Source organism: Gilliamella sp. Choc5-1 (assembly GCF_001690595.1).
GTDB classification, from domain to species: Bacteria; Pseudomonadota; Gammaproteobacteria; order Enterobacterales; family Orbaceae; genus Gilliamella; species Gilliamella apicola_M.
On sequence record NZ_LZHH01000005.1, the window covers coordinates 1 to 50,859 of the forward strand.

The following is a 50,859-nucleotide window of genomic DNA, read 5'->3' on the forward strand; positions in this document are numbered from 1 at the left end:
TTCGGTGTTCGGTGTTCGGTGTTCGGTGTTCGGTGTTCGGTGTTCGGTGTTCGGTGTTCGGTGTTCGGTGTTCGGTGTTCGGTGTTCGGTGTTTAACATGGTACTGCATCATATTCCCTCTGTCAAGTAATTCTTTGTTTTATTTGGTTTTTTATACCTGTTCGATCGTTAAATGATCTGTTTCGCTTTTTTAGTGTAATCGTTTGAAAACTATTTGACTAGCCTTTTTGAAAACTTTTTCAAGATTTTTTTTCGTTTTATTAAGGGTTTTACTAATTGAGTTGTAAAAAACAGCGAATTATTCTTTGTTATGATTAAAATAATCCATTTGCTTAAATTCCTCCTTTAATTTGCTGCCTTATGTTGATAGCTGTTATAATTTGCTTATCTTTCAAACTGAGATCAGCTTTATGTACACTATTTATGGCATTAAAAACTGCAACACAATGAAAAAGGCCTTTACTTGGCTTGATGAACATCACATTAATTATCAATTTCACAATTATAAAACCGATGGACTATCAGAAGCGCTTTTAGATACATTGTTGCAATTGGTGGACTGGCAAAATTTGCTCAATACACGCGGAACAACTTGGCGCAAGTTAGATGAAGCTGTCCGTGCTCAGATCGATAACGAGCAAGCAGCTAAAAAAATCATGTTAGCTAACCCATCTATTTTAAAACGCCCTTTATTGATCGATGGAAAGCGAGCTTTATTGGGATTTTCAGATCCGCTTTATTCACAATTTATATCGCAAGCTAAATAAAATCGAGGCCATTATGACCGAACCTGTTATTGCACTAACCAAAGTGCTCATTGCCGAAAAATCAATAAGTCCTGACGATAAAAACTGCCAAAAACTTATTATTGAGCGATTAAAACCGCTTGGTTTTATCATTGAAGAAGTCAATATAGGGCAAACCAAAAATTTATGGGCTTATCATGGTGATGCTACTAGCAAAACCTTGATGTTTGCAGGCCATACCGATGTTGTACCAGCTGGCGATGAAAGTAAATGGCGTTATCCACCTTTTACACCAACTATTGACGAGCATGGCGTGCTTTATGGGCGCGGTGCATCAGATATGAAAAGCGGTGTTGCAGCCATGGTTTGTGCAGCAGAAGAATTTGTTAAACGCAACCCTAACCACGTTGGGCGTGTGGCTTTTTTGATCACATCAGATGAAGAAGCAGACGCCACTGATGGCACCGTTAAAGTGGTTGATTTGCTCATCAAACGCCAAGAACGTGTTGATTATTGTATTGTTGGCGAGCCATCGAGCAATGCCCTGCTTGGCGATCAAATTAAAAACGGTCGTCGTGGTTCACTCACAGCTAATTTGGTTGTACATGGCGTTCAAGGCCATGTTGCCTACCCTCACCTTGCCGATAATCCCGTTCATCGTTTTGCTCCTGCATTAAATGAACTGGTTAGTACCGTTTGGGATGAAGGTAATGAGTACTTTCCTAAAACCACAATGCAAATAGCGAATATTAATGGCGGTGCGGGTGCTGAAAATGTTATACCAGGCGAGCTTCGTGTACAATTTAACTTCCGTTATAGTAGCGAATTGACCGATGCTATAATTAAAGCACGTGTTGAGCAAATTTTACAAAAGCACAAGGTAAATTATACCTTAACTTGGCGATTGTCTGGTCACCCTTTTTTAACGCCACAAGGTGATTTAACCAACGCTGCAGCTAGCGCTATCAAAGAGTTAACCAATATTGATACTGAATTATCTACTAGCGGTGGCACATCTGACGGTCGTTTTATTGCTAAAATGGGATGCCAAGTGATCGAACTAGGCGTGCTTAATAAAACTATTCACAAAGTCAATGAAAATGCCAACTGTCAAGATATTATTACTTTAACTGCAATTTATTACCGTATTTTGGAAAAATTGTTGTTAGCGTAATTAGTTGATGTGACGATTATAACTTGGCGATTTCGATTTTAATCTAAGAGGAAATACTATGGAATGGCTTAAAGATTATTGGTGGATAATTTTGATTATTTTAATTGGAATTTTTATTAATACCATTAAAGCATTAAATCGACTAAGTTATAAAGCGTATCTTGAAAAAAAGAAAGGAATAAAACCTATCCCTTATAAAGATGACGACGATGATTGACCAACAACAACCACTTCAACGTCGCCTAAAAAATAACGCAGTTAAAATAATAGCAGCTTAGTTACCGCTATTAAATAATGCTTGATGGCGGTAGCGATCAACCCACATTGCCGTAGCACCACACACGGCAATAGGCATGATAATTAAATTAAGCACTGGCACCATGGTAAAAAAGCTAACTAACATGCCAAAAGTTAAATTATCGGCTTTATGTTGTTTAAGCAACTGACGCATATGATCAAAAGTGATTTTGTGATTATCAAAGGCGTAATCGGCATATTGGATGTTAATTTGCCAAGCAGTAAATAAAAACCAAACCACAGGCGTAACCGATTGCCCAATAACTGGAATAAAATAGGTTAACAGTATCGGAATAGCCCATAATAGATAGTTGAGCAATTTTTGAAATTCACGACCAAAAATACGAGGAAGATCTTTAATAATACTTAACCACGATGTATCTACCGCAGGTATTCCTGTTAATTGTGCTTCAACTTGTTCGGCCAATATACCATTAAACGGTGCAGCAATAATATTGGTTACCGTACTAAAAAAATAACAAAATAAAATTACCAGTGTCAAAATAACAATAAAAACGATAATATAACCCAACCACTGCAACCAACTTGGCACATACGATAATCCCCAATCTACCAAACCCGTAATGGAGGTAAAAAACCAATAAAATAGTGCCGACATAATCACAATATTGGCTATTAACGGTAAAAAAACAAACCGCTTAATCCCTGGGCTAAACGCCAATGACCAGCCTTTTAAAAAATACTCAATGCCTGTTGTTGGTTGGCGTTTTGGGGTATTGTTATTCGTTTGGTTTTGCCAATGGCGGTGCTGTGTTTGGTTTTCGAGTTTATTGAGAGTCACATTCGATTCCTTTTTTAATTAAAACCAATTGAGTAAAAACATAGTAACTATTGTAAACATACCTCTTGATAACCTGCAATGGCAATTAATTATTTTTGCTGTCTATTTTGGCAAAGATTACATTATCGCCCTGCTTTACTAGCCATGTTCTGACCTCGTGTTTAATAGTTTGCATTAATGCTTGTTTGCCGGCAAGTTGATATAAATCAATAATCAAATTCTGATTGTTTTTGCTTTTTAGCAGTGCTGACAATACAGGCAAAGCACTCGCCTGTGTAGATTGTGATTGTAAGCGCGTTTGAATATGACTATTTAATCGACACAGTGCAGCGTAAGAGGCTTCAAATGGGCGGTGATAATAAGCAAATCCCGTTAGCTCATCAAAATCATGCGTATCTAAATTTAGTGATAATAGCAAGTTACTGTGGTTCTTAATCATCTTGTTAAAAGGTAAATCGATGATATTTTTAAGCCAATAAGCATTACGGTGTAACCTTTGGGTTAGTTTTCGTATTAGCTGCTGCCCAGATTCAGTTAATGACTTAAGCACCATAACCGAATAACTGCCACTGCTAGCTTGTTTATGGCTACTAACATGAACTAAGGTAAAACCACAAGCTGTCCAAAATTGATAATTAGACGAGCTATAAGCAAAACTAACCGATACAAAATCATAATTATGCGCTTTGGCATCATCAACAATATTCTGCACAAGTTGTTTAGCAATAGATTGCCGTCGATAAGTGTTAATAACCGCAATACGGTTTATTCTAACCGAGCGCAGCTTGGCAGCTAATCGCTCGCCAGCATGGGCAACCAGTGACTGCGCCACTAAATTACCTTTGGGGCGACGTGTGCCTTGCCATACTTGTTCAATTAAATCATCAGGCAAATTACCTTCATTGACTGTCACTGCCGCAGCAACGTTTTTATTTCCAATGTTGGCCTGCCAAACCGATAAATTTTGTGCATCAAGCAGACGTCGTAAATCAATTAATGTGGTTTGATAATGTGCTATTTTTAATAAATAAAAGATCGACCTTAACGCATGAATATCATTGCGATCAACCTTGGCATATTGGGCAGATAAAGCGCTCGCACTGCTAGGGTTATCATCTTGTGCCAATACACCATTGAGTAACAACCGATCGCTAAATTGTTCAAGCTCATCACCCACTTGCCAACGAATGGGGGTATGTAGGTAAAAATATTGACAGGCTTTATTTGCCAATAATTTTAATAAAAAGCCCTGACCTGTGCCTTCATACCCTTCAACGGTTGTTGTTAATAATACTCGGCTATTATTGGCAATAGCCACTTCTAGCAGCTTTTCAAGCATTGAAAGAGGAATCATTGCTGCTTCATCAATAATCAAATAGTTAGCAAAACTATAATGCGACTGTGCAATTAATTCATCTGGTGCAAAAAATAAGGTATCGGGTTTGGCAAAAGTAAAAAAGGTTGTCAAAGCTGATTTATTGGGCGCTGTTACAATACAACGTTGATAATGGCTAAACAGTCCTGCTAATGCCGATTTGCCACGTCCACGCTTGGCAACAACGACATTAATTTGTTTATTGCTGTTTAATAATTGCTTTAATGTAGTTTGCTGCTGAGTTAAGTCATAATTGTCATCGGTCACCTGCTCAAAAAACATGGGCGATATAGCTGTTTTTGGCAAAGAGGTTTGATTAATAATGATGCCAAACTCTGCTAATGTTTGGGTTAAATGTGCAATAAAATTAGGTACCGTGATTGCGGTTTGGCATTCGTTCCAACGCAAACTGTCTTGATCGTGCCAAGTAGCCAAGTTATTGGGCAATAACAAAATCAACACACTGCCTTTTATTAGCGTACCGACTAACATGGCAAAAGCATCAAGATTAAATCCGGCCGTTGCATCAAAAACCGCATGCCGATACTGCTGACCCAATAATTGTTTTGTTTGATTAGGTTTAAGTACGTTCGCAATCAATGAACAAGCCAAACAATCAGGCTGATGCGTAACAGTAACCCAATCGCCAGCATTTTGCTCAAAGATGGGAATAAGTTGGTCAAATAATTGTGAGGTTTTACCCTGTAACACCCATAGTTTTCGAGTGTTGTTGGGATTATACATAGGTTAACTTTTTCCAATTAATAACGACAATATCCCGGCAGCAATAAGTGGCCCTACAGGAACACCTTTGAAAAATGCAACGCCAATTAGCGTACCAATAATTAAGCCATTAACAATAGTTGGCTGCGCACCAATAAGCGATACGCCACGCGTGCCAAGCCAAGATACACAAATACCCACCAAAATAGCCAATAGTGATTGCCAAGTAGTAAACGATTTAACAATATCGCCAATTTTTAATGAACCATCAGCCAATGGCACCATCATGGCAGCTGTTAAAATAACAATTCCAATGGTTAAGCCATATTGATTTAAAAATGGAAAATAAGTGGCTAGTGGTGTTAACTTAAAGAGTAACAATAACAGTACTGCAAATGTCACTGTGTTATTGTGCGTTAAATAACACAGTGCCGCTAAACCTAATAAGACAAAAAAAGAAACATCAAACTGCGCAAGCATTATAAAGGCACACCAATGCGTTTTGCCACTTCTTCATAGGCTTCAATTACACCGCCTAAACCTTGACGGAATCGGTCTTTGTCCATTTTTTTTAGTGTGGCAGTTTCCCACAAGCGACAACCATCGGGCGAAAACTCATCGCCTAAGGTAATTTCGCCTTTAAATAAACCAAATTCAAGCTTATAGTCAACTAATATTAGCCCTGCTTTGTCAAATAAATCAGTCAAAATAGTGTTAATTTTAAAGCTCAATTCTTTCATTTTAGCTAATTGATCATCGCTCGCCCAACCAAAAGCTTTACAGTGTGACTCGTTAACCATCGGATCGTGCAATGCATCGTTTTTGAGGAATAATTCAAAGGTAGGTGGATTTAAGATTTTGCCTTCTTCAACGCCTAAACGTTTAACTAAAGATCCTGCTGCACGATTGCGTACCACGCATTCAACAGGTACCATTTGTAGTTTTTTTACAAGTACTTCGTTGTCTGATAATAAGGCCTCAACTTGAGTTGGGATACCTGCTTCACGCAATTTATTCATAATAAAATAGTTAAATTTATTATTAACCATGCCTTTACGATCTAACTGTTCAATGCGTAAACCATCAAATGCGGATGTATCATTGCGAAACTCAAGGATTAATAAATCGGGGTTTTCAGTAGTGTATACCGTTTTAGCTTTACCACGATAAAGCTCAGCCAACTTTTTCATGTTTTTAACCTTATACCAATTACCAATAAATGATTAAGGAGCTGTTCGCTCCTTAAATTCCAAATCTATTTTTGATCTTCATCACTTACGGATGTTGCTGTTTTTTTGCTTTCAGGCTTGTTCTTTTCTTCGTCATTTTTATCTTGTGCTTTTGCTGGCACAATACGCATAGAATCAGGCGCAACATCGTTCATGATGTCATTAAATAAACCAACAATATAGCGTTGTACTTCAACCGGTTGTGAAATTAAATTTTCAGTACCACGGGTTAACGAGGTGATCGAAATAGTGATTGTTTCGGTATCCCCTAGCAATTGACGTTTAATTGAATAAGAGGCCTCAACCGCTTGCTCTTCGTCAGCACGAACCATAAAGCTTTTGCCGGTTTGGATAGTATTACTGTCGTGGCTAGCAATCAAAATATTTCTTTTATTTAAACTATTAGGAATCTGCTCCCACACATTACTACTTAATGGCACATTAAAAGTGACTGAGCCATTATTATAAATTGCAAAAGCTTCTTGGATAGTTGAGATTGGTAAAGTTGGTGGTCTAATATCAAGCTTCTTTCCTAAATCACCGTGAACCTCAGTTGTATTAACAAAAAACTCATTACTTTCAGCTGGTATCTTAGTACCTTCTGGAATGATTAACGGTTTTAAATCAGGTGATTTAAGATAATCTTCATTTCCTTCAACTTCACGTTTAAAATTTTGATCATTACCACAACCAACAAGAAATAAAGAAGTCACAACTGCTAAAACAGCCGTTTTTTTAATAACATTGTTTTTAAATAGGATTTTGTTCAATGTGTTATTTAACATAGATATCTGCTTTTAAAATTAAAGGTTATACAAAACTATAGTAGATTTGCCTCTTTTAATGCTTGCTCAACTACCGAAATTGATGATTGAGTTAGCGCAACTAAAGGCAATCGAATGCTTGGGCTTTGCATTAAACCTAATCTTGCGCAAGCCCATTTAGCTGGCGTTGGGTTGGGTTCAATAAACAAATGACGATGTAATGCCGTTAAAGTATCATTTAAAGCACGAGCTTCTTGAATTTGGTTATTAGCAGCAAGCTTACATACCGTTGCAACAGCTTTGGCAGCCACGTTGGCAGTGACCGAAATCACTCCATCACCACCTAAAATCATAAAGTCTAAAAACGTTGAGTCATCGCCACTTAATAATTTAAAATCAGGACCAACTAATTTACGGGTTGGATAAACTCTTGAAAGGTCACCAGTTGCATCTTTTAATGCAACAATATTTTTAATTTTGGCTAAACGCCCAACGGTTTCAGGTTTAATATCGCTACTAGTGCGCCCAGGCACATTATATAAGATTTGTGGCAACGCTGTACTTTCTGCAATGGCTTTAAAGTGTTGATACATGCCTTCTTGCGTTGGTTTATTATAATAAGGCGCAACAGTTAAACAGCCAACAACACCGATATTTTCAACCCGACTGGTCAATTCAATGGCTTCTTTCGTTGCGTTTGCACCCGTGCCTGCAATAATAGCAATGCGACCATCGGCATAATCGATTGTTCGTTTAATCACATCGATATGCTCATGATGATCAAGCGTTGCCGATTCACCTGTCGTACCGACCGAAACAATGCCCGATGTTCCATTAGCAATATGATATTCGACCAATTTTTTTAAGCTTACGTGGTCTACATTTCCTTTTGTATCCATAGGGGTAACTAGTGCGACCAGACTTCCTGTAAACATAAAATGACCTCTCATATTATTGGTTTATAACACAACGTAAAGAATAAAATATGCGAATAAGTATGCGATATTTCTCAAGTAAATTCAACTTTTGTTATGCAGGATTATCAATATCAATAAAAATAACATCAATACCATAACCGCTTGCTAACCATTTCCCTAGATTTTCAATACCATAACGCTCAGTGGCATGGTGCCCTGCGGCATAAAAGTTAATACCATATTCGCGCGCAATGTGAATAGTGCGTTCTGATACTTCGCCAGTAAAAAAAGCATCTACGCCCATTTGTACTGCTTGCTCAATATAATCTTGCCCACCACCACTGCACCAAGCAATACGCTTAATCATTTGTGGTGCATTATCACCACAAAACAACACTTGCCGTTGGTTATGGTGTAACACTTGTTCAAGTTGATGTTTAAATTGTAATGCCGTCAATGGGCTATTTAGCACACCTGTAAAAAGTAGGTTAGTAATATCATCACGCTTATCAACTGTAATCCCGAGTAAATTAGCTAACGCCATATTATTACCTAAAGTGGGGTGACCATCTAACGGCAAGTGGTAGCCATACAAATTAATATCATTTGTTAACAACGTCTTGATGCGTTGATACTTAATGCCAGTAATGGTTTGCACTTCGTTTTTCCAAAAATAGCCATGATGCACCAACACCGCATCAGCCTGTAATTCAACTGCTTTATCTAATAATAACTGACAAGCTGTAACGCCTGTTACAATTTTATTAACTTGCCTTCGCCCTTGTACTTGCAACCCATTTGGCGCATAATCCCGATAACGGGTAATTTGTAGCTCATTATTAATAATCTTTTCTAATTCAAAATGATGCATTGCTTACTCGGTTTTAAAATGATTTTATAAGGAATGATTATAATCACTTTAAATAACAAACGCATCTACTCGTTTGCCTTAATGTGATTATGTAAGAATTACCATAAGCAAATTAACAATAAACGCTTAAAGTCAATGCTAGGCGAACCGTTTAAAAACTGGCATAATAGCCCTTTTTCGACAAATAAGATAAATTATTGTGCCAAACGCCAAATTATGTGAACGCTTTCGAGGGTTTTATCCCGTTGTCATTGATATTGAAACCTCGGGGTTTGATCCCAAACTCAATGCCATATTAGAAATTGCCGCCATCACTCTAAAAATGACGCCCGACGGCTGGCTAGAACCAGAAAAATCGCTACAATTTAATGTCAATCCATTTGACGGTGCTATTTTGGAGCCTGCCGCACTAGCCTTTAACGGCATCGATCCCAGCAACCCATTAAGAGCCGCAGTGGACGAAAGGCAAGCTTTAGATGAGATATTTAAAATGGTCAGTTCAGGCATAAAAAACAACGGTTGCACACGCGCAGTCATTGTGGCGCATAATGCACACTTTGATCACAGCTTTTTAATGGCTGCAGCAGAACGCTCAAAAATCAAACGCAATCCGTTCCACCCATTTGCTACCTTTGACACTGCATCACTCAGTGGATTAATTTTTGGACAAACAGTACTTGCCAAAGCTTGCCAAATGGCACAAATCACCTTTGATCACAAACAAGCTCACAGTGCACTATACGACACTCAAAAAACGGCTATACTTTTTTGTAAAATTGTTAATCGACTAAAATCACTTGGAGGATGGCCTTTGGTATCTATCGATAGTAAAATGGAAACCGAAACACCAATAGAGACAAATGAACATAATGAGCAATAAACTAAAAACAAACAAGCAAACACACTAAAACAATAGATGATTTAGAAAAAGCCATGCTCAATACAGACAAAGCCAAAAAAGCGTACGAAGATGCTCAATATGAATGGCATCTAAAAGAGTTGCTTGCAAAAGCGCGCTCAACTGGCGCGCTTGATTGATTGGAGATTAAGATTTGTGCTTTTCAGCCGTTTGCTTAATAAGCGTTTGCAACTCGCCAGTTTGGAACATTTCTAACATAATATCACAGCCCCCAACAAGCTCGCCTTCAACCCATAATTGTGGGAATGTAGGCCAATTAGCAAATTTTGGTAACTCGGCACGAATATCAGGGTTTTGTAAAATATCAACATAAGCAAACGCTTCACCACATTGCGACAAAACCTGCACAGCCTGAGCCGAAAAGCCACAACTTGGCAATTTTGGCGAACCTTTCATATATAAAATAATTGGATTGTCAGCAATTTGTTTTTTGATTTTGTCGAGTGTTGTCATTTCAGTTGTCATGCAATTTCCTTGGTAATTATTGCGTAATAAACTAACTATTTTAACGTAGAATTAGGGTTGTGACTAATGCTATCTTGAATCAAATCAGTTTAATGAGGATTTTTGCAGCTGATTATAAAAGAGGAGAAAATCCATCAAAATAACCAAATAAAAAACCAACAAAATCAATATCTTTTAATTCATCTAATTTAATCGCTGTTTCCAAAGAAATTTCATCTAAGTTTTTAGATTGAATGCTTGATCCTTGCCAAAATACCAAACACTGCCGACCGCTATCATTTTATCGTTTTGATAATATTGTTGTTCAGGCGTCATCTAACTGTTAGCTGAATGACGATGGATATGATTATAATAGATAGATATTCAAATAGTACTTTATTAATCTGTCTGCTCGTTTTTGATCTACTAAAATAATGTACCAGATTTAATGCCGAGCATCACACCTTGGCACAAAATAGTCGTGCACTGGGTGCATAAATCGAAAAATGGGAGTACACGAAAATGATGATGATTTGAAACCAAACACAACGGGTGGCTCATTTTTTAAAATTTTACCTGTCCATTGATATATAAACTCATCTTTATTATTTAAGCTATTTAGTGGGTAAAACATGTCACCTTCAGCTATACCTTCAATCTCATTCGTTATTATATTGGAGTTGGAGTCTAATATAATTAAATGCCTTGCTATGATTTCATCACTTTGAATAAGCTTGCTTTTATCTTTGTTGGTATAGTTTTGTATAAAAAAACGAAAATCATTTGCTTCAGCCAAATAACTGTCTACTTTTTTCAAACTATCCATATTTCCCCAAAATGCTACAGCGGTAATCTCATCATCTTCATCAAGAACAGGAAAATCCTGTTCATCAATTTTGTTCCAGAATAAAGGCGTTAATTGCTCTTGCACAAAAGGGTTTTCTTTGCCGATATAAACAAGGCTAGATGGATGGTCTTTAATTATTTTAGAATCTAATTTAAAACCAAACATATAATCAGATAGATAAAAAGGACCGTCACCACTGCTATAAGGATTAACAACAGCTAAAGCTTTTAAACTACTAATAGGAAATGATTTTAAATAATTTTTTTCATAGTCGTAAATAAAAACCGTATCGTCTTCAGATATTCCAACTTCAGAAAAAAATTTAGCACGATATGAATCGGTCAATAAATATTCTTTCTTTTTGTAATTTTCTCTTTTTCCACTAGGAATTAAAAACACTCTTTCTTTATACTCTTTATCATATAAATTAATATCGTCAGATAATGAAATGAACATAAAATCAGAGTCATCTTCAATATAATCAATAGATCCTAGCGAATATACTCGAATATCTTTTCTATAACCACTACCATCAAATTCTTTCAATTTATTACGATCAAGGTCTTGAGAATAGCCATAAAAACTCAGTGGCACTAAGATAAAAATCAAAAACAAAAAATAGAATAATTTTTTTATCATTTATTCATCTGTTCCTTTAACCAGTTTATTTCTTGTGCCCAAATATCGGGATCAATGGTTTCTAAGATAAGAGGAATTTCGTCAATTCTTGAGTCTTGCATGATATATTTAAATGCCGCTTCGCCAATATTGCCTTTGCCTAAACTGTGATGGCGATCGACATGGCTAGCAAATTCGCTTTTGGCATCGTTTAAATGCATGCCTCGTAAGTATTGAAAGCCAACGATTTTTTCAAATTCTGCAAAAGTTTCTTGGCAAGCTTGTTCGGTACGTAAATCGTAACCAGCAGCAAAGGCATGGCAAGTGTCAATGCAGACGCCAACTCGGCTTTTGTCTTCAACTTGGTCGATGATTTGCGCAAGATGTTCAAATTTATAGCCTAAGTTAGAGCCTTGTCCTGCGGTATTTTCGATAACAGCAACCACATTTTGTGTTTTGTCGAGCGTAATGTTAATCGATTCGGCAATGCGTGCTAGGCATTCATCAACCGATATTTGTTTTAAGTCACTTCCGGGGTGAAAATTGAGTAATGTTAATCCTAATTGTTCACAACGTTGCATTTCGTCTAAAAACGCAGTGCGTGATTTTTCAAGTTGTTCACTATCGGGATGGCCTAAGTTAATTAAGTAACTGTCGTGTGGCAAAATTTGTTTGCTAGTAAAGCCATATTTTTCGCAGCGTTTTTTGAAGCTGTCGATGGTGGCTGTTTCAAGCGGTTTGGCGTGCCATTGTCGTTGATTTTTGGTAAATAGCGCAAATGCGGTTGCGCCAATTTGATAGGCGTTAATTGGGGCATTGTCTACCCCACCTGCTGCACTTACATGTGCACCAATGTATTTCATTTTTTGTCCTAATGATGTTGTTAGTTTATGATTAGCGGATAATTAGTTTGAGCCGCTATTACGTTGTAGCTGATCACGCAAATTAGGCGGTACACCTTTAATAATCAGTGAGTCAGTCTGTGGATCCCATTTTATACGTTCACCTAACAAATTTGAATCGAAGCTTAAGGTTAATCCGCCACCGCTGCCTGAGAATTTTTTAAGTTGGCGCAATGCACTACGATCAACGGGAAAAGTATCTTCTAAGTCATATTCGCTGTTTTTAATAAATTCGATAAAGTTGTTATCGTCACTTGTTGGTAGTTCGTTGGCTAGGTTTTTTAACTCTATTTCTTCACCAGCTTGTAGTTGAGCTTGACAGTAATTGTACACGCTTTCACGTGCGTTGGTTTTGTCTTGTTTGTCAAATTGCATTTCTTGGCAGTATTCATCAACCGCTTTAACCAGTGTTTTGTTTTGCGCTTTGGCGTCTAGCCCTTCGCTTGCGCCTAAATAGTCCATAAAAAAGTCTGATACTTTGCGCCCTACTCGTCCTTTTAAAAAGGTTAGGTAGCGTTTTGAGTCGGCTTGGGTTTCCCATTCTGTGATATCTATGCGAGCAATAATGTCGGCATGGTCAATATCAAGGTATTGGGTTTCGCTAATATCTAAGTTTTCATTAACTAACATACTTAAGCAACTATTTAATACCGCAATAATTAAGTATTCAACCGCCAAATAACGATACTGGCAAAATACGACCGTTCCTCCTTCTGCAAAAGGATATTTGGCAAGTTCATTGCGTAGTTGTTTGGTGGATTCTTGGCTAAAATGCAAAAAATCTTGGTTACCTAGTCGTAGCTCTTTTAGTGATTGTTCAAATAAGCTTTCACTATTAAATAATCCATAAGCTTTGCTTTTGTTGTTATAAATACGGTTGATATCTTCAATTAAATTAATAACCGCCTGCTCATTACCTAGCGTTGAGTCGCGTAATTGTAGTTCGATCTCGGTGTCACTTTTTCTAACTAATTTATGTAATATGATATTTTCGATTTGTACACTCATTAGAAATTCCTGTTTAGATCTTGAAAAAATAGTGTTCATTTTAGCAAAACACGAAAAAAGTGCTATCAACAATTAATAAGTCTGTTAGACTAGTAGGCATAATTTCAAATTTATACTCAAACGTATATCTTATCTGAAACTTCTTTACAATATCTAACGATAGGAATAAAAAAATATGGTGAAATCTCACGATATTTATCATGATTTTAGACAAAAAAAAATTAGTGCTTTGTTTTGGCAATATGCATTACCCGCCATTATCGGGACAATAGTTAACACACTTTATAATATTATTGATGGGGTTTTTATTGGCCATTGGATTGGGCGCGAGGCATTAAGTGCCGCTGGCCTTATTTTACCGGTAATGAATTTGGCAGCAGCAATTGGTATGTTAGTTGGGATTGGTTCGGCTAGTCGTATTTCAATTTTTTTAGGCCGTGGCGATAACGACAAGGCCGAAAAAGTCGCCGGTACGTCATTTATGCTAACTGCCGTGCTGAGTGGTTTTACGTTGTCAATGTTGCTTATTTTTGTTGATCCCGTGTTGCGTTTTGTCGGTTCTAGCCCTGCTAACCATGTTTATGCCAGAGAGTTTTTAGAGATTTTTCTACCCGGTAGTATCTTTTTAACCCTCACTTTTAACTACAACAATATGATGCGTGCAAGTGGTTATCCATTTAAAGCAATGGTAACTATGTTTGTCAGTGTGATTGCCAACATTATTTTGGCACCGATTTTCATTATTGGTTTAGGTTGGGGAATGCGTGGGGCAGCACTGGCAACAACGTTGTCGATGATAATTAGCTTTGTGTTTGTTATGCAACATTTTTTAAATAAGAATAGTAATATTAAGCTTTATCGTCGTAATTTTAAGTTGGACTTTTCAATTGCAAAATCGGTTATATCAATCGGTTTATCGCCTTTTTCAATGCAAATGGCGGCGTCAATCGTTGTGGTGTTTATTAACTGGCAACTTAATCGCTATGCACCACTTGCTGGCGTATCTGGTGATGATTCCATTGCCGCTTTTTCTAATGCTAACCGGCTTATTACGCTAGTGATTATGATTGTTATTGGTATCAATCAAGGTATGCAACCTATTATTGGTTATAATTATGGTGCTAAAAATTATGATCGCGTTAAAAAGACTTTCTTTTATGCTGTGAAAGTGGCAACGGTTGTAACTTCGCTCGGTTTTGTTCTTGGATTTTTTATTCCTGAAACGTTGGTGCGAGCATTTAGTTCAGAGGAAGATCTTGTTGCATTATCAGCCATTGCGTTACGTTTTACGACACTTTCGTTTATTTTTGTTGGCTTTCAAATGGTGACTACTAGCTTTTTCCAATGTATTGGTATGGCAAAAATTTCAATTTTATTAAGCCTTTCAAGACAAATTTTGCTTTTATTACCTGCCCTTTATATTCTGCCGTTATTTTTTGGCTTTGATGGTGTTTGGGCAGCAGCACCAACGGCCGATCTGTTATCAACTGGTACAGCTTGCCTTGTGCTTTATTGGTATTTTAAATCAATAAAAACAAGATATTCTAATTAAAATTATACATTTTATTTATATCGGCTAATAAAAAAGGGACTGCAGTCCCTTTTTTGTAGTATGTTTATTTTTGCGATTCAAAAACTGCTTCAGTTTTGTTATCAATAAAAATAGAATCAACTAAAATAGGATCAGGAGCATCTTTTACTTCAAAACCTTTATCACCTTTTTTGAGTTGTTTTTTCTCAATAGTCAATATACTTTTTTGATGGCATTTTGGACATTGGTAATAAAAATAGAATAATGCATCTTGTTGTTCTATATTTCGATCTACATTATTGATAAGATCATCCTCATTTTTATAAAAAACAATATTACTCAATACATCTGCATAATTACCTTGTTGATTGTTAAGGATTTGAGACTCTAATGTAGAGTCACTAAATGAGCTCAACGTCGATTTAGAATACCAAGTTTGACAATTTTCACAAAAATAATCATTTATACATAACGCAAAGAAAGCAGGAATAAAAAAGATAGCCATCTCAATTAAATAAAGGATTATAAGAAAAATTCCAGATATCTGCCCTCGTGACATTTTACCTTTAGTAATAGTTATTTCACGGTAAGGAATGATATCATTCATCATAATATCAACCACTTTCCAAGGTGAAAAAAATAGTGAAGAGTTAAAATAATCCATTCCTAAGATAATGGTTTCAAAAGTTACAATACTAGAATAATAAGCAAATAAGCAGAGAAAAAACGTCATCAAAAAGTTGACTTTTACATTACGAATTTTGGCCAATTTAGTAAATTTACCAGAGATAAACGTTAAGATATAAGCCATACCGATTACTATACCAGCATCAATAATAATCAATGGTGAATACGAAGATATAATCGAATATATAATACCTAGTACAATTGCAGCAATAATACCAATAAACGTGAGCACAATTGTTAATGCTAAATTAAATTTTTGCGAGAATTGATAATGATTCAAAGATGATTCCATAATTTTATCCCTTGCTTTTATAATCAACCTTATCTTAACAGTCAAAATTATTATTAATAAAAAAATAATTTTTATGACAATGATCAATTATCTATGATTTTTTATAAGTAAAAAATAGGTTATTAGTGGCTACAATATTTTAATCAAAGTTTTTGAAATGTAAAGTTTTAGTAAATTTAAAGCTATTTGTAGAAAAACGCCGAGTTGTTTACACTTGATGATTAAAATAATCCGCTAAAAATGCATAAGGTGTTTTCCTGAAATCGCTTTATGTGGTTTAACGGTATAATAAAATTAATCAAACGTTTAAGCTTTTGTTTTCACTCTTTTGAATCGCTCAATATTGGCTGCTTATACCGCATCTCAATTCAAAGTTGGTATCACGCTTTCGGCTTTACCATTAGTTTATGGACAGGTGATTTTTGCTTGGTATACCGGTTATCACATAGTTTATCTAAATAAATCAATACAGTAGTGTTTTGTTAAAAAGTTTCAGGAGTGTACTACGTTTATGTATAAAAACAATAAAAATCAAATAGATATAAACAGATAAATATTCTTTGGTTTGTTGCTTGGTTTGATTTTTAAGTAACGGCAAACTTTAGGTATCCGCCTGTCGCATTTCGCTTAGATAAGTTTTGTTATCGCCTTTAGCTTGTCTCCTTAATTTATTTTCAATGGACTTTTCAAGTTTAAACAGATATTAATACTCAGCTAATCGTTTTATAACGTTTATTCTTACTGCTTAAAGGGAAAAACTCTAATCGGGTTTTGTTTAGCATGTTTTAAATAGTCGGACAACCATAAAGCGTTTAGCCAAATTAGTAACAATTATTTTATTTATAATAAAGTTGCCATAATTCTTATTTAAAATTGATAAGAATATCTTGCCAATTTTGGTCTAATTTAGCTTCAATCGTTATTATTTTATTGTCGATGGGATGGGTAATTTCTAGTTTACTGGCATGTAACATTAGTCGTTTGATATTAAAATAAGCCACAAATGCACGATTTTGATGTAAATCACCATGCTTACTATCCCCCAAGATCGGATGAAAAATATGTTTCATATGGCGACGTAATTGATGTTTACGCCCTGTTTGTGGTTTTAATTCTATAAAACTGTATCTTGCAGTATCAAACTTACCAACTTTAATTGGAACTTCGATTTTACTAATTGAGCGATAAGAAGTCACTGCGTTTTGTGCAGGTTTATTCTTATTAGTAAATTTATTGGCAATTTTATCTAATTCTTCAACTAAAGGGTAATCGATCACCGATTTCCCCTCAAGATAACCTCGCACTATTGCATGATACGTTTTTTCAATTTTTTTTGTCGCAAATTGCTCTGACATCATCCTAGCAACATTACTAGAAAGCGCAAACAACAAAACTCCTGATGTTGGTCTATCTAGCCTATGTATAGGAAAAACATGTTGCCCAATCTGATCCCGTAAGGTTTGCATTACAACTGTGGTTTCATGTTTATCTAACCAACTGCGATGCACAAGCCAACCAGATGGCTTGTTAATGGCTATTAAATAATTGTCTTGATAAAGAATTTCAAACATAAAATATTTTAAAAAATCAATTATAAAAAGATTTTTTCAAGCTCGTGAGCGATACTCGGGCTATTATTATCACCAATGGCATAACTAGCTTTGGCTTTCACTTCATCATCAGCATTACCCATCGCAATACCTAATCCTGCAATAGATAACATACTGATATCATTATAGCTATCACCAAATGCAACAATTTCTTTTAAATCAATACGTTCGTGCGTTGCCCAGTGAGTTAATCCATTTCCTTTGGTATTGCCTTTTACTGCAACATCTGCTCGATTAGACCAAGACCATTCACAAGAAAACGTACCAAGTTTATCTACTGCATCTGAAAATTGTTGTAAAGCCGGTATGTTATGGCTGCTTGTTGCAAATTTAAAAATAGCACCCGCATCGTCAATCATTTTTTCAAAGTTATCAACTTTTTGAATTTCTGGCTGTAAAAAAGAGGGTAATGCATCCACCCATTTAAAAAAGCTTTCTAGATGATCATCTAATACTTCATAAGTCATCATTTTATCAGTATAAATTAAAGTATGTATTTTATACTCTTTAACTAATTGTAATAGTGTTTTAGCTTGATCTTTTGTCATTGGTTTAGCTGCAAAAGTTTGGTGATTTTCAAAATCATAAAGATAAGAACCATTGCAGCAAATCGTTGGCGTTGATAAACCTAGTTGATAGTAATAAGGATAAATCACCGAATGATGACGTCCTGAAACTAAAATCACTTTCACACCTTTATCGCTGATTTTTTTAATTATATCTACTGTTTCTGGCAAAATTAAACGATTACTGTTAAGTAATGTTCCATCCATATCAAAGGCAACGGCTTTATACTTCATATAATACCTCTTTTCATTTCTGATCTTAGCTATAAGGATTAGCTAAGTGCTAAAACTTCAATAAAATTATAATTCAATTTTTTGACGACCAACAAACGAATGCGATAAGGTAGTACCATCTACCATTTCGAGTTCACCACCAACTGGAACACCGTGAGCTATTCTTGTTGCTGTTACATTAAATTCTGCACACATTTGCGCAATATAATTAGCTGTTGCATCACCTTCAACTGTTGGATTTGTTGCTAAAATAACTTCGTTTATTGATTCTGTTGCTAACTTATTTTTTAATAAATCAAGGCCTATATCACTAGGACCAATACCATCTAAAGGTGATAAATGCCCTAATAATACAAAATAGCGACCACTATACTGCCCAGTTTGTTCAATTGCCACTATATCTGCTGGCGTTTCAACCACACAAAGCTGGCCACTGCTTTGGCGGCGAACATTTTTACAAATAGTACAAGTATCTTGCTCGGTAAATGTTCGGCATTCTTTGCAATGACCTATATTTATCATTGCATCATGCAGATCATGAGCTAGTTTAATGCCACCTTGTCGATTTCGTTGTAATAAATGAAAGGCCATTCGTTGCGCCGATTTTGGACCAACACCAGGTAAACAACGCAACGCTTCAATAAGTGATTCTAATAATGGGCTTATTTGCATGAATTATTTGGTTTCCACATATTTGAGTTTTAAGATAATAATACCTTTTTTAAAAAATCTATCAAACAAGAATTATTCTATTGTTTAATTAACTAACAATAAAATTAAAAAGATTACAGAAAATAAGTAGGTAGGATGCTTTATAGCGTACAATCTATGTTATAAAAGCACATATTAAAATATATAACATTATTAAGTATAAATTTTTAGGCTATCTTTTGTTTTTGCTACGATGATAACTTTTTGGTTCTTCACCTTTAAAAAGGCGCATAATGTTATTATTATGGCGAACAATAATCAAACACGAAAGCATGGCGACGGGTAACGTTAACTCAGGCTTAAATAGCCAAACATAAAACGGCGCTATAAGGAAGCCAACAATCGCCGCAACCGAAGAATAGCCTGTAATGAGTAAAGTAAGTAACCAAGTTAAAATAAAGCAACCTGTAAAATCAAACCCAATTGGTGCCATCATACCTAACGCAGTTGCAACTCCTTTTCCTCCGCGAAAATGAAAAAAGCAGGGAAAGATATGCCCCAAACAAGCCGAAATACCTATAATCCCTAAAAAGAAAGGCGTAATACCAAGTCGATAAGCAATATAAACGGGTATTGCACCTTTTAACATGTCAAAGATTAAAACAAAAATGGCTGGTAATTTGCCATTAAGCCGTAAGATATTGGTTGCTCCTGGGTTGTGTGATCCATGTTCAGAAGGATTAGGAAAATGCATGATGTGACTGATAATCATTGCACCAGAAAGTGAACCTAAAAAATAGGCAATGATAATCATCAATACAATTTCCAATGTCAAAATAGAACTCCTTTCATCGGCCACATCCTGCTAATAATAGAATGTTAAACATTAATCAAACACATTATAAATCTATAACCATACTCATCTTTGATATTTACTAAAATAGATATAAATTAAACCATATAATAAGACAAGCATCATACTTTACCTGCCTTATATAGGTTAAGTGCATAATTAATCTACTTATTTTTTTGTTTTGCTAACAATGGCTTTAAATATTTTCCTGTATAAGAGTGTTTGGACTTTGCAACCTCTTCCGGTGTCCCTTCGGCAATAATTTCTCCGCCACCATTACCACCTTCTGGTCCTAAGTCTACAATCCAGTCTGCTGTTTTAACTACATCCAAATTATGCTCAATAACCACAATGGTATTGCCTTTATCTCGTAATGAATGTAGTTGCGCTAATAATTGCTTAACATCGGCAAAATGCAAACCGGTTGTTGGTTCATCTAATATATATAAAGTGCGCCCAGTATCTCGCTTAGATAATTCTTTTGCAAGTTTTACACGTTGTGCTTCACCACCCGATAAGGTGGTTGCTGATTGCCCAATAGTGATATAAGACAAACCAACATCGATCAGTGTTTGCAGTTTGCGTGCTATCATCGGCACGGCATCAAAAAACTCGCGGCCTTCCTCTACAGTCATATTTAAAATCTCGTTAATTGACTTACCTTTATATTTTATTTCTAAGGTTTCACGATTATAGCGAGCACCATGACATTGATCGCAAGGTACATAAATATCTGGCAAAAAGTGCATTTCGACTTTAATTAAACCATCACCTTGGCAAGCTTCGCACCGACCGCCTTTCACATTAAAACTAAATCGACCTGGAGTGTATCCTCTAGCACGTGATTCTGGCACCCCTGCATAAAGTTCACGGATAGAGGTAAAAAAGCCGGTATACGTTGCCGGGTTAGAACGTGGCGTACGCCCTATTGGACTTTGATCTATCGCAATAACTTTATCAAAAAAGTTAAGTCCTTTAATCGATTTATAAGGCGCAATATCAGTTTTTTCAGCATGATTAAGTTCATTTTGTGCTAGTGGATACAAAGTATCATTAATTAATGTTGATTTTCCTGAACCTGATACACCTGTGATACATGTAAATAAGCCAACTGGAATATTTAATGTTACATTTTTAAGGTTATTTCCTGTTGCACCAATAAGAGATAACATTTTTTTCTTATCGACTTTGGTGCGAATAGTTGGTATTTCGATTTTTTCTTTACCGGATAAATATTGCCCAGTTAAAGACTCTTTACATGCCATTATTTGTTTAGGTGTTCCTTGTGCAACAACTTGGCCACCATGAACCCCTGCCCCAGGACCTATATCGATCACATAATCGGCTGCCATAATGGCTTCTTCATCATGCTCAACCACAATAACCGTATTACCTAGATCGCGTAAATGCGTTAAAGTGTCAATCAAACGAGTATTATCTCGCTGATGCAATCCAATAGAAGGTTCATCTAGCACATACATCACGCCGACAAGCCCTGCACCAATTTGGCTTGCTAATCGAATACGTTGTGCTTCACCACCTGATAATGTTTCAGCGGATCGTGAAAGCGTTAAATAGTTAAGCCCAACATTAATTAAAAATTGCAAACGATCATTGATCTCTTTTAAGATTTTTTCGGCAATTTGTGCTCGTTGCCCTGTTAAAGTTAATTTATCAAAAAAATCTTTAGCTTGTTGCGTGCTAAGATCACTAATTGTTGGTAGATTGGTATCGTTAATAAATACATTTCTTGCCGTTGTACACAATCTTGAACCGCCACAACAAGGGCAAGGTCGATGACTAATATATTTCGCTAATTCTTCACGGATGGTTTGTGATTCAGTTTCTTTGTAACGACGAGCTAAATTATTAAGGATACCTTCAAATGGATGTTTACGTTTAACAACATCACCTCGATCATTTGAATAAACAAACTGAATTTCGGTATCACCTGAACCATTTAATAAAATATCTTTTATCTTTTCAGGTAATTTTTCATACGGTTTATCAATGTCAAACTTATAATGATCCGCTAATGATTTTAGCATCTGGAAATAGTAAAAATTGCGACGGTCCCAACCTTTAATCGCACCAGCAGCTAATGAAACTGCTGGCATCTGGACAATACGTTTTTGATCAAAATATTGTTGCACCCCCAAACCATCACACTCAGGGCATGCACCTGCAGGATTATTGAACGAAAATAATCGTGGCTCTAACTCCGAAATACTATAACCACAAATCGGGCAAGCAAAATTAGCCGAAAACAGATATTCTTCAGCTTGCGGATCATCCAAATTAGCCACTTTAACAATACCATTAGTGATTGAAAGCACTGTTTCAATTGACTCTGCAAGCCGTAATTTTAGATCATCACGAATACGGAAACGGTCAACCACCACCTCAATGGTATGTTTTTTTTGTAACTCAAGCGCAGGTGGATCAGAAAGGTCATAGACATCCCCATCCACTCGTACCCGAATATAACCACTAGCTGCTAACTGTTCAAACAGCTTAACAAATTCACCTTTACGTTCAGTAACTACAGGAGCTAATAGCATATAACGATTTTCAGTCGGTAACGCCATAATGCTATCGACCATTTGCGAAACTGTTTGCGCAGCTAAAGGTAAATGATGGTTAGGACAGCGAGGCTCGCCAATTCTAGCAAAAAGCAATCGCAGATAATCATAAATTTCAGTAATAGTCCCAACAGTCGAGCGTGGATTATGCGAAGTCGATTTTTGCTCGATCGAAATTGCAGGCGACAATCCTTCAATATGATCGACATCAGGTTTTTCCATTAACGATAAAAATTGACGCGCATATGCTGACAATGATTCAACATAACGCCGTTGTCCTTCCGCATAAAGAGTATCAAATGCTAACGAAGATTTCCCCGATCCCGAAAGCCCAGTAATAACAACTAACTTATCTCTAGGAATGGTGACATTAATGTTTTTTAGATTGTGCGTTCTCGCACCACGAATATCGATATCTTTGATTGACATAGATCTCTCTTATATTTGTTTTCAAACAAAATGGATGGAAATTTAACTGTATATTGTACCAGTGAGAACAGATTAAATACACTACTATATAGACAAATAACTGATCACTGTTTTACATCAAGAAGTAATTTTTATAAAGATTTTGATAAGAATACTAATTGAAAATGTTATTTCTAACTTAAAACAAAAAACGGTCATCAATGACCGTTTTGGCCGTTTTTACAAAAATAATTGATTAATCAATTAATTTAGGGGTAGCATCAACAGGAATAATTGCACCGCGATATTGTATCACCGTACCGGCAACTAAATGGCCTTGTAATGCAGATTGTGATGGATTTTGTCCTGTTAGGCGCGCACCAAGGTATCCTGCACTAAATGAATCCCCTGCAGCGGTAGTATCAATCACTTTATCTTTTGCGATCTTATTAGCTGGAACATCAAAACGCCCTTCAGCTGAATCAATAATACAGCTATCGCTACCGCGTTTAATAATAATTTCTGTTACACCAAATTGTTTTGTACGCTCAATCACTTGTTCATAAGGCAGTTTGCCCCATAACAAATCTTCGTCATCTAATGTTAAAAATGCAATATCGGTCAAGCTAAGAATATCAGCATAAACACTACGTGCCAAATCAAGACTATGCCATAAACGTGGACGAAAGTTATTATCAAAAATAACTTTACCACCATTAGACTTAACTTGTTTTAAAAGATCTAATAATTTAAGGATACTTTCAGCATCTAAAATCGCAATACTAATACCACTTAAATACACATAATCATAATGTTCAATTTGCTGAATTATTCTGTCTGTTTCAGCTGTTTTCAACCAAAATTTAGCTGCTGCATCATTACGCCAGTAATAAAAAGAGCGCTCACCTTGCTCATCGGTCACGATAGAATAAAGACCAGGCATCTTATCTGCCATTCTTTGTACTAAATCAGTTTGAATATTTTCTTTTTGCCAACTATCTAACATCTCTTGACTAAAAGGATCGGTACCAACCCCTGTCACATAATGAATCGAAAAATCACGACCTTTTAATAAACGTGATAAATAAACAGAGGTATTAAGCGTATCACCACCAAAACCTCGTGTAGTCGAACCTTGTTTTATCGACAATTCAATCATGCATTCGCCAATCACAGCGATATTTGTCGTCATATTATACCTATACCCTTGACTTAATTATAAATAATCCAGCGCGATTTTCACCACAACTTTACGAACTGTTTCAATCTTATTATCAATAGCACAAAGTGGCTTATGTACTTCGTTAGGTAAAAAAACAATAAAATCATTTGGTTGCAATGTTAGCATTGTTTCCTCTTTTGGTGTTTTGATAAAAGCAATATCGCTTTCTGTTAATTTATCGTCTAACACTTTAGTATAAGGTGGTAACGTGCACACCGCCATTCCCTCTTGCCCTTCTAAAACAATCTGAACATCGATATATTTTTCATGATATTCAGGATTAGCCTCATCAATATAACGTGATCGACTATCTGACACCATAAAAAACATCTTATCACCATCAATATCATAACGCCCCACAGGCGTATTAATATTAACGTTATCTTTAATGTACTCAATTGATTGTTTTATTTTGCTAGGCAAATAAGGAACTAGCCTTAAATGATTAATATTACCTAAAATCATATTAAAAGATCCTTAAAATATTGGTGAAAATAAATACTTACAATTGAATTACTCACTATCAGCATGTAACTATGTGTAAGAAAACACTGGATTGTTTATACTTTATGATATAAGCACCATATCTCTTATCTGTAATATGATGCTAGTTTTTTATATATATTCACCACAATATTTTCTTAAATTACTATAAAAGCATGAGCAATTCTTACAGTTGACAAGTTATTTAGTCGTTATTCCCATTCAATCGTCGCTGGCGGTTTTCCGCTTATATCATACACAACACGGGATATGCCGTTAACCTCATTAATAATGCGGTTAGAAACTCGACCAAGGAATTCATAAGGTAACTGAGCCCAATGAGCAGTCATAAAGTCAACCGTTTCAACTGCACGCAAGGATACAACCCAATCATATTTACGCCCATCCCCCATTACACCTACTGAACGTACAGGTAAAAACACAGTAAAGGCTTGACTAACTTTATGATAAAGTTCAACTTTATAAAGTTCTTCAATAAAAATGGCATCAGCTTGACGTAATAAGTCACAATACTCTTTTTTAACTTCACCAAGTACACGCACACCAAGACCTGGACCAGGAAATGGATGACGGTAAAGCATGTCATAAGGTAAACCAAGTTCTAAACCAACTTTACGGACTTCATCTTTAAATAATTCGCGCAGTGGTTCAACTAAGCCCATTTTCATATCTTCTGGTAATCCGCCTACATTATGATGTGATTTAATTACATGGGCTTTGCCAGTATCAGCAGCAGCCGATTCAATAACATCTGGATAGATAGTACCTTGAGCTAACCATTTTACATCTTTTAATTTTGCCGCCTCTTCATCAAATACAGCAACAAATTCACGCCCTATAATTTTACGTTTTGCTTCGGGATCAGCTTCACCTTTTAATGCTGCTAAAAAGCGGTCTTCGGCGTTTACAGCAATAATATTTAAGCCAAATTTATTACCAAACATATCCATAACTTGTTGAGCTTCGTTCAAGCGTAACAAACCATGATCAACAAATACACAAGTTAATTGATCTCCGATAGCTTGGTGTAATAACAATGCTGTAACAGAAGAATCAACCCCTCCTGATAAGCCAAGTAATACTTTGTCATTGCCAACCTGTTCTTTAATTCTAGCAATAGCATCGGTAATAATTGAAGATGGTGTCCAAAGTTTTTCGCAGTGACAAATATCAATCACAAAACGTTGCAATAACTCGAAACCTTTTACAGTATGAGTTACTTCTGGATGAAATTGAACGCCATAAAATTGTTTTTCGTCATTAGCCATAATAGCAAATGGGCAAGTTTCAGTACGCCCAATCAGTGTGAAACTATCAGGCAATGCTGTTACTTTATCACCGTGGCTCATCCAAACATCAAGTTGATTAACGCCTTGTTCACTTGCGCTATCAAAAATACTATCAGTTAATTTTGACGATCCAACTAGATCCACTTTAGCATAACCAAATTCACGTTGGTTAGAACCAGTGACTTGACCGCCCTTACCAACTTGAATTGCCATAGTCTGCATGCCATAACAAATGCCCAAAACAGGTACGCCAGCATTAAAAACATACTCGGGAGCACGAGGACTATTAGCATCGGTGGTACTTTCAGGACCACCTGATAAAATAATACCCTTAGGATTAAATTGTTTGATTTTATCTTCTGATACATCCCACGGCCACAGTTCACAATACACACCAATTTCACGAATTCGGCGAGCGATTAACTGGGTAACTTGAGAACCAAAATCAAGGATCAATATGCGCTGTTGGTGGATGTCTTTTTTCATGAATTTTATTCCTAAGGTATGAAATAATAAAAAAATAAGAGGTGATATTATATTATCTAGCGATAAAATTAAACTTGTTAAATAATAATTGTAAATTTTTTGTTTTACAAGGATATTGAATTACTTAATACAATGATAGTAAATGAGAGCAAATTATTCTGAAATTTTTGATATATTGTTTTGATAATAAAAAGGAATATATACGTAATTACTATTACGGCCATAATCACGTATATATTAATAACTTTCTTAAATAAGTTTTGAAGATGGAAAAAAACTTACCATTTATGTTCTATACCGATATTTCCTCGATAACCTTGACGTTTAGTACTACCAAAATCATGTTCATAGCGAGTATCGCCGTATAAGTACATATTTTGAGCTAATGGAGCTTTGATTCCTAGTCCTAATTCGCCCCATGTACTAGTATATTTTTCTCGTAGCCTATCACAACCAATATTGACATCATTGGGTTTGATAAAATCATGCCAAATATTACCTATAGCATAAACTGTGGTTATTTGTTGAGCTTTTCCTTGATTGTAAGCAAGTCGAACCCCCATTCGACCTCTTAGCTGATCTTGACCATTTTGATCCACTTTTCTGTATTTATCTTTAAAGCTATCTAAATCAATATATTGATAGACCATTTGAACTTGAGGTTCAATTAACCAATTGTTTTGCTGAATGTCACTTTGGTTTATTATAAAAGCATGCCCTGCTTCGGCTGAGAGTGCCATACTTAAACCATTTTGGGCGTGAGGATTATTCCCATTTCGTGCTTCATATTTGTTACGTAAATAGGAAAATTGCCCCACTAAATCAAGATAACTATTATCGGTAGAAAAATAGCTGTTGGTTAATCCTAAGTTTACTGATTCTGATTTACCTTTACCTGTGCGTTTACTATGAGAAATTCTTCCGTGTTCAGCTCGATATTTGTCAGAAAAATCAGTATAGGCTTTAGTATATGCAAAATACAGACCAACATGATTATGGCTTCCATTTTCTTCAATATTATTGATTAAGTCATGACCTAGTTGGATCCCATATATGTCTGTGTCATAATTTAAACGTGTTTTCCCATTTTGTTTAAGGTGTTTACCTAATATTCTTCCCCATGTTTCTCCTGCATATTCATTGTTGTCATTATAACTGGAAGAATTGAATTTGATATCTTGCCCACGTCGTTCGTGTAATGTTCCAATACTTAAAAGCCCTTGTTCTTGATTGACCTTTGCCATAGCAACGTAACCAGCAACTGGACTTGATAAAATAGGTTTAGGTTTAATTAGCACTGCTGGTGGCAATTGTGGTACTTGTGGAGATTGCGGATCTTGTGGTACTTGTGGTATTGGTAACAAATTACCTATCTGCATTGTCCAATAGTATTCATCTCCATTTGCAGTTTTACGTTTGGCTAATTGCACTTCGGTTGCACCATTAGTATGTGCAACGCCTTGAAATACTTGTTCATTACTACTTGTCCCAACATAAATTACTGGATCTGTATTAATAATACTTGCTATTTGGCGGATATTGCCATCAATGATGTTTTCTTGTCCTGTCGAATTTATCGGAATGACTTTTGTTACTCCTGTTGCCATACCTGTAATTTTTAGTATATCTGATTGTTCATTAGCATCGTACATTACAATTGGATTGTTCCAAAGAGTATTCATTTTGACCATCGCAGTACCAGAAGCCATATAATTACCATCAATTGTTAAAATATCATTATACTTTCCATGCAAATGGTTATCTAAGTTAATGATACCACCATTACTTATAACATCCCCTTTTAATATAAATTTATTGTTACCTGCATCATCAAAAGCGCCGTTAATTGTTGCTCCATTGGTAAGTTCAATCTTGTCAAATTTTGCTATATTGCTTGTACCATTCGGTTTCAAATTCCACGTAAAATTATCATTTAAATTAATATTAAGCACAGTATTTACATTGGTATCTAAAACTTCCCCTTCTTCAACTTTTACTAAACCTTTGTAAACTAACCCTGTCATACTACCTTTACCCGAAGCATTAAATGTGACTGAGGATCCTTGATATGCATCGTGCCCAAGTTCAGTTCCATTTGAATCATAAGTATTAGAAAAAAATTGATAGTTAGGTGCAGTATAGTTACCACTTACATTAATAATATAACCTGCATCATTTGCGGTAAGGTCTGTCTTGTCCCCCGTAAAAGATAAAACTGTGTCAACTTGTCCTTGATCAACAAATATTAAATCTTTACGTCCTATAGAACCATTTATTACAGGATCAGCACTAGTGCCAGTAGTAGTAAAGATGGCATTTTTAAAACTGGCTTTCACACCATGTGAGGCAGCCTGCTCAAATTGTCCTGTTGAATTGGCATCATCATGTGTACCAATTTCAAGTGCATAACCGCCTGTTTTGATAATCGTTGAACTATTTTCGTAATCTGCTTTGAGCAATGAATTACGAATCATTTTGATACCACTACCTTCTAATGCATTAGTTGTATCAATCGTTAATTCTCCATAAGACTCTAAAATACCAGCACCTTCGCCGGTGTTACGTGTTTTACCTAATTTTATAGCCGCACTATCCCATTTTAACGCCGATGTGTCGCTACCTTTATTTATTGTGATTGTATTTTCCCCACCTTTTAAAATCACTTTTGGCGTCAATTGCCCACTAGCACCAACCTTATCGGCAGTATCATGATTAGTTGGATTACCTGAGACATAAATTCCAATAGAGCGATTTCCTGTTAATGTCATGTCTAAATCACCATTGATTATAACTTGCCCTGCTGAACCATTTCCTGAATTTTCGTAGGCGCCTTGCATAGCACGAATACCATTATTTAAGATCGGTTGAGTTTTACCACCTTTTGCTGTTTGATTTATTTTTAATTTATCAATAGTAATTGTACTGTATTTCCCGTTATAAGTGTCTTTTTCTCCTGCATCAGCAAAAGAACCTGCCAATATACTATATGATGCTACATTACCGCCTGAGTTACTCCCACGGGTATAATTATCAGTTATATTTAATTCAACATTTTTGGCAGTTAGATCAACATTGTGATGTGTTGCAAGCCCCATAGTTTGACCGTTGTTGGTAATAGTAAAATTTAAATTGCCTGCGTTAATTGAACCTCCTGAAACGCCATAAGTATATTGATTTGCTAAACCTGTATAATCACCATTAACATTTGCTGTTAAGATTGTATCCCCAACATTAAGTTGCTCATGCAGTTTACTTCTAGTTAGTACATAAAAACTAGCATTACCTGATTGAGTTACAATAGCTACTTTAATATTATTACAGTTAGGACTATTTTGACCCACTAAATATGATCCATCGGTATTTGCTATACAATCTAAAGCAAATGTAGAAGTAGGAATGGCTAAAGCTGCAGTGACTAGGCATACAACTGTGGCTGTTGATTTACAAGCTCTTCGAACTAATTCAGAACATGCAATTGTAATACCTGTAACAATATTAAATTTTGTTTGGTATACTTTATTCATAATTATTACCTTTAATTGATGATAAAACGTGGCGAGATCACATATTCATTTTTATACAATAAAAATAATAAGAATATAAAAATTAGTTAGTTAGCTATATGTGGTAATTAATTTAAAAACTTAACATTGAACTTTTTTAATGACAGTATTACTTTTAGATTTGTGATAACCAAAATAACAAAGACTATTTTTTAGTACTTTTTTACAAATTGACTTTGTTAAAAAAACTTCACGCAGCCCAAATGGGCAGTAAAAAGAAAGTAACCATAACCGCTTGGATTTATTTGGTCGATTACAATGAACGAAATTGACGTAAGGCAGTTCTTTATTGAGATATTGCTGCTCTTCCTGATTGTTAAAATATGCCCAATTTATATAACCTAACGGTTTATTATTATGAACAATTAAAGCAAAATTTTTAGAACGAATTATAGGTTGTAAAGTATCTAAAGCTGAATCAAGTGCCACTTTTTTATAGGCTGGATTTTGGTTCCATAACCAAATCATGGCACCTAATACTTCAGCTTCATTCCATATAGTATCAGGATATATACTTGGTGCGATAATTCTATTTACATATTGATTAAAATCGCTCATATATTTTACCTTTTTAGAAAGCTATTAACCATTATATTACTTAATTAAGTAAATTAAATTATTTTATTTTTTATTATTAATAATTTTGGAATCATCTTATTACAAAATTCAATAAAATGGTCATCAAATTAACCTTGTAATAAGTCAACAGATCAAAGAATTGAATTCTCTTTACTTAATTAATAAGTAAACTTATTAAAAGGAGACACTATGAATACCATTTCAATTTCTTTCATATTACCAACCAAAGCTAAACCAACTCAAATTTGGCAATACTATACTGATCTTAATTTAAGAAAATTATGGGAAACTGATCTTGAAGACTTTCGTATATTTGGTGACTTAAAAACAGGGGCTAAAGGTATTTTCAAATTACAAAATATACCTGAAATGGAAGTGACTTTATCAAAGATTATTAATGAGCAAGAATTTACAGAACAATTTGATATGCCTGAAATAGGTTTACTGTTTTTCTCACATCAAATTATGGAAATATCACATAATCAATATGCATTAAAATCAGAAATTTCTCTAAAACCAGATCTAAAAATGGATACTAAAGCATCCTATGATTTTATAAAACAGATTTCAGATGATATTATTGACAAAACTTACAAATTAAATGGCTTAGTTGAAGGGTAAATTATGACAAAGGACAATAAGTTTTTGACTCAATTCCGAACTGATTCTGAATCTATTGGTTTTGTTTTTATGAAAACTTATTCGTCCTGGCATACGAATATCAAAAATTGCTTGAAAAAACAGTCTATCACTCATCCCCAATTTATAGTGCTTGCAACGCTTGCATATCTATCACAGCGACCAGACGAAATAACACAAGTTATTTTATCAAATAAAACAAATATCGATGTGATGACAATTTCCCAAATATTAGAGAATTTAGAAAAAAAGAATTATATAAAACGCTCTTGCTCAATTAAAGATAGTCGAGCAAAATCCATTCAATTAACCCAAAAAGGATTGAATAAAGCAAATGAAACTGTACCTTTGGTTGAACAAATAGATAAAGATTTTTTTTCCATATTACAAGATGATAAAGAACAATTTATGAAAATGTTATTAACACTATTAAAAACCAACATGGAGGGATAAAATCATTTATAAATTTTTATTATTTATTGTTTTATCAACTTTGAATGCTTAGACTTGACTTAAAATAAGTTTTTGAAGACCTTGTCGCAAATTTCTAGAGCAAAATACTTTAAAACTGAATCGTTATAACTCAAACTTTTTAAAGCTCATTACTTGGCTCAATTTAATTAAAAAAAGGTGATATTTCATCACCTTTTATCTATAGTTAAAATGTATTACTAAACTTATTTTGAAGCGTTTTGTTCTTGTGCAGATTGAATCGCTGTTAACGCAATAGTATAAACAATATCGTCAACTAATGCACCACGAGACAAATCATTCACAGGTTTACGCATACCTTGTAACATTGGCCCAATTGAAACAAGATCCGCTGAACGTTGTACTGCTTTATAAGTAGTATTACCTGTATTAAGATCAGGGAAGATAAATACAGTCGCTTTACCTGCTACTTGTGAATTTGGTGCTTTCGATTTTGCTACATCAGGCATTACCGCAGCATCATATTGCAATGGACCATCGATCATAAGATCTGGACGTTTTTCTTGAGCAATGCGTGTTGCTTCTTTCACTTTTTCAACATCAGCACCTTGACCAGAGCTACCTGTTGAGTATGAGATCATCGCAACGCGAGGTTCAATACCAAAGGCAATTGCTGTATCAGCTGACTGAATGGCAATTTCGGCTAACTCTTGTGCATTTGGATCTGGATTAATTGCACAATCACCATAAATATATACTTGATCAGGCATTAACATAAAGAAGACTGATGAAACAAGTGAACTACCTGGGGCTGTTTTAATTAATTGTAACGGTGGACGAATAGTATTAGCTGTTGTGTGCACCGCACCTGATACTAAACCATCAACTTCATTTGCTTCAAGCATCATCGTACCAAGTACAACATTATCAGCCAATTGCTCGCGAGCAATCACTTCTGTCATGCCTTTGTTTTTACGTAATTCAACAAGACGAGGGACATATTTTTCACGAATTAATTCAGGATCAACAATTTCAACACCTTGACCTAAAGTCACACCTTGTGAAGCGGCAACTTTACGCACTTCGTCAGGATTACCAATAAGCACACATTTTGCAATATTACGTTCAGCACAAATGGCTGCTGCTTTAACTGTTCTTGGCTCATCACCTTCTGGTAATACCACTACTTTTTTCGCATTACGTGCAAGTTCAGTTAATTGATAACGAAATGCAGGAGGAGACAAGCGACGTGCAGAGTTCACTATTTCATTTAATGATTTAATCCAATTTGCATCTATATGATCAGCAACAAAATTCTGTGTGTTTTCCATGCGCTCTTTATCATCAACAGGAATTTCTAAATTAAATTGTTGTAAATTGATAGAGGTTTGGAAAGTATTGGTTTTAACCGTAAACACAGGTAAGCCAGTATCAAACGCTGGTTGGCATAATTTTGCAATTTTTTCATCAATTTCATAACCACCAGTTAATAAAACACCACCAATTGATACTCCATTCATTGCAGCTAAACTAATCGTAACTAATACATCTGAACGATCAGCTGAGGTTACTAAAAGTGCATTTGGCTGTAAATGGCTGATAATGTTAGGAACACTACGTGAGCAGAAAGATATATGTTTAATACGACGATTTTTAATACAACCTTCGTTAATGATTTTTGCATCAAAATGCTTAGCAATATCTATAGCACGACAAGCACTTAGATCCATATTCCACGGAATACAACCAAGAACAGGTAATGGACTGTGTGCATTTAAATCATCGATAGTAATTTTCTTATCATCAAATTTAGGGGTATGATAAATTTCAGCAACATCAGGACGAGCAAGATTTTGCTCTTCAACTGGCGCATTGACTTTATTGACAATCACACCAACGATTTTATCATTTTTAATACCACCAAAGTTAGAACGAGCAATTTCAATACGATCTCTAAGTTGTTCTGGCGTATCTTTGCCCATATTAATTACAAAAATAATTTCGGCGCCAAGAGTTTTAGCAATATTATTATTAAGTTCATTAGCGAAAGGATAATCAGATGTTGGCACAATACCTTCAACTAAAACAACATCAGCTCCTTTAGTATTTTCGGCATAAAGGGCAACGATTTCTTCCATTAACACATCTTGTTGATTTAAACCTAATAGGTTTTCAACATGGCTCATTTTAAGCGGTTTTAGCGTTGGAATTGTTGTATTGTTGCTTACTAGGGTTGTGGTATTATCTGGCGCATCGCCACCAGTTCTTGGTTGTGCAACAGGTTTAAACACATTTAAATTAATACCTTGACGCTCCATAGCTCGAATAACGCCCAGACTCACACCTGTTAACCCGACATTAGTGCCAGTTGGGATGAGCATAATTGTACGAGACATAATTATTACCTCTTAAATCTTTATTGTATAAAAACAAACCGCCATTTAGGCGGTTTTGAATATTTATTAAGCAGTTAGACGCACAGCATCTTGAGCAATGACAAGTTCTTCATTGGTTGGAATAACCATCGCAATAGCTGAGCCATCTTTAGTAATTTTGCCACCTTTACCAAAACGAGCTGCAAGGTTACGTTCTAGATCAAGTTCAAAACCAAGAATACCTAATTTTTGTAATGCCATACGACGCACTTCTTCTGAGTTTTCACCGATACCACCAGTAAATACTATAGCATCTAAACGGCCATCTAAAAGCATAGCATAACCACCAATATATTTGACTAAGCGATGAACAAAAACATCTAAAGCATTTTTAGCATTTTCGTCTTTATCGTAATTATCGGTTACATAACGGCAGTCGCTGCTCACACCAGTTAAACCTAATAAACCCGATTTTTTATTTAAGAGGTTATTAATATCAGCAACAGACATTTTTAAATTATCGTGTAAGAAGAATATAATCGCAGGATCGATATCACCACTACGTGTACCCATCACTAGACCTTCAAGCGGAGTTAAACCCATTGAAGTTTCTACACATTTACCATTTTTAACAGCTGTAATTGATGCTCCATTACCTAAATGACAAGTAATAACATTAGTTTGATCAACTGGTTTATTTAATAATCTTGCAGCTTCACGGCTAACATAATAATGGCTAGTGCCATGCGCACCATAACGACGAACACCGTGTTTAGTATAAAGTTCGTTTGGAAGAGCATATAAATACGCTTCTTTTGGCATTGTTGTATGGAATGCAGTATCAAAAACAGCAACATTTTTAGTTTTTAGGTGTGGAAACGCAGCAAATGCTTCACGAATACCGATTAAATGTGCAGGATTATGTAACGGTGCAAAAGCAGATGCTTCCTCGATTCCTTTTAATACTGAATCATCAATAACAACTGACTGGGTATATTTTTCGCCGCCATGAACAATACGATGACCAATCGATTTAATGCTATCTAATAATTCTGGTTTTTGTGGAAAGATGCTATTAACAATAAAACGAATTGCTTCACTGTGTGCTGCGCCAGCTCCTAAAGAAGCTTCGTTTTTTACACCATCAAGCTTCCACTTAATACGAGCATCAGGAAGATGAAAACATTCAGCTAAACCAGATAAAAACTCATCACCATTTTCAGGGTTTATAATGGCAAATTTTAATGATGAACTTCCACAATTAAGAACAAGAGCGTTATTACTTGATGACATAGTAATTCCTATAGATTGAATAAAAAGACATATACCAATCAAAATTGGTAACTCAGCACATGATAAAAATCAATGTGACTACACTAGGTGACTTCTGATATCTTGCTTTTTGAGATAAAATAGAGGAGTCTCCAATTTGAATAACGCTATTTTAAGACAATAAGAAGTGAATGTCGAGGAATCCAAAAAAGATGAACCTAATAAACACATTTAAGGCTGGAATAAGATATATGAAGCTTTGTCCGACAGACAAACAACTAATGCATTCATTTCCTGAGTTAAAAATCATTAACCTCATAAAAACCACGCCTAAATATTTACCGCCTATTGTTATTGGTCTATTAGCTTGGCAATATTGCCTGCCTGCTCAAATTGCAGTAACAGTAATAACCATATTATTTGCTTTAAGTTTGCCTTTACAAGGGTTATTTTGGCTAGGACGACGTGCGCTATCGCCCTTACCGCTTAACTTAATTGACTGTTATAATCAATTAAAATTAAAGTTGATTGCTAAAAAAATTATCGCTGAAAATAGCACAGACGACAATAAGCTAACATTTGAAGCATTTATGAACATTATAAATTTAGCCAAATTGCACTTAGGTGATTATTTTGGGCAAGATGATGATTCCTCACCTTATTATAAAGACTAACAACAATGGCAAATTTACTCACTACCCTAAAAAATCAAATTGATCAACTAGAACAACAGATCAATTTGGTAAACGAACAGCGGTTTCAAGAGCCCTATTTTGATGAGCAACTATTTCAAACCAATAAAATTGTGACAGACAAAACGTTTTACCTTGAAAAAATAAAACAAACCTATCACGCATTAGTTGCCAATATTAAATCAGAAAAAATTGAACAAATCACATTTTTATCCGACACATTAGTTAACCAAATTACAGCTCTAACACGCGAACTAGCTACTCATGACTTACGTAAGAAAGAACCTAAACATGTTATTGAAGAAACTTTAGCACAAAAGCACATGCGTCATTTAGATTACTTACGCCGACTACAAGAAATGAAATACGAGCTAGAGCTATCACCTGAAGTTATCAATCAAAGCAAAATAGCTGCACTTGATAATCGAATTTATCGCTGTGAACAAGCAATAAAAAAAATTGAATTAGAAATGGAAAATGACATTGATTTATAAGTTAAAAATAGTTGTTTTGCTATATTTTAGCTAAATATAAGGTGAATATTATATAAAAACATAACTAAAAACGCTTATTACCAAAACGAATATTATTATAATTATTAATTAGTGTTATCTTTTGGAGTTATCTTTATAATATTGGCAATATTGAAAAGATTAGCAAAATTTCTAAAACTATCGGTTAAAAGCAATTAATAAGGATACATTCATGAGTAAAATATTTGATGATAACTCACAAACCATTGGGCATACGCCGTTAGTCAGATTAAAACATTTTGGTCATGGCAATATATTAGCCAAAGTCGAATCGCGCAACCCAAGCTTTAGTGTCAAATGCCGCATTGCATCGAATATGATTTGGGATGCTGAAAAACGAGGTTTATTAAATTCTGACGTTGAATTAGTTGAGCCAACCAGTGGTAATACCGGCATTGCGCTCGCGGCTGTTGCAGCTGCTCGTGGTTATAAATTGACATTAACCATGCCTGAAAGCATGAGCATAGAGCGCAGAAAGCTTCTTAAAGCACTTGGTGCTAACTTAGTATTGACCGAAGCGGCCAAAGGAATGAAAGGCGCGATCGAAAAAGCTGAAGAAATTGTCGCCAGTGATCCTACAAAAAATATTATGCTACAACAATTTAGTAATCCGGCTAACCCTGAAATTCACGAAAAAACAACGGGCCCTGAAATTTGGCAAGATACCGATGGTAAAATCGATATCTTTATTGCTGGCGTCGGAACTGGGGGCACTTTTACTGGTGTAACACGCTACCTTAAAAACACCCAAGGAAAGGATATTACGGCTGTTGCCGTTGAACCCTCTAATTCACCAGTCATTAGCCAAGCGCTTTCTGGCGAACCAATAAAGCCTGGGCCGCACAAGATCCAAGGTATTGGTGCAGGATTTATTCCTGACAATCTAGATTTAAACCTGATAGATTTAGTTGAACAAGTTACCAACGAACAAGCCATTGACACAGCTCGTGAATTAATGGAAAAAGAGGGTATATTATCAGGGATCTCATCGGGTGCAGCTGTTTTTGTGGCAGACCGTCTAGCAAAATTACCTGAAAACGCCGGTAAAACTATTGTGGTTATCTTGCCATCTTCTGGCGAACGCTATTTAAGCACTGATTTATTTAGTGGGATTTTTACTGAAAAAGAGTTGGGATAAACGACATCAAATAAACATCTCAATAACTAACACCACGTTATAGTGGTGTTAGAATAATAAACAATATGTTATAACAAAATATTAATAATAACTTGAACACAATCAACTTATGTATCTTGAATAATGCCAAAATGCCGATATGCATGCGGTGTTGCAATTCTGCCACGAGGCGTTCGTTGAATATAGCCTTGTTGAATTAAAAATGGCTCAAGCACATCTTCGATCGTTTCGCGTTCTTCACCAATAGCTGCTGCAATGTTATCAAGACCAACTGGCCCACCCATAAATTTTTCGATAATGGCTAGCAATAATTTGCGATCCATATAATCAAATCCTTCGTTATCAACATCAAGCATATCAAGCGCTTGAGTCGCAATTTTTTGATCGATAACGCCTTTCGATTTTACATCCGCATAATCACGCACACGGCGCAAAAGACGATTAGCAATCCGAGGGGTACCGCGTGAACGTTTAGCAATTAAATGTGCACCCTCATCTGACAAATCCATCCCCAAAAATTTAGCACTACGGCTCACAATATATTCCAAATCCTCAACCCGATAAAACTCAAGTCGTTGTACAATACCAAAACGATCTCGCAATGGTGAAGTTAACGATCCTGCACGGGTTGTTGCACCTATTAATGTAAAGGGGGGAAGATCGATTTTGATTGAACGTGCTGCAGGCCCTTCACCAATCATAATATCTAATTGGTAATCTTCCATTGCTGGATATAAAATTTCCTCAACAACAGGAGACAATCGGTGGATTTCATCAATAAACAATACATCATTGGGCTCTAAATTAGTCAGCATAGCAGCTAAATCGCCGGCCTTTTCAAGCACAGGTCCTGAAGTAGTACGTAGGTTAACATTCATTTCGTTGGCAACAATATTAGCTAACGTGGTTTTTCCTAATCCTGGCGGCCCAAAAATTAACACATGATCAAGTGCATCACTGCGTTGCTTAGCTGCTTGAATAAAAATCTTCATCTGTTCACGCACTTGCGGTTGCCCAATATATTCATCCAAACATTTAGGGCGAATAGCACGATCTAGTGACTCTTCTTCCTTTTGCGCTTGTGGAGCAATTAAACGATCCGCTTCAATCATAATCAATCCCTATTTACAGTGCCGACTTTAAGGCTTCACGAATCAGCGTTTCGCTATCCATTTCTGGTTTAATGACTTTATTAATAATACGGTTAGCTTCTTGTGGTTTATAACCTAATGCTATTAAAGCCGAAACTGCCTCGCCTTCAATCTGATTAGCCGATTTTTGAATACTGTCCACATCTACAATCGTACTAGTATTTGATAATGGTTCTGCAAAATGTTTAATACGATCTTTCATTTCAACAATTAACCGTTGTGCCGTTTTATTGCCTACGCCCGGCAACTTAACTAAAGTCTTAATTTCGCCTTGTTCAACAGCATTAATAAATTGCGGTGCAGACATACCTGACAAAATAGCTAACGCCAATTTAGGCCCCACACCGTTAACTTTAATAAGCTCACGAAATAACTCACGCTCTTGCTCTTGATTAAACCCATACAATACTTGGGCATCTTCACGCACAGCAAAATGCGTTAATACAATAACTTCTTGCCCGTTTTCAGGTAATTCATAAAAACAGGTCATCGGCATAAACACATTATAGCCGACGCCACCAACCTCAATCAGAACTTTCGGAGGCTGTTTTTCAATAATAGTGCCACGTAAACGACCAATCACAATATATCCTTAAAAATAAAGCATAATAAATAAGCAAATAATAAGGTGTAGTTTACCTGATAGCAAATAAATAATAAAGAAAAACTGTATAAATGAACAGTTAAATAAAATACTAATAACGACAGATATCATTTTACTAAATGATATATGTCGTGAATTTATATATAATACTAGTTAAAAAAGGTCCTTTGTTTATAAACGTTATAATTATTCAATAATCAAAAATTATGTTTTGAACATCATAATTTATTCCATTAAGGAGCGTTATGTATGATTAGTCAAATAAAAAAACTTTGTAAAGATAAAAATAATGAAGATGCCTATTATGGATTTATAAGAGCATTGGATGAAGGAAAGGATTATTACTTTACCAAAAAGGATTTTGATAATTTACCTATAGATGAAATAGAAATAGGCCTACGAGTGGCATTTACGGCTAATGAAAAAGATTCTGGTCAACGATTTGCCACAAATATCAAAATTATCAAAGATCAAGCAGCCGAAAACAATGAACAGAGCTTGTCTGACGATAAACCTTTAAAAAATAAAATTGATGCCCAAGACTATCAAGCTCTTTTAATAAAGTCTGTCCAACAAATAAAATATATTGACGAACCACTAGCGTTTGAAGACTCTGTCTTTAATTTATTAAAAGTGATTGGTTTAAATAAAATATTTCAATTTGATCGTGATAATCAAGCAGGTAAGGCTGATGGTTTTTTTATTATCGAAAATTTAGCGGTAATGTATGATTGTACATTACAAAAAAACTTTGAGTCGTTTAAAGAAGAACAAATAGAAAACTATATCAATAAACTGAACCAAAAAGCACAATTAACCTTCAACATTAAAAAAAATGACGGTGGAATCACCCCTAAAACAATTCCATTAACGGGTAAAAATAAACAAGTTTGGATCATTACTAAAGGAGAAAGCAAAGAGATAAGTGATTTCGATAATGTGAAAGTAAAAGAAATTTCGATATATGACTTATGTGAAATTTTCAAAAAGCGTTTAAGTGATATTACTTATGATAATGAAAAATTAGTAAACGATTTTATCTTTATTGGAAAATAACTTTACCGAAAATAGCGGAAAGGAAATATGATTTGCTTTTCCGCCACGATCAAAATAATTTACGCTTAAAACGGCATTTTAAAACCTGGTGGTAATTGCATGCCGCCGGTTACTTGTGCCATTCGTTCTTTTTGTGCTTCGTCTAAACGACGGCTTGCATCGTTATAAGCTGCTGCAATAAGATCTTCTAGCATTTCTTTATCATCTTCGGTTAATAGCGATGGATCGATTTCAACGCGTTTACAGCTATGTGTACCGTTAACGGTCACTTTAACCATACCTGCACCTGATTCGCCTGTAACTTCTAATTTTGCGATCTCTTCTTGTGCTTGTTGCATTTTTGCTTGCATTTGTTGGGCTTGTTTCATTAAATTGCCCAATCCACCTTTTCCACCTGAAAACATAATAATTCCTCGTTTTAAAAAATATGACCATAATTATACAGGACGAACACTTGCTTCATCAATCTTAGCATCAAAATATCGACAAATTGTTGCCACTTTTGGATCTTCAGCAATCGTTATCTTCGCTTGTGCGAGTTTTTCTTGGTACAACTCTTCGCGCATTTCGATTGGTGTTTTATAATTTAGATCATCATCAATAATAATATTTACATCAAGCTCTTGGTTACGATGTTTGCAAAGCGCTTTTTTTACTTTAATCACATTCGATACCGAATTAATTAAATGTTTAACGTTTGAACGCAAATGCAACACAATCGTTTCATTATCTGTTTGCTCAACAGCCGAGTTAACAAAAATTTGCTTAATCAAAGGTGACAAATCCAATTGCTCAATTTCAGCACACCATGCATCCTTTTGAGCCATTTCTTCAATCAATTTTTTAGTCATTTCGGGTGTTTTTTCACCGTTAAGCGATTCACGAAAGGCTTTAGTATCAACCACAATCTCTTCTTTCATCGGAATTAAACCACTAGCTTGCCATTGATAATTTTCGGCTGTGATTTCTTCTTCGTCGTTACCATTATCGCTATCGCTATCATTATCAATATGACTATCGCCATTATCGGTATTGATAGACTCAACAGGAACCGAATTTTGCTTAATTCGTTCAAGTGATGCGTTGATTACAGGGCTTTTTGGTTGAGCCACCTTAGCCTCAACCGTTTTAGACTTTTTTGGATTTTGTTCCTCTTTCATCAACTGCATGCGCATTTCTAAAATGCTTTTAGTCACCGTCGAAACATCATCAGGAATCGCTAAATCATCATTTCCAGATTTAGCCATTTTTTCAACTTTTGGGCTAGTAACAGGTGACTTGTCACTCACTGGTTTAGAGGAATTTTGTGATTGCTCAGGTTCAGATAGCGGTGAACTAAATATTTGTTGCTCGCCAAGCTCCGGTGATTTAGCCTGCTCTGAGTGATTAACCGCGTTATATTCAAGCTGGCTTACTTGTGGTGCCTTTATTGCTTGTGCTGGTATTGCATGCGAAATTTGCGTTTGAGAATTAACTGACTTATTACCCTCTGCTTGCTTCGATACATTAGTTTGCACCCTTGCTTGAGCTTGAGCTTGGTGTTGGGTTTGGGTTTGCGATTGTGGCTGTAGCACAGTTGGCGGAACAACTGCATCAACGGCCTTTGGCATAAAAGCCAAGGCACGTAAAAAGCTCATTTCAACACCAATTTTTTTATCAGGAGCAAAAGCAAGCTCCTTACGCCCCATTAACAAAATTTGATAAAACAATTGCACATCGTTCGGTGCCATATATTGCGCTAAAAAACGAATACGTTCTTCGTTATCGGTATAATCACCTAATGCGGTTGGCACTACTTGCAATAACGCAATTTGGTGCAATAGTGTAATGGTTTCGGCTAATAAATTATCCCAATCGGCACCTTGCATCGCCGCAGCCTCGATTTGTTGCATTAAGGCATTACCATCACCATGATGCAATGTTTCAACTAACGAAAATGGAATTGATTTATCAAGCGTACCAAGCATTACTGCTACTGATTCAGCATCAACCATACCATTACCAAGAGCAATAGCTTGATCGGTTAAACTTAGCGCATCGCGCATACTGCCATTAGCAGCCTTAGCCAATAGCCCAATGGCCTTGGGGGCGTGGCTAATTTGTTCTAACTGTAAAATATGATCGAGTTGCTTGCTGATTAACGCTGTGTCAAGTACATTTAGATGTAAATGCAAACAGCGCGACAAAATGGTAATCGGCAACTTTTGTGGATCGGTTGTTGCCAATAAAAACTTAACATGTTCGGGTGGCTCTTCTAAGGTTTTTAGTAGTGCATTAAAGCTACTGCGTGAAAGCATATGGACTTCGTCAATCAAGTAGACCTTAAAGCGCCCTTTGGTTGGTAAGTATTGAATATTATCAAGAATTTCACGGGTGTCTTCGACTTTGGTTCGTGATGCGGCGTCGATTTCGAGCAAGTCAACAAATCTTCCTTGCTCAATATCACGACAATTATCACAAACGCCGCAAGGTGTTGCCGTAATGCCTGTTTCGCAATTGAGCCCTTTTGCTAATAAACGTGCAATTGACGTTTTACCCACGCCTCGTGTGCCTGAAAATAAATAAGCATGATGAACGCGACCAAGTGATAGTGCATTAGACAAAATTTTAAGGACATGCTCCTGTCCTACAACTTCAGAAAATGATTTTGGTCGCCATTTGCGTGCTAAAACTTGATAACTCATAATCACCATAAATTATTGCCATTGAATTTGGCGCTAATCATACCATAAAGAGCTAAATTAGTCTTTATATAAGCAATAATCGATATAATATTATCCTATGCAAATTAACGCTTTGTTTTATAACTTTTAAATAGCTAATCGCTTTCTAATTATGCTATGCCTCGATTAAAGTTTACATCACTCTTTTTTAGCTTGAAACGGTATAGACTCCTGAATATTTTTTACAAAAAATAGAATCTAAAAAGCGAACAGTTGTATAAATAGTCAACATTCAGCAAATAACTTATGTAAAAAGTTAATCGGTTTGTTTAAGGGGTTTATATTTATGTGTGTTATGCTATTTAATGCCGTGTAAGGCGTTGAATATTATAAATAGAATGTTATAGCTAAACAGTTGGTGTCGATATATCGATTTTAGTAAGATCGTTTTTTATGAATATTTATTGCCTCATTACTCAAATGACTGTAAATAACGTTAAAGATACCTACACGCTTATTTTTCCCAATATGTTTTAATCCCAAATCCTAATAAATTACTTGTCATTTTTACACGTTGCAACTGTAAAGCCCAAATCGGTGCTTTGATGACTCTTGCAAAAGGGAATGCTTGATAATATTGCCCATAAGCTTGTTTAGCTTGTTCATTTTGTAATTGAGTTGCTTTAGCTTGAAATTGGATACCTTGGATTTGCGCAATAGTTTTAGGCGTGACACTAATGGTTCCTGCCACTTTTGGATGTACTAACATCGCTTTGGCGTGCTGAGTTTTTAGTTCGGAAAGGAAGTATAAGCACATTAGTTGTTCATCAAATACATAAAAAGCATTACACGCCCATGGTGTGTTGTCAGGTAAGATAACACTGAGTGTTAACACATGATGCTTTTTGATAAATTTTATGATTTTAAGATCAGCTTGCATACTTTTAGCTTATATGAGTTATTCTGGTTTGTGATTTAAGTGCAAATCTTCGCCCCAACGCGGTAGTGTTGGAATATCAAGACCAAATAAGTCAAGTGCTCTAGCTACGCTATGGGTAATGATGTCATCAATGCTGTTAATATGCTGATATAGCGCAGGTACTGGTGGGCAAATAACCCCCCCCATAAGGGTGACTGCTTCCATATTTTTTATATGTGCTAAGTTTAAGGGCGATTCGCGTACCATTAGCACTAAACGACGACGCTCTTTTAATACCACATCGGCAGCGCGAGTGAGTAAATTATCAGATAACCCTTGCGCTATAGCGGCAAGCGTTCGCATTGAGCAAGGAGCGATCAGCATGCCCATGGTTTTAAATGAACCACTTGCAATGGCAGCCCCAATGTTATTAATAGCATATATTTTATCTGCTAGTGATTCTATTTGCGCTAGGCTTATATCAGGTGCTTCGTAAGCGCGTGTGACATGTGCCGCTTTTGAGATCACTACATGTGTTTGGATATTGAGCGACTTTAAAAGCGTCAACGCTTTGATTCCATAAGCAAACCCTGTTGCGCCACTAATACCAATTACGATCCGCGGTTGTGTCATGCTTGTTCCTTTATTAATATCAAATTGCAATAAATATCATTAATTACTATTTTAAATAGTTAACCAGTCAAATGATACTTTAAAAAACAAATGATATTAAAGCTTGTTATGAAATAAATGACTATACCTAGCTATTGATACTGAATCAAGTAATCACTAGCTATTAGCATAGCTATTACATTAATAATACGTAAATTACAAAGGGGGGGAAGAGCGTTTATTTATTAGGTTGCGTTTATGGCTACCCTGTATAAGTGGTAGCCTTTTTTAATGATTTATTCTTTAGCCATTGGCTCATTAACAACTTTGGTTTGTTGCTCACCTTGAATAGCTTTAATCTTTTCTGCATATTTTGTTACAGCATCTTTATTAGATAATAAGCTATAAGTTAGGGTAAACTCAGTGCTTTGTCCAGGTTCTAACTGACGCACACGTTTTTGCTCACGTTCGATAGTTACTGGATAAGCAAAACTGGTGCCAGGCTCTAATCCAGTGACATAGCCTTGTTTTAAAGTATCAGTATTTTTCCACAATGAAAGCACGGGTAGCTGATTAATATTAAAAGCAATACCGGCTGCTTTATCGCCTGCTTTATTGGTTACCATCACCTGTGTTTGTCCATTGGTATCAGCAAAAGGATAAACATTAAATACCATTTCATCAAAGCCTTTAGTTGGACCTAAATAAGTTTGCCATGTATTAAGTCCGCCTTTTGCATAGTCGTTAAATGGTGAAATTTCTTTAACAGGTGCAACAAACCTTGCGCCCTCTTCAAGAATTGGCGTACCAAAGTTACTGTGATAGATAATCTGATAATCACGAGTATAATCACCTTTATTAGTGACCACATCATGAACAGTAAATTCTTTACTTCCTGGTACATAACTAAGCGATACCCAAGTTTCTAGATTACTTTTTTTGAAGGTATTTTCTTTAATTAGGCCTTTAACTGTAATAGTATGTGGTGTTTTATCACTAATATCAACGATTAATTTAGATACAGGAGTATTTTGGGCTCGACCATGAAGCGTGTACATCATTCCATCAGCTTGCGCCGCATGACCTGTCCATTCAAAACCACAACGAACCATCATTTCGTTAAAGCCATCTAACCAACCTATTCCACCACGGCTTTCTAAGTTAATATATTTAGGATTAACAACTTCGTCTACTGGTGAATCCCACCCCATACGTACGCCATCACCAACAACAGATAAAATACCTAAACCACGAGTTGGAATTAATTTAATAGTAAAATCATCACTAGAAATAGTAAGAAGTTCTGTACCGTCTTGTTTTCCACCTTTGAGCACAGTATTTTGAATGGTAAATTTATTACCATTTACACCTAAATCTTGATTTGAAATTGACCAGTTACCTTTAGCAATATTCTTTTCGGTATCTGTTAATACAAACTCTTTAGCATTGGCGTTATAACTAATCAAACTAAGTACTACAGCTAATGAAACAGTTTTGACTTTCATAATATTCCTCATCTTTCATAGTTAATAAAATAGTACTGAATCGTTTCAGTCAATATGGCACAAAATAGCAACAATAAACAAAAGAAATATTATAAAAATGAGAAGTTATTCACACTTTTCCGACATCAAATAATTGCACATTATAAAAATGTTTTATTTATCCGAATCAGTGTGAAAAGGTTAGAAGATCAGTGCTGAGGTCTTATTTGCCCTGCTTTCCAGTGTTTTCGACATACTGAGTGGTATTCGCTATCACCTAGATGGATGGAGTTGCCAAATTTTACAATTTGTCCGTCTTGTCCTTCTAGTAAGATCATGGTAGCTTTTTTGCCACACCAACAGACGGTTTTGAGTTCTCTAAAATTATCGGCAATTTCGAGCAGTGTTTTAGAACCTTCAAATAGATGTCCCATATAATCGGTTTTGATGCCAAAAAACATGATAGGCACGCTTTTTTCGTCGCATACATCGGATAGTTTCCAGATAGTGTTGCGTGACAAGAATTGACTTTCGTCAATAAGTATACAAGCATAGTTACTTTGTTTGATGTGCTCAATGATGCCATCAACCGTTGTGTCATCAAGCTGTAGCGCCTTTTTGCGCAACCCCAAGCGCGAGACAATTTCAACCGCCGAATCGCGCGTATCAACCGATGATTTAAGCAGTAACGTTTGCATATTGTTACTTAGGTAGTTGTGGTCAATTTGTAATAATTCGGTAGATTTACCGGCATTCATTACGCCATATATATAGTAGATCTTAGACAAAATAACGCTCTCAAAATTAAAAGAAATAAGACATAAAAATCAGTGAATAACAGCTATTATGCAGATAATAAAAAAGGTAAGTTAAACAACCTACCTTTTTGTTTGCTTAAAGAATAATTATTTTGCTTTACCTTGGTTTGCAACTGCTGCTTGTTTTGCAGCGATTTCGTCAGCATTGCCTAGGTAGTAGTGTTTGATGACTTTCATATTGTCGTCAAATTCATACACTAATGGCACACCAGTTGGGATGTTTAGTTCGATAATATCATCATCGCTGATGTTGTCTAAATGTTTTACCAATGCACGAAGTGAGTTACCATGAGCGGCAATAATAACACGTTCACCTTTAGCTACACGTGGGGCAATTGTTGATTCCCAGTAAGGTAGTACACGTTTAATAGTTAATGCTAAGCTTTCGGTTAATGGTAATTCTGATTCAGGTAATTTGCTGTAACGTGAATCGTGACCAGGAAAACGTTCATCTGATTTTTCAAGTGCAGGAGGTGTGATTGCAAAGCCACGACGCCATAATTTTACTTGTTCATCACCATATTTTGCTGCTGTTTCAGCTTTATTCAAACCTTGTAATGCACCATAATGACGTTCATTTAACTTCCAGCTTTTTTCAACAGGTAGCCATGCTTGATCTACTTCGTCTAAAACGTGCCATAATGTGTGAATGGCACGTTTTAATACTGATGTATAAGCATAATCAAATTCAAAACCTTCTTGTTTAAGTAATTTACCTGCTTCAGCAGCTTCTTGGTTGCCTTTGTCAGATAAATCAACATCAGTCCAACCGCAAAAACGGTTTTCTTGGTTCCAAACGCTTTCTCCATGTCGAATAAGCACTAATTTTTTTACTGCCATAAATATAACTCCTTTGTTACATAGATTTAATTTTAGTAAATTCTTATTTATGGATATACCACCTAGTTGCTGCTTGGTATAGCCATTAGCATTGCGTCAATTAATTAACACAACACATTTATTATTATTTTGATAAATATTTTAATGGATCAACTGATTGCGCTTTGTATCGAATTTCAAAGTGTAATCTAACTGACGATGTGCCTGTTGCCCCCATTGTGGCAATTTGTTCACCTGCACGCACTGCTTGTTGTTCTTTAACTAATATAGATTGGTTATGTGCATAAGCGGTTAAGTAATCATCGTTATGTTTGATGATAATTAAATTACCATAACCCGGTAACGCATTACCCGAATAGACAACTCGCCCATCAGCTGCAGCCATGACTTTGTCGCCAATTGAACCTGAAATATCAATACCTTTACTTGCTCTTGAGTATTTTTCAATAATTTTACCTCGAGCCGGCCATCGCCAAGCAATATTGACAATATTTGAATTTGCCTTTTGATTACTTGCAGAATCCTCTAGTGGTTCAGTTATAGTTTCAGTTGTTTCTGTTATTGTTGGTTGTTTATTTTTATTCGTTGTAGTAATTGAAGTCGTTGTTGTTTTAGTTATTGTTGGTTTAGTTTTGATTTGTCCAATAGCTAAAGACGAGCCATTACTATTTGATTTATTTGCTATTGTATTATTTGTTGTAGTTTTTTGTGTTACCACAACAGTCCCACCACTCACATCTAATACTTGACCGACATTAACCGCAAAAGGCTCTTTGATGTTATTTTTAGCCGCTAATGAACGATAATCATTGCCCGTTACCCACGCAATATAAAATAAGGTGTCACCACGTTTAACCGTGTAAGTATCGCCTTGATATCCGCCTTTTGGAATATCATCATAATTACGATTATAAACAATACGCTCATTACTAATCACCGTACTATTATTGGTGCTGTTAGTAACCGCAGAAGAAGATACCCTACCTCTTGTTGAGATATTGGCTGGTGGTTTAGTATAAACAGAAGAAGTTGATGAACCACCTGCGCTAGAAATATCTTCGATTTCGGCTTGCTCGGTTTGTGTACACGCAACAATTAACAAACTTAAGCAACTTAATATAAATATTTTTTTCAAAGGACACCTTTCATTCGTGAATTTTATTTTTAGCTATTTTTTATTCAATAGCATTTTATACATCTTGTTTAATTAGCACATTTTAGCGTTTTTATAGCAAAAAGCTATTATATTGATTACTTATTGGTTAAATCAATAAATTCACTCAAAATTTGATAGTTTTGCCTATAAATTTTTTTAAAAAATAATTATTATGACTATTTTTTACTGTTTGGGATTAACTATTTATTTGGTTTTTGTTGGATTTATTTTGAAAGTAGTGAGTATATACAATAAAATAGGCTTTCGTACAGTATCTTTACCGTATTTCTATAAAAATTTAATGTGATTTAAAATAATGACTTTATATATTGTTGCAACACCAATTGGAAACTTAGATGATATTACGCTTAGAGCAATCAATACTCTTAAAAGCGTTGATCTTATTGCGGCTGAAGATACTCGCCATAGCGGTCTACTTTTACAACATCTTGGCATTAAAGCAAAGCTGTTTGCTTTACATGATCATAATGAACAAGAAAAATCTCACCTTTTGATTGAAAAACTAAAAGTTGGCTTGTCAATTGCTTTAATTTCAGATGCTGGTACACCATTAATTAACGATCCCGGGTATCACTTGGTTAAGGCTTGTCGTGATAATAATATTCAAGTCGTGCCAATTCCTGGTGCTTGTGCTGCTATTGCAGCGTTATCTGTTGCTGGACTACCTTCTGATAAATTCAGTTATGAAGGATTTTTACCCGCTAAAAGCAAAGCACGGCAAGATAGTTTAGCTAAATTAATTGATGAACCACGAACTATGATTTTTTATGAGTCAACGCATCGTTTGCTAGATACACTGCAAGATATGCAAACTGTTTTTGGTGCAAATAAACGTGTTGTTTTAGCTAAAGAACTCACCAAAACATGGGAAACTATTGTCAGTTTTACCATAAGCGAGCTAATAGCATGGCTAAACGAAGATACCAATCGCCAAAAAGGCGAATTTGTTTTAATTGTTGAAGGGCATGTAAAAACCGATAATGACATTGACCAAAAAGCCATTAATACCCTTAAATTATTGCAAAAAGAGTTACCTCTTAAAAAAGCTGCTGCTATTACAGCTGAAATCTATGGACTGAAAAAGAACCAGCTTTATCAAATTGGTTTGGATGCAGAGCAATAAGTAAACCGCTAACAATTTGCTGATTATGCCACATCACCAGTAAAGTCGGTATCGCGCTTACCACTTACCCATTCATTTCAAGACTAGTAGGTTTTGTGAATTTTTAATTGATACTAGCTGATCATTCCTTTCAACAAATGAAAAACCGCAAAGACTAAATTAATCACCAAACGGTATACACTCCTGAATATTTTTTACAAAAAATATAACCTAAACCGTAAACATCACATCATTAAAGTATCTATCTTTTTCTTATTTGTGCGGTGGCTAACAAGTTTATAAATTTTAATTGATACTAGCTGATCATACCTTTTAACAAATGAAAAACCACAAAGACTAAATTAATCACCAAACGGTATACACTCCTGAATATTTTTTACAAAAAATATAACCTAAACCGTAAACATCACATCATTAAAGTATCTATCTTTTTCTTATTTGTGCGGTGGCTAACAAGTTTATAAATTTTAATTGATACTAGCTGATCATACCTTTTAACAAATGAAAAACCACAAAGACTAAATTAATCACCAAACGGTATACACTCCTGAATATTTTTTACAAAAAATATAACCTAAACCGTAAACATCACATCATTAAAGTATCTATCTTTTTCTTATTTGTGCGGTGGCTAACAA

The 50,859-nt window shown here is 35.4% G+C and carries 47 protein-coding genes; 12 read left to right on the forward strand and 35 right to left on the reverse strand.

Annotated features, from left to right (window positions below):
* Positions 1-410: 410 nt before the first annotated feature.
* From A9G35_RS00205 to A9G35_RS12765, 3 genes are read left to right on the forward strand one after another with little or no spacing between them, the layout of a single operon-like run.
* On the forward strand, positions 411-767 hold the full coding sequence (locus A9G35_RS00205; protein WP_065635198.1) for an ArsC family reductase: 357 nt from the start codon (positions 411-413) through the stop codon (positions 765-767).
* Positions 768-780: 13 nt separating this feature from the next.
* Positions 781-1,920, forward strand: a complete 1,140-nt coding sequence (dapE, locus tag A9G35_RS00210; RefSeq protein WP_065635199.1) for a succinyl-diaminopimelate desuccinylase — start codon at positions 781-783, stop codon at positions 1,918-1,920.
* Between the two features lie 58 nt (positions 1,921-1,978).
* The gene (locus tag A9G35_RS12765; RefSeq protein WP_081300065.1) at positions 1,979-2,137 is read left to right on the forward strand and encodes a YpfN family protein; all 159 of its coding nucleotides are present in this window, start codon (positions 1,979-1,981) and stop codon (positions 2,135-2,137) included.
* 57 nt (positions 2,138-2,194) lie between these two features.
* Here the strand turns inward: A9G35_RS12765 and cysZ are convergent, their stop codons facing one another.
* From cysZ to A9G35_RS00245, 7 genes are all read right to left on the reverse strand, one after another.
* On the reverse strand, positions 2,195-3,019 hold the full coding sequence (cysZ, locus tag A9G35_RS00215; RefSeq protein ID WP_081300066.1) for a sulfate transporter CysZ: 825 nt from the start codon (positions 3,017-3,019) through the stop codon (positions 2,195-2,197).
* An 85-nt stretch (positions 3,020-3,104) separates the two neighbouring features.
* Entirely contained in the window at positions 3,105-5,138 is a 2,034-nt protein-coding gene (locus tag A9G35_RS00220) for a tRNA(Met) cytidine acetyltransferase TmcA (RefSeq protein WP_065635200.1), read from the reverse strand.
* 3 nt (positions 5,139-5,141) lie between these two features.
* Positions 5,142-5,597: a DUF441 domain-containing protein gene (locus A9G35_RS00225; RefSeq protein WP_065635201.1), complete on the reverse strand. Its 456-nt coding sequence runs from the start codon at positions 5,595-5,597 to the stop codon at positions 5,142-5,144.
* Positions 5,597-6,307: a phosphoribosylaminoimidazolesuccinocarboxamide synthase gene (gene purC, locus A9G35_RS00230; RefSeq protein ID WP_065635202.1), complete on the reverse strand. Its 711-nt coding sequence runs from the start codon at positions 6,305-6,307 to the stop codon at positions 5,597-5,599. Before purC ends, A9G35_RS00225 begins: the two co-directional genes overlap by 1 nt.
* Before the next feature lie 65 nt (positions 6,308-6,372).
* Entirely contained in the window at positions 6,373-7,131 is a 759-nt protein-coding gene (bamC, locus tag A9G35_RS00235) for an outer membrane protein assembly factor BamC (RefSeq protein ID WP_065635203.1), read from the reverse strand.
* Between the two features lie 35 nt (positions 7,132-7,166).
* Positions 7,167-8,045 (reverse strand): 4-hydroxy-tetrahydrodipicolinate synthase, encoded by an 879-nt coding sequence (gene dapA / locus A9G35_RS00240; protein WP_065635204.1) that lies wholly within the window; start codon positions 8,043-8,045, stop codon positions 7,167-7,169.
* Between the two features lie 94 nt (positions 8,046-8,139).
* A complete protein-coding gene (locus tag A9G35_RS00245; protein WP_065635205.1) occupies positions 8,140-8,898 on the reverse strand; it encodes a Nif3-like dinuclear metal center hexameric protein in 759 nt (252 codons plus the stop codon).
* A gap of 199 nt (positions 8,899-9,097) precedes the next feature.
* Between A9G35_RS00245 and rnt the strand changes: the two genes are divergently transcribed.
* Positions 9,098-9,778: a ribonuclease T gene (gene rnt / locus A9G35_RS00250; protein ID WP_218057147.1), complete on the forward strand. Its 681-nt coding sequence runs from the start codon at positions 9,098-9,100 to the stop codon at positions 9,776-9,778.
* 165 nt (positions 9,779-9,943) lie between these two features.
* Here rnt and A9G35_RS00255 read toward each other — a convergent pair whose 3' ends face one another.
* From A9G35_RS00255 to yejK, 5 genes are all read right to left on the reverse strand, one after another.
* Positions 9,944-10,270 carry a Grx4 family monothiol glutaredoxin gene (locus A9G35_RS00255; protein WP_065635241.1) on the reverse strand — a complete coding sequence of 109 codons (327 nt, stop codon included), beginning with the start codon at positions 10,268-10,270 and terminating at the stop codon, positions 9,944-9,946.
* Positions 10,271-10,394: 124 nt separating this feature from the next.
* A complete protein-coding gene (locus A9G35_RS13325) occupies positions 10,395-10,541 on the reverse strand; it encodes a hypothetical protein (RefSeq protein ID WP_176701361.1) in 147 nt (48 codons plus the stop codon).
* 165 nt (positions 10,542-10,706) lie between these two features.
* Complete coding sequence (locus A9G35_RS00260; RefSeq protein WP_065635207.1) at positions 10,707-11,747, reverse strand: hypothetical protein; 1,041 nt, start codon at positions 11,745-11,747, stop codon at positions 10,707-10,709.
* Complete coding sequence (gene nfo, locus A9G35_RS00265) at positions 11,744-12,589, reverse strand: deoxyribonuclease IV (RefSeq protein WP_065635208.1); 846 nt, start codon at positions 12,587-12,589, stop codon at positions 11,744-11,746. Before nfo ends, A9G35_RS00260 begins: the two co-directional genes overlap by 4 nt.
* 42 nt (positions 12,590-12,631) lie before the next feature.
* On the reverse strand, positions 12,632-13,636 hold the full coding sequence (gene yejK / locus A9G35_RS00270) for a nucleoid-associated protein YejK (protein ID WP_065635209.1): 1,005 nt from the start codon (positions 13,634-13,636) through the stop codon (positions 12,632-12,634).
* Positions 13,637-13,811: 175 nt separating this feature from the next.
* Here yejK and A9G35_RS00275 point away from each other — a divergent pair, with 175 nt between their 5' ends.
* Positions 13,812-15,188: an MATE family efflux transporter gene (locus tag A9G35_RS00275; RefSeq protein WP_065635210.1), complete on the forward strand. Its 1,377-nt coding sequence runs from the start codon at positions 13,812-13,814 to the stop codon at positions 15,186-15,188.
* Between the two features lie 64 nt (positions 15,189-15,252).
* On the opposite strand, the gene A9G35_RS00280 is transcribed toward A9G35_RS00275, so the two are convergent.
* From A9G35_RS00280 to A9G35_RS00330, 11 genes are all read right to left on the reverse strand, one after another.
* Positions 15,253-16,146: a hypothetical protein gene (locus tag A9G35_RS00280; RefSeq protein ID WP_065635211.1), complete on the reverse strand. Its 894-nt coding sequence runs from the start codon at positions 16,144-16,146 to the stop codon at positions 15,253-15,255.
* An 863-nt stretch (positions 16,147-17,009) separates the two neighbouring features.
* The gene (gene truC, locus A9G35_RS00285; RefSeq protein ID WP_065635212.1) at positions 17,010-17,717 is read right to left on the reverse strand and encodes a tRNA pseudouridine(65) synthase TruC; all 708 of its coding nucleotides are present in this window, start codon (positions 17,715-17,717) and stop codon (positions 17,010-17,012) included.
* A 20-nt stretch (positions 17,718-17,737) separates the two neighbouring features.
* Positions 17,738-18,556, reverse strand: coding sequence for a pyridoxal phosphatase (locus A9G35_RS00290; RefSeq protein ID WP_065635213.1), 819 nt, complete (start codon positions 18,554-18,556; stop codon positions 17,738-17,740).
* A 66-nt stretch (positions 18,557-18,622) separates the two neighbouring features.
* Entirely contained in the window at positions 18,623-19,228 is a 606-nt protein-coding gene (recR, locus tag A9G35_RS00295; protein WP_065635214.1) for a recombination mediator RecR, read from the reverse strand.
* Positions 19,229-19,439: 211 nt separating this feature from the next.
* Complete coding sequence (gene plsY, locus A9G35_RS00300) at positions 19,440-20,021, reverse strand: glycerol-3-phosphate 1-O-acyltransferase PlsY (RefSeq protein WP_176701363.1); 582 nt, start codon at positions 20,019-20,021, stop codon at positions 19,440-19,442.
* 203 nt (positions 20,022-20,224) lie between these two features.
* A complete protein-coding gene (gene uvrA / locus A9G35_RS00305; protein ID WP_141673713.1) occupies positions 20,225-23,065 on the reverse strand; it encodes an excinuclease ABC subunit UvrA in 2,841 nt (946 codons plus the stop codon).
* A 241-nt stretch (positions 23,066-23,306) separates the two neighbouring features.
* Positions 23,307-24,242 (reverse strand): sugar kinase, encoded by a 936-nt coding sequence (locus A9G35_RS00310; RefSeq protein WP_065635217.1) that lies wholly within the window; start codon positions 24,240-24,242, stop codon positions 23,307-23,309.
* A gap of 24 nt (positions 24,243-24,266) precedes the next feature.
* Complete coding sequence (locus A9G35_RS00315; protein WP_065635218.1) at positions 24,267-24,737, reverse strand: YhcH/YjgK/YiaL family protein; 471 nt, start codon at positions 24,735-24,737, stop codon at positions 24,267-24,269.
* Between the two features lie 230 nt (positions 24,738-24,967).
* On the reverse strand, positions 24,968-26,551 hold the full coding sequence (guaA, locus tag A9G35_RS00320) for a glutamine-hydrolyzing GMP synthase (RefSeq protein ID WP_065635219.1): 1,584 nt from the start codon (positions 26,549-26,551) through the stop codon (positions 24,968-24,970).
* A 278-nt stretch (positions 26,552-26,829) separates the two neighbouring features.
* Positions 26,830-30,075: an autotransporter outer membrane beta-barrel domain-containing protein gene (locus tag A9G35_RS00325; protein ID WP_065635220.1), complete on the reverse strand. Its 3,246-nt coding sequence runs from the start codon at positions 30,073-30,075 to the stop codon at positions 26,830-26,832.
* A 120-nt stretch (positions 30,076-30,195) separates the two neighbouring features.
* A complete protein-coding gene (locus A9G35_RS00330; protein ID WP_065635221.1) occupies positions 30,196-30,672 on the reverse strand; it encodes a toxin-activating lysine-acyltransferase in 477 nt (158 codons plus the stop codon).
* A 210-nt stretch (positions 30,673-30,882) separates the two neighbouring features.
* Between A9G35_RS00330 and A9G35_RS00335 the strand changes: the two genes are divergently transcribed.
* Positions 30,883-31,314 (forward strand): hypothetical protein, encoded by a 432-nt coding sequence (locus A9G35_RS00335; protein WP_065635222.1) that lies wholly within the window; start codon positions 30,883-30,885, stop codon positions 31,312-31,314.
* Between the two features lie 3 nt (positions 31,315-31,317).
* Positions 31,318-31,785 carry a MarR family winged helix-turn-helix transcriptional regulator gene (locus A9G35_RS00340; protein WP_065635223.1) on the forward strand — a complete coding sequence of 156 codons (468 nt, stop codon included), beginning with the start codon at positions 31,318-31,320 and terminating at the stop codon, positions 31,783-31,785.
* A gap of 224 nt (positions 31,786-32,009) precedes the next feature.
* Here A9G35_RS00340 and pta read toward each other — a convergent pair whose 3' ends face one another.
* The gene (gene pta, locus A9G35_RS00345; RefSeq protein ID WP_065635224.1) at positions 32,010-34,160 is read right to left on the reverse strand and encodes a phosphate acetyltransferase; all 2,151 of its coding nucleotides are present in this window, start codon (positions 34,158-34,160) and stop codon (positions 32,010-32,012) included.
* 66 nt (positions 34,161-34,226) lie between these two features.
* Entirely contained in the window at positions 34,227-35,432 is a 1,206-nt protein-coding gene (locus tag A9G35_RS00350) for an acetate kinase (RefSeq protein WP_065635225.1), read from the reverse strand.
* Positions 35,433-35,623: 191 nt separating this feature from the next.
* On the opposite strand from A9G35_RS00350, the gene yfbV reads away from it, so the two are divergent.
* The 3 genes from yfbV to cysK all read left to right on the forward strand — a co-directional run bounded on the left by yfbV (position 35,624) and on the right by cysK (position 37,774).
* A complete protein-coding gene (gene yfbV / locus A9G35_RS00355; protein ID WP_065635226.1) occupies positions 35,624-36,085 on the forward strand; it encodes a terminus macrodomain insulation protein YfbV in 462 nt (153 codons plus the stop codon).
* 5 nt (positions 36,086-36,090) lie between these two features.
* A complete protein-coding gene (gene priC, locus A9G35_RS00360; protein ID WP_065635227.1) occupies positions 36,091-36,597 on the forward strand; it encodes a primosomal replication protein PriC in 507 nt (168 codons plus the stop codon).
* Between the two features lie 211 nt (positions 36,598-36,808).
* Entirely contained in the window at positions 36,809-37,774 is a 966-nt protein-coding gene (gene cysK, locus A9G35_RS00365) for a cysteine synthase A (protein WP_065635228.1), read from the forward strand.
* 107 nt (positions 37,775-37,881) lie between these two features.
* Here the strand turns inward: cysK and ruvB are convergent, their stop codons facing one another.
* Complete coding sequence (ruvB, locus tag A9G35_RS00370; protein WP_065635229.1) at positions 37,882-38,886, reverse strand: Holliday junction branch migration DNA helicase RuvB; 1,005 nt, start codon at positions 38,884-38,886, stop codon at positions 37,882-37,884.
* Between the two features lie 13 nt (positions 38,887-38,899).
* Positions 38,900-39,508 carry a Holliday junction branch migration protein RuvA gene (gene ruvA, locus A9G35_RS00375; RefSeq protein ID WP_065635230.1) on the reverse strand — a complete coding sequence of 203 codons (609 nt, stop codon included), beginning with the start codon at positions 39,506-39,508 and terminating at the stop codon, positions 38,900-38,902.
* A 270-nt stretch (positions 39,509-39,778) separates the two neighbouring features.
* Here ruvA and A9G35_RS00380 point away from each other — a divergent pair, with 270 nt between their 5' ends.
* Positions 39,779-40,585, forward strand: a complete 807-nt coding sequence (locus tag A9G35_RS00380) for a cold-shock protein (RefSeq protein ID WP_065635231.1) — start codon at positions 39,779-39,781, stop codon at positions 40,583-40,585.
* A gap of 65 nt (positions 40,586-40,650) precedes the next feature.
* Here the strand turns inward: A9G35_RS00380 and A9G35_RS00385 are convergent, their stop codons facing one another.
* From A9G35_RS00385 to nlpD, 8 genes are all read right to left on the reverse strand, one after another.
* Positions 40,651-40,989, reverse strand: a complete 339-nt coding sequence (locus A9G35_RS00385) for a YbaB/EbfC family nucleoid-associated protein (protein WP_065635232.1) — start codon at positions 40,987-40,989, stop codon at positions 40,651-40,653.
* Between the two features lie 33 nt (positions 40,990-41,022).
* Positions 41,023-43,269 carry a DNA polymerase III subunit gamma/tau gene (gene dnaX / locus A9G35_RS00390; RefSeq protein WP_065635242.1) on the reverse strand — a complete coding sequence of 749 codons (2,247 nt, stop codon included), beginning with the start codon at positions 43,267-43,269 and terminating at the stop codon, positions 41,023-41,025.
* A gap of 493 nt (positions 43,270-43,762) precedes the next feature.
* Positions 43,763-44,188, reverse strand: a complete 426-nt coding sequence (locus tag A9G35_RS00395) for a pyridoxamine 5'-phosphate oxidase family protein (RefSeq protein ID WP_065635233.1) — start codon at positions 44,186-44,188, stop codon at positions 43,763-43,765.
* An 18-nt stretch (positions 44,189-44,206) separates the two neighbouring features.
* A complete protein-coding gene (locus A9G35_RS00400; protein ID WP_065635234.1) occupies positions 44,207-44,800 on the reverse strand; it encodes a UbiX family flavin prenyltransferase in 594 nt (197 codons plus the stop codon).
* Positions 44,801-45,075: 275 nt separating this feature from the next.
* The gene (locus tag A9G35_RS00405) at positions 45,076-46,284 is read right to left on the reverse strand and encodes an aldose 1-epimerase family protein (protein WP_065635235.1); all 1,209 of its coding nucleotides are present in this window, start codon (positions 46,282-46,284) and stop codon (positions 45,076-45,078) included.
* A gap of 188 nt (positions 46,285-46,472) precedes the next feature.
* Positions 46,473-47,051, reverse strand: coding sequence for a thymidine kinase (locus tag A9G35_RS00410; RefSeq protein WP_065635236.1), 579 nt, complete (start codon positions 47,049-47,051; stop codon positions 46,473-46,475).
* 117 nt (positions 47,052-47,168) lie between these two features.
* The gene (gene gpmA / locus A9G35_RS00415; protein WP_065635237.1) at positions 47,169-47,921 is read right to left on the reverse strand and encodes a 2,3-diphosphoglycerate-dependent phosphoglycerate mutase; all 753 of its coding nucleotides are present in this window, start codon (positions 47,919-47,921) and stop codon (positions 47,169-47,171) included.
* A gap of 124 nt (positions 47,922-48,045) precedes the next feature.
* Positions 48,046-49,083, reverse strand: a complete 1,038-nt coding sequence (gene nlpD / locus A9G35_RS00420) for a murein hydrolase activator NlpD (RefSeq protein ID WP_065635238.1) — start codon at positions 49,081-49,083, stop codon at positions 48,046-48,048.
* Positions 49,084-49,393: 310 nt separating this feature from the next.
* Between nlpD and rsmI the strand changes: the two genes are divergently transcribed.
* Positions 49,394-50,221: a 16S rRNA (cytidine(1402)-2'-O)-methyltransferase gene (gene rsmI, locus A9G35_RS00425; RefSeq protein ID WP_065635239.1), complete on the forward strand. Its 828-nt coding sequence runs from the start codon at positions 49,394-49,396 to the stop codon at positions 50,219-50,221.
* The last annotated feature ends 638 nt before the right edge of the window (positions 50,222-50,859 follow it).

Bases quoted from the DNA above. Each gene is read 5' to 3' on its own strand.
- A9G35_RS00350 (WP_065635225.1), bottom strand. From the start codon at position 35,432: ATGTCATCAAGTAATAACGCTCTTGTTCTTAATTGTGGAAGTTCATCA.
- bamC (WP_065635203.1), bottom strand. From the start codon at position 7,131: ATGTTAAATAACACATTGAACAAAATCCTATTTAAAAACAATGTTATT.
- dapA (WP_065635204.1), bottom strand. From the start codon at position 8,045: ATGTTTACAGGAAGTCTGGTCGCACTAGTTACCCCTATGGATACAAAA.
- A9G35_RS00335 (WP_065635222.1), top strand. From the start codon at position 30,883: ATGAATACCATTTCAATTTCTTTCATATTACCAACCAAAGCTAAACCA.
- guaA (WP_065635219.1), bottom strand. From the start codon at position 26,551: ATGAAAAAAGACATCCACCAACAGCGCATATTGATCCTTGATTTTGGT.
- yfbV (WP_065635226.1), top strand. From the start codon at position 35,624: ATGAACCTAATAAACACATTTAAGGCTGGAATAAGATATATGAAGCTT.
- A9G35_RS00315 (WP_065635218.1), bottom strand. From the start codon at position 24,737: ATGATTTTAGGTAATATTAATCATTTAAGGCTAGTTCCTTATTTGCCT.
- A9G35_RS00205 (WP_065635198.1), top strand. From the start codon at position 411: ATGTACACTATTTATGGCATTAAAAACTGCAACACAATGAAAAAGGCC.
- priC (WP_065635227.1), top strand. From the start codon at position 36,091: ATGGCAAATTTACTCACTACCCTAAAAAATCAAATTGATCAACTAGAA.
- A9G35_RS00340 (WP_065635223.1), top strand. From the start codon at position 31,318: ATGACAAAGGACAATAAGTTTTTGACTCAATTCCGAACTGATTCTGAA.
- cysK (WP_065635228.1), top strand. From the start codon at position 36,809: ATGAGTAAAATATTTGATGATAACTCACAAACCATTGGGCATACGCCG.
- yejK (WP_065635209.1), bottom strand. From the start codon at position 13,636: ATGAGTGTACAAATCGAAAATATCATATTACATAAATTAGTTAGAAAA.
- A9G35_RS00310 (WP_065635217.1), bottom strand. From the start codon at position 24,242: ATGACGACAAATATCGCTGTGATTGGCGAATGCATGATTGAATTGTCG.
- A9G35_RS00220 (WP_065635200.1), bottom strand. From the start codon at position 5,138: ATGTATAATCCCAACAACACTCGAAAACTATGGGTGTTACAGGGTAAA.
- rsmI (WP_065635239.1), top strand. From the start codon at position 49,394: ATGACTTTATATATTGTTGCAACACCAATTGGAAACTTAGATGATATT.
- A9G35_RS00330 (WP_065635221.1), bottom strand. From the start codon at position 30,672: ATGAGCGATTTTAATCAATATGTAAATAGAATTATCGCACCAAGTATA.
- A9G35_RS00380 (WP_065635231.1), top strand. From the start codon at position 39,779: ATGATTAGTCAAATAAAAAAACTTTGTAAAGATAAAAATAATGAAGAT.
- truC (WP_065635212.1), bottom strand. From the start codon at position 17,717: ATGTTTGAAATTCTTTATCAAGACAATTATTTAATAGCCATTAACAAG.
- A9G35_RS00280 (WP_065635211.1), bottom strand. From the start codon at position 16,146: ATGGAATCATCTTTGAATCATTATCAATTCTCGCAAAAATTTAATTTA.
- plsY (WP_176701363.1), bottom strand. From the start codon at position 20,021: ATGATTATCATTGCCTATTTTTTAGGTTCACTTTCTGGTGCAATGATT.
- ruvB (WP_065635229.1), bottom strand. From the start codon at position 38,886: ATGATTGAAGCGGATCGTTTAATTGCTCCACAAGCGCAAAAGGAAGAA.
- purC (WP_065635202.1), bottom strand. From the start codon at position 6,307: ATGAAAAAGTTGGCTGAGCTTTATCGTGGTAAAGCTAAAACGGTATAC.
- A9G35_RS00245 (WP_065635205.1), bottom strand. From the start codon at position 8,898: ATGCATCATTTTGAATTAGAAAAGATTATTAATAATGAGCTACAAATT.
- A9G35_RS00405 (WP_065635235.1), bottom strand. From the start codon at position 46,284: ATGAAAGTCAAAACTGTTTCATTAGCTGTAGTACTTAGTTTGATTAGT.
- A9G35_RS00260 (WP_065635207.1), bottom strand. From the start codon at position 11,747: ATGATAAAAAAATTATTCTATTTTTTGTTTTTGATTTTTATCTTAGTG.
- A9G35_RS00225 (WP_065635201.1), bottom strand. From the start codon at position 5,597: ATGCTTGCGCAGTTTGATGTTTCTTTTTTTGTCTTATTAGGTTTAGCG.
- A9G35_RS00395 (WP_065635233.1), bottom strand. From the start codon at position 44,188: ATGCAAGCTGATCTTAAAATCATAAAATTTATCAAAAAGCATCATGTG.
- nfo (WP_065635208.1), bottom strand. From the start codon at position 12,589: ATGAAATACATTGGTGCACATGTAAGTGCAGCAGGTGGGGTAGACAAT.
- recR (WP_065635214.1), bottom strand. From the start codon at position 19,228: ATGCAAATAAGCCCATTATTAGAATCACTTATTGAAGCGTTGCGTTGT.
- pta (WP_065635224.1), bottom strand. From the start codon at position 34,160: ATGTCTCGTACAATTATGCTCATCCCAACTGGCACTAATGTCGGGTTA.
- gpmA (WP_065635237.1), bottom strand. From the start codon at position 47,921: ATGGCAGTAAAAAAATTAGTGCTTATTCGACATGGAGAAAGCGTTTGG.
- A9G35_RS00400 (WP_065635234.1), bottom strand. From the start codon at position 44,800: ATGACACAACCGCGGATCGTAATTGGTATTAGTGGCGCAACAGGGTTT.
- A9G35_RS00325 (WP_065635220.1), bottom strand. From the start codon at position 30,075: ATGAATAAAGTATACCAAACAAAATTTAATATTGTTACAGGTATTACA.
- A9G35_RS00275 (WP_065635210.1), top strand. From the start codon at position 13,812: ATGGTGAAATCTCACGATATTTATCATGATTTTAGACAAAAAAAAATT.
- dnaX (WP_065635242.1), bottom strand. From the start codon at position 43,269: ATGAGTTATCAAGTTTTAGCACGCAAATGGCGACCAAAATCATTTTCT.
- A9G35_RS00290 (WP_065635213.1), bottom strand. From the start codon at position 18,556: ATGAAGTATAAAGCCGTTGCCTTTGATATGGATGGAACATTACTTAAC.
- A9G35_RS00385 (WP_065635232.1), bottom strand. From the start codon at position 40,989: ATGTTTTCAGGTGGAAAAGGTGGATTGGGCAATTTAATGAAACAAGCC.
- A9G35_RS12765 (WP_081300065.1), top strand. From the start codon at position 1,979: ATGGAATGGCTTAAAGATTATTGGTGGATAATTTTGATTATTTTAATT.
- dapE (WP_065635199.1), top strand. From the start codon at position 781: ATGACCGAACCTGTTATTGCACTAACCAAAGTGCTCATTGCCGAAAAA.
- A9G35_RS00255 (WP_065635241.1), bottom strand. From the start codon at position 10,270: ATGACAACACTCGACAAAATCAAAAAACAAATTGCTGACAATCCAATT.